At 50.8% G+C, this 57671-nt stretch carries 54 protein-coding genes and 3 pseudogenes (1 of these 57 running past the window's edge); 25 read left to right on the top strand and 32 right to left on the bottom strand.

Annotated elements, in window-relative coordinates; genetic code table 11:
- Nucleotides 1-1681, bottom strand: the 5' portion of a protein-coding gene (gene ppk1, locus RS889_RS06600; RefSeq protein ID WP_315709886.1) for a polyphosphate kinase 1. The gene continues 383 nt to the left of window position 1, outside the view; only the first 1681 of its 2064 coding nucleotides appear in the window; its start codon is at nucleotides 1679-1681; the stop codon falls past the left edge of the window.
- Nucleotides 1682-2154: 473 nt separating this feature from the next.
- On the opposite strand from ppk1, the gene RS889_RS06605 reads away from it, so the two are divergent.
- Entirely contained in the window at nucleotides 2155-2589 is a 435-nt protein-coding gene (locus tag RS889_RS06605) for a helix-turn-helix domain-containing protein (RefSeq protein WP_315709887.1), read from the top strand.
- 367 nt (nucleotides 2590-2956) lie between these two features.
- Here the strand turns inward: RS889_RS06605 and RS889_RS06610 are convergent, their stop codons facing one another.
- The 6 genes from RS889_RS06610 to ppiB form a co-directional block, all read right to left on the bottom strand.
- Entirely contained in the window at nucleotides 2957-4327 is a 1371-nt protein-coding gene (locus RS889_RS06610; protein ID WP_315709888.1) for an L-serine ammonia-lyase, read from the bottom strand.
- Between the two features lie 82 nt (nucleotides 4328-4409).
- A complete protein-coding gene (locus tag RS889_RS06615; RefSeq protein WP_315709889.1) occupies nucleotides 4410-5693 on the bottom strand; it encodes an HAAAP family serine/threonine permease in 1284 nt (427 codons plus the stop codon).
- 538 nt (nucleotides 5694-6231) lie between these two features.
- Nucleotides 6232-7302 (bottom strand): 5-(carboxyamino)imidazole ribonucleotide synthase, encoded by a 1071-nt coding sequence (gene purK / locus RS889_RS06620; protein ID WP_315709891.1) that lies wholly within the window; start codon nucleotides 7300-7302, stop codon nucleotides 6232-6234.
- On the bottom strand, nucleotides 7299-7808 hold the full coding sequence (gene purE / locus RS889_RS06625; protein WP_315709893.1) for a 5-(carboxyamino)imidazole ribonucleotide mutase: 510 nt from the start codon (nucleotides 7806-7808) through the stop codon (nucleotides 7299-7301). The genes purK and purE overlap by 4 nt, the downstream gene beginning before the upstream one ends.
- A gap of 186 nt (nucleotides 7809-7994) precedes the next feature.
- A complete protein-coding gene (gene lpxH, locus RS889_RS06630) occupies nucleotides 7995-8717 on the bottom strand; it encodes a UDP-2,3-diacylglucosamine diphosphatase (RefSeq protein ID WP_315709894.1) in 723 nt (240 codons plus the stop codon).
- A 10-nt stretch (nucleotides 8718-8727) separates the two neighbouring features.
- Nucleotides 8728-9222 carry a peptidylprolyl isomerase B gene (gene ppiB / locus RS889_RS06635; protein ID WP_315709896.1) on the bottom strand — a complete coding sequence of 165 codons (495 nt, stop codon included), beginning with the start codon at nucleotides 9220-9222 and terminating at the stop codon, nucleotides 8728-8730.
- Between the two features lie 340 nt (nucleotides 9223-9562).
- Between ppiB and RS889_RS06640 the strand changes: the two genes are divergently transcribed.
- Nucleotides 9563-9985 carry a DoxX family protein gene (locus RS889_RS06640; protein WP_315709897.1) on the top strand — a complete coding sequence of 141 codons (423 nt, stop codon included), beginning with the start codon at nucleotides 9563-9565 and terminating at the stop codon, nucleotides 9983-9985.
- 277 nt (nucleotides 9986-10262) lie between these two features.
- The gene (gene cysS, locus RS889_RS06645; protein WP_315709899.1) at nucleotides 10263-11648 is read left to right on the top strand and encodes a cysteine--tRNA ligase; all 1386 of its coding nucleotides are present in this window, start codon (nucleotides 10263-10265) and stop codon (nucleotides 11646-11648) included.
- Nucleotides 11649-11940: 292 nt separating this feature from the next.
- Here the strand turns inward: cysS and ybcJ are convergent, their stop codons facing one another.
- The 4 genes from ybcJ to hutI all read right to left on the bottom strand — a co-directional run bounded on the left by ybcJ (nucleotide 11941) and on the right by hutI (nucleotide 15295).
- Nucleotides 11941-12153, bottom strand: coding sequence for a ribosome-associated protein YbcJ (ybcJ, locus tag RS889_RS06650; protein ID WP_021016796.1), 213 nt, complete (start codon nucleotides 12151-12153; stop codon nucleotides 11941-11943).
- 23 nt (nucleotides 12154-12176) lie between these two features.
- Nucleotides 12177-13043 carry a bifunctional methylenetetrahydrofolate dehydrogenase/methenyltetrahydrofolate cyclohydrolase FolD gene (gene folD, locus RS889_RS06655; protein WP_021016795.1) on the bottom strand — a complete coding sequence of 289 codons (867 nt, stop codon included), beginning with the start codon at nucleotides 13041-13043 and terminating at the stop codon, nucleotides 12177-12179.
- 243 nt (nucleotides 13044-13286) lie between these two features.
- Complete coding sequence (gene hutG, locus RS889_RS06660; RefSeq protein WP_315710942.1) at nucleotides 13287-14084, bottom strand: N-formylglutamate deformylase; 798 nt, start codon at nucleotides 14082-14084, stop codon at nucleotides 13287-13289.
- Nucleotides 14084-15295 carry an imidazolonepropionase gene (gene hutI, locus RS889_RS06665; protein ID WP_315709901.1) on the bottom strand — a complete coding sequence of 404 codons (1212 nt, stop codon included), beginning with the start codon at nucleotides 15293-15295 and terminating at the stop codon, nucleotides 14084-14086. Before hutI ends, hutG begins: the two co-directional genes overlap by 1 nt.
- A gap of 206 nt (nucleotides 15296-15501) precedes the next feature.
- Here hutI and RS889_RS06670 point away from each other — a divergent pair, with 206 nt between their 5' ends.
- The 6 genes from RS889_RS06670 (at nucleotide 15502) to RS889_RS06695 (ending at nucleotide 21657) form a co-directional block, all read left to right on the top strand.
- Nucleotides 15502-16866 (top strand): formimidoylglutamate deiminase, encoded by a 1365-nt coding sequence (locus RS889_RS06670; RefSeq protein ID WP_315709902.1) that lies wholly within the window; start codon nucleotides 15502-15504, stop codon nucleotides 16864-16866.
- Nucleotides 16866-17408: a HutD/Ves family protein gene (locus RS889_RS06675; RefSeq protein WP_315709903.1), complete on the top strand. Its 543-nt coding sequence runs from the start codon at nucleotides 16866-16868 to the stop codon at nucleotides 17406-17408. The genes RS889_RS06670 and RS889_RS06675 overlap by 1 nt, the downstream gene beginning before the upstream one ends.
- A 275-nt stretch (nucleotides 17409-17683) precedes the next feature.
- Nucleotides 17684-18646 carry an ABC transporter substrate-binding protein gene (locus tag RS889_RS06680; RefSeq protein ID WP_315709905.1) on the top strand — a complete coding sequence of 321 codons (963 nt, stop codon included), beginning with the start codon at nucleotides 17684-17686 and terminating at the stop codon, nucleotides 18644-18646.
- 104 nt (nucleotides 18647-18750) lie between these two features.
- Nucleotides 18751-19527 (top strand): ABC transporter permease, encoded by a 777-nt coding sequence (locus RS889_RS06685; RefSeq protein WP_101377545.1) that lies wholly within the window; start codon nucleotides 18751-18753, stop codon nucleotides 19525-19527.
- Nucleotides 19524-20309: an ABC transporter ATP-binding protein gene (locus RS889_RS06690; RefSeq protein WP_021016782.1), complete on the top strand. Its 786-nt coding sequence runs from the start codon at nucleotides 19524-19526 to the stop codon at nucleotides 20307-20309. The genes RS889_RS06685 and RS889_RS06690 overlap by 4 nt, the downstream gene beginning before the upstream one ends.
- Nucleotides 20310-20565: 256 nt before the next feature.
- The gene (locus tag RS889_RS06695; protein WP_315709908.1) at nucleotides 20566-21657 is read left to right on the top strand and encodes an iron-containing alcohol dehydrogenase family protein; all 1092 of its coding nucleotides are present in this window, start codon (nucleotides 20566-20568) and stop codon (nucleotides 21655-21657) included.
- Nucleotides 21658-21729: 72 nt separating this feature from the next.
- On the opposite strand, the gene RS889_RS06700 is transcribed toward RS889_RS06695, so the two are convergent.
- Entirely contained in the window at nucleotides 21730-22833 is a 1104-nt protein-coding gene (locus tag RS889_RS06700; protein WP_315709909.1) for an amidohydrolase, read from the bottom strand.
- Between the two features lie 373 nt (nucleotides 22834-23206).
- On the opposite strand from RS889_RS06700, the gene RS889_RS06705 reads away from it, so the two are divergent.
- The gene (locus RS889_RS06705; RefSeq protein WP_315709911.1) at nucleotides 23207-24691 is read left to right on the top strand and encodes an aldehyde dehydrogenase family protein; all 1485 of its coding nucleotides are present in this window, start codon (nucleotides 23207-23209) and stop codon (nucleotides 24689-24691) included.
- Between the two features lie 35 nt (nucleotides 24692-24726).
- Here RS889_RS06705 and RS889_RS06710 read toward each other — a convergent pair whose 3' ends face one another.
- Together RS889_RS06710 and hpaR are read right to left on the bottom strand one after the other, a co-directional pair.
- Nucleotides 24727-25395: a LuxR C-terminal-related transcriptional regulator gene (locus RS889_RS06710; protein ID WP_315709913.1), complete on the bottom strand. Its 669-nt coding sequence runs from the start codon at nucleotides 25393-25395 to the stop codon at nucleotides 24727-24729.
- 213 nt (nucleotides 25396-25608) lie between these two features.
- A complete protein-coding gene (gene hpaR, locus RS889_RS06715; RefSeq protein ID WP_290179951.1) occupies nucleotides 25609-26079 on the bottom strand; it encodes a homoprotocatechuate degradation operon regulator HpaR in 471 nt (156 codons plus the stop codon).
- A gap of 354 nt (nucleotides 26080-26433) precedes the next feature.
- On the opposite strand from hpaR, the gene RS889_RS06720 reads away from it, so the two are divergent.
- The 11 genes from RS889_RS06720 (at nucleotide 26434) to hpaC (ending at nucleotide 38187) form a co-directional block, all read left to right on the top strand.
- Nucleotides 26434-27717, top strand: coding sequence for a fumarylacetoacetate hydrolase family protein (locus tag RS889_RS06720; protein ID WP_315709914.1), 1284 nt, complete (start codon nucleotides 26434-26436; stop codon nucleotides 27715-27717).
- Nucleotides 27714-29168: a 5-carboxymethyl-2-hydroxymuconate semialdehyde dehydrogenase gene (gene hpaE / locus RS889_RS06725; RefSeq protein ID WP_315709915.1), complete on the top strand. Its 1455-nt coding sequence runs from the start codon at nucleotides 27714-27716 to the stop codon at nucleotides 29166-29168. The genes RS889_RS06720 and hpaE overlap by 4 nt, the downstream gene beginning before the upstream one ends.
- Nucleotides 29169-29177: 9 nt before the next feature.
- A complete protein-coding gene (hpaD, locus tag RS889_RS06730) occupies nucleotides 29178-30029 on the top strand; it encodes a 3,4-dihydroxyphenylacetate 2,3-dioxygenase (protein WP_315709917.1) in 852 nt (283 codons plus the stop codon).
- 88 nt (nucleotides 30030-30117) lie between these two features.
- Nucleotides 30118-30498 carry a 5-carboxymethyl-2-hydroxymuconate Delta-isomerase gene (locus RS889_RS06735; RefSeq protein ID WP_315709919.1) on the top strand — a complete coding sequence of 127 codons (381 nt, stop codon included), beginning with the start codon at nucleotides 30118-30120 and terminating at the stop codon, nucleotides 30496-30498.
- A gap of 10 nt (nucleotides 30499-30508) precedes the next feature.
- The gene (locus RS889_RS06740; protein ID WP_315709920.1) at nucleotides 30509-31984 is read left to right on the top strand and encodes an NAD-dependent succinate-semialdehyde dehydrogenase; all 1476 of its coding nucleotides are present in this window, start codon (nucleotides 30509-30511) and stop codon (nucleotides 31982-31984) included.
- Nucleotides 31978-32781, top strand: a complete 804-nt coding sequence (gene hpaH, locus RS889_RS06745; protein ID WP_315709921.1) for a 2-oxo-hept-4-ene-1,7-dioate hydratase — start codon at nucleotides 31978-31980, stop codon at nucleotides 32779-32781. Before RS889_RS06740 ends, hpaH begins: the two co-directional genes overlap by 7 nt.
- Before the next feature lie 9 nt (nucleotides 32782-32790).
- The gene (hpaI, locus tag RS889_RS06750; RefSeq protein WP_315709922.1) at nucleotides 32791-33591 is read left to right on the top strand and encodes a 4-hydroxy-2-oxoheptanedioate aldolase; all 801 of its coding nucleotides are present in this window, start codon (nucleotides 32791-32793) and stop codon (nucleotides 33589-33591) included.
- A 17-nt stretch (nucleotides 33592-33608) separates the two neighbouring features.
- On the top strand, nucleotides 33609-35003 hold the full coding sequence (gene hpaX / locus RS889_RS06755; RefSeq protein ID WP_315709923.1) for a 4-hydroxyphenylacetate permease: 1395 nt from the start codon (nucleotides 33609-33611) through the stop codon (nucleotides 35001-35003).
- A complete protein-coding gene (hpaA, locus tag RS889_RS06760) occupies nucleotides 34975-35859 on the top strand; it encodes a 4-hydroxyphenylacetate catabolism regulatory protein HpaA (RefSeq protein WP_315709924.1) in 885 nt (294 codons plus the stop codon). Before hpaX ends, hpaA begins: the two co-directional genes overlap by 29 nt.
- A gap of 234 nt (nucleotides 35860-36093) precedes the next feature.
- On the top strand, nucleotides 36094-37656 hold the full coding sequence (hpaB, locus tag RS889_RS06765) for a 4-hydroxyphenylacetate 3-monooxygenase, oxygenase component (RefSeq protein WP_315709926.1): 1563 nt from the start codon (nucleotides 36094-36096) through the stop codon (nucleotides 37654-37656).
- Between the two features lie 12 nt (nucleotides 37657-37668).
- Nucleotides 37669-38187 (top strand): 4-hydroxyphenylacetate 3-monooxygenase, reductase component, encoded by a 519-nt coding sequence (gene hpaC, locus RS889_RS06770; RefSeq protein ID WP_315709927.1) that lies wholly within the window; start codon nucleotides 37669-37671, stop codon nucleotides 38185-38187.
- A gap of 192 nt (nucleotides 38188-38379) precedes the next feature.
- Here the strand turns inward: hpaC and RS889_RS06775 are convergent, their stop codons facing one another.
- Complete coding sequence (locus RS889_RS06775) at nucleotides 38380-39069, bottom strand: MFS transporter (RefSeq protein ID WP_315709928.1); 690 nt, start codon at nucleotides 39067-39069, stop codon at nucleotides 38380-38382.
- Nucleotides 39070-39938: 869 nt separating this feature from the next.
- On the opposite strand from RS889_RS06775, the gene RS889_RS06780 reads away from it, so the two are divergent.
- A complete protein-coding gene (locus tag RS889_RS06780; RefSeq protein ID WP_021016778.1) occupies nucleotides 39939-40211 on the top strand; it encodes a hypothetical protein in 273 nt (90 codons plus the stop codon).
- A 50-nt stretch (nucleotides 40212-40261) separates the two neighbouring features.
- Here the strand turns inward: RS889_RS06780 and RS889_RS06785 are convergent, their stop codons facing one another.
- The 6 genes and pseudogenes from RS889_RS06785 to RS889_RS06810 form a co-directional block, all read right to left on the bottom strand.
- On the bottom strand, nucleotides 40262-40567 hold the full coding sequence (locus tag RS889_RS06785) for a hypothetical protein (RefSeq protein ID WP_021016777.1): 306 nt from the start codon (nucleotides 40565-40567) through the stop codon (nucleotides 40262-40264).
- Between the two features lie 40 nt (nucleotides 40568-40607).
- Nucleotides 40608-41855, bottom strand: a pseudogene (locus RS889_RS06790) (PTS sugar transporter subunit IIC); the annotation flags it as partial.
- Nucleotides 41856-41900: 45 nt separating this feature from the next.
- Nucleotides 41901-42203 carry a PTS sugar transporter subunit IIB gene (locus tag RS889_RS06795; RefSeq protein ID WP_021016775.1) on the bottom strand — a complete coding sequence of 101 codons (303 nt, stop codon included), beginning with the start codon at nucleotides 42201-42203 and terminating at the stop codon, nucleotides 41901-41903.
- A 182-nt stretch (nucleotides 42204-42385) separates the two neighbouring features.
- Nucleotides 42386-42829, bottom strand: a complete 444-nt coding sequence (locus RS889_RS06800; protein ID WP_315709930.1) for a PTS sugar transporter subunit IIA — start codon at nucleotides 42827-42829, stop codon at nucleotides 42386-42388.
- 246 nt (nucleotides 42830-43075) lie between these two features.
- Nucleotides 43076-43738, bottom strand: coding sequence for a phosphotransferase-like protein (locus RS889_RS06805; RefSeq protein WP_315709931.1), 663 nt, complete (start codon nucleotides 43736-43738; stop codon nucleotides 43076-43078).
- A gap of 17 nt (nucleotides 43739-43755) precedes the next feature.
- Nucleotides 43756-44661, bottom strand: coding sequence for a tagatose-bisphosphate aldolase (locus tag RS889_RS06810; protein WP_315709932.1), 906 nt, complete (start codon nucleotides 44659-44661; stop codon nucleotides 43756-43758).
- Nucleotides 44662-44894: 233 nt separating this feature from the next.
- Here RS889_RS06810 and RS889_RS06815 point away from each other — a divergent pair, with 233 nt between their 5' ends.
- On the top strand, nucleotides 44895-45833 hold the full coding sequence (locus RS889_RS06815) for a sugar-binding transcriptional regulator (protein ID WP_084297650.1): 939 nt from the start codon (nucleotides 44895-44897) through the stop codon (nucleotides 45831-45833).
- A 230-nt stretch (nucleotides 45834-46063) separates the two neighbouring features.
- Here the strand turns inward: RS889_RS06815 and RS889_RS06820 are convergent, their stop codons facing one another.
- Nucleotides 46064-47365 (bottom strand): citrate synthase, encoded by a 1302-nt coding sequence (locus RS889_RS06820; protein ID WP_315709935.1) that lies wholly within the window; start codon nucleotides 47363-47365, stop codon nucleotides 46064-46066.
- A gap of 193 nt (nucleotides 47366-47558) precedes the next feature.
- Between RS889_RS06820 and RS889_RS06825 the strand changes: the two genes are divergently transcribed.
- Nucleotides 47559-47852 (top strand): hypothetical protein, encoded by a 294-nt coding sequence (locus RS889_RS06825; protein WP_315709937.1) that lies wholly within the window; start codon nucleotides 47559-47561, stop codon nucleotides 47850-47852.
- Nucleotides 47853-48062: 210 nt separating this feature from the next.
- On the opposite strand, the pseudogene RS889_RS06830 reads toward RS889_RS06825, so the two are convergent.
- The 10 genes and pseudogenes from RS889_RS06830 to RS889_RS06875 form a co-directional block, all read right to left on the bottom strand.
- Nucleotides 48063-48281, bottom strand: a pseudogene (locus RS889_RS06830) (2Fe-2S iron-sulfur cluster-binding protein); the annotation flags it as partial.
- Nucleotides 48282-48283: 2 nt separating this feature from the next.
- Entirely contained in the window at nucleotides 48284-48781 is a 498-nt protein-coding gene (locus RS889_RS06835) for an aromatic-ring-hydroxylating dioxygenase subunit beta (RefSeq protein WP_425475116.1), read from the bottom strand.
- A pseudogene (locus tag RS889_RS06840) lies at nucleotides 48778-49770 on the bottom strand (Rieske 2Fe-2S domain-containing protein). Before RS889_RS06840 ends, RS889_RS06835 begins: the two are co-directional and overlap by 4 nt.
- Nucleotides 49771-49855: 85 nt before the next feature.
- Complete coding sequence (gene catA, locus RS889_RS06845; RefSeq protein WP_315709939.1) at nucleotides 49856-50788, bottom strand: catechol 1,2-dioxygenase; 933 nt, start codon at nucleotides 50786-50788, stop codon at nucleotides 49856-49858.
- A gap of 82 nt (nucleotides 50789-50870) precedes the next feature.
- On the bottom strand, nucleotides 50871-51161 hold the full coding sequence (gene catC / locus RS889_RS06850) for a muconolactone Delta-isomerase (RefSeq protein ID WP_315709940.1): 291 nt from the start codon (nucleotides 51159-51161) through the stop codon (nucleotides 50871-50873).
- A gap of 10 nt (nucleotides 51162-51171) precedes the next feature.
- Nucleotides 51172-52287, bottom strand: a complete 1116-nt coding sequence (locus RS889_RS06855; protein WP_315709941.1) for a muconate cycloisomerase family protein — start codon at nucleotides 52285-52287, stop codon at nucleotides 51172-51174.
- A 3-nt stretch (nucleotides 52288-52290) separates the two neighbouring features.
- Entirely contained in the window at nucleotides 52291-53052 is a 762-nt protein-coding gene (gene pcaD / locus RS889_RS06860) for a 3-oxoadipate enol-lactonase (protein ID WP_315709943.1), read from the bottom strand.
- Between the two features lie 2 nt (nucleotides 53053-53054).
- Complete coding sequence (pcaF, locus tag RS889_RS06865) at nucleotides 53055-54257, bottom strand: 3-oxoadipyl-CoA thiolase (protein WP_315709944.1); 1203 nt, start codon at nucleotides 54255-54257, stop codon at nucleotides 53055-53057.
- Entirely contained in the window at nucleotides 54254-54931 is a 678-nt protein-coding gene (locus RS889_RS06870; RefSeq protein ID WP_315709946.1) for a 3-oxoacid CoA-transferase subunit B, read from the bottom strand. Before RS889_RS06870 ends, pcaF begins: the two co-directional genes overlap by 4 nt.
- 9 nt (nucleotides 54932-54940) lie before the next feature.
- Entirely contained in the window at nucleotides 54941-55627 is a 687-nt protein-coding gene (locus RS889_RS06875; RefSeq protein WP_315709947.1) for a 3-oxoacid CoA-transferase subunit A, read from the bottom strand.
- 242 nt (nucleotides 55628-55869) lie between these two features.
- Here RS889_RS06875 and RS889_RS06880 point away from each other — a divergent pair, with 242 nt between their 5' ends.
- Complete coding sequence (locus tag RS889_RS06880; protein ID WP_315709948.1) at nucleotides 55870-56703, top strand: IclR family transcriptional regulator domain-containing protein; 834 nt, start codon at nucleotides 55870-55872, stop codon at nucleotides 56701-56703.
- Nucleotides 56704-57671: the final 968 nt, after the last annotated feature.

The raw sequence follows: 57671 nt of genomic DNA on the forward strand, positions 1-57671 counted from the left end.
TCAATAAATTGATTTTGACACCCGCGCTGGAAGCTGCATATAGACGGTCTACCAGTCCTTTATCCACCAGATTGTTGATTTTCAGAGTGATGCCGGACTCAATACCTGATGCCGCATTGGCTATTTCATGATCGATTAATTGATATAGCCGGGCGCGAGAATTCTGAGGTGAAACCAATAGATGGTCAAAACTGACTGGGCGATAAGGGTTTTCGATGAAGTTAAATACCCGGCGCACCTCGTTGGTGATACGCTCGTCGGCGGTCAGCAACGAATAATCGGTGTATAAGCGGGCCGTTTTTTCATTAAAATTACCGGTACCAATATGGGCATAGCGCACAATATTTTCCCCTTCCCGACGGGAAATCAGAAATAACTTGGCGTGAATTTTGAGCCCCGGTACGGAGAAAATGACGTGCACACCGGCTTCAGTCAGACGCTTGGCCCAGTGGATGTTGGCTTCTTCATCGAAACGTGCCTGCAATTCTACGACCACCGTGACCTTTTTGCCGTTGTGTGCGGCATGAATCATCGAATTAATAATACGGGAGTTCTTTGCCACCCGGTAAATATTGATTTTTATGGATAACACGTTGGGGTCGAATGACGCCTGACGCAGCATTTCCAGCACATGTTCAAAGGTGTGATAAGGGTAATAAAGCAGTATGTCTTGCTCACGAATGGCATCAAATCCGTTGCGGAACTTGCTGAACCAGACATGACGCAACCGTGGTAGTGGTTTGTTAACCAGATTGGCCCGGCCAACATTTGGAAACCCGATGAAATCCTTGAAGTTATGGTAACGTCCGCCCGGGATTACCGAATCATAAGAGGATATACCCAGCTTGCCCAGCAGGCATTCCACCATCGCGTCCGGCATGTCACGCTGATAGACAAAACGTACTGGTTTGGCTGTAAGTCGCTGTTTCAAACTGGAAGACATCAGTTCCAACAGGCTGGATTCCATCTCCGTGACCAAATCGTATTCGGCGTCACGCGTCATTTTCATGGAGTAGGCGTTGAGTGTGTCGTAATCGAAAAAGCCCTTGAAGATATCATTCAGACAGTAACGCAGAATGTTATCAATCAGGATCATGGTTTTTCGGCGCCGGGGAGCTTCCGGCGGCAAATCGACAAAACGAGGGACTTTATCCGATGGGATCTCCAGCAACGCATAATTGGTATGTTCGCCACGAATGATTTCAATCGCCAGATAGGTGTAATCATCTTTCAGAAACTGTACCAGATTGGTTTCGGGCAAGATCAGAATCGGCGTAATGTGCGGACGTAGATGTTGCCTGAAATAATCCCGTAGCCACTCTTGCTGAGTGGTCGACACCTGACGTTCATTCACCAGGAAAATTTGATTGCGGGCCATCTCCAGCAGGAGCTCATTGTAAAGATTGTCAAATAGCTGGTCGGTTTTTAGTACGCGAGCCTGAATTTTCCCTAACAGGTGGCGCATTCCACTGGCTGAGCCGGTTTCTTCGCTAATCAGAATCTGGCGTTTAAGATCGGCAAAGCGAACTTTATAAAATTCATCCAGATTGTTGGAGTAAATACCAAGAAAACGCATGCGCTCAATCAAAGGATTGGTTTTATCCGCAGCTTCCTGAAGTACACGTTCATTGAAAGATAACCAACTCAACTCTTTATCTAGGCAGAGTTTGTCCTGACTCATTATTACCCCGTTAAACTATTTTTACTGATATGGTTCTACTATCTATTTGTATTGTGGCGGATTTATGACGATAAGCACGAAAGTGTAAACAGACTTACCATTGTCATATTATGGGTGTAAAGGCAGCATATGTTACCCGATTTTATCCTGGGATCAGGATAACTCACCCACAATGACGAAAATAGAGATGACAGAGATAAACAACAAATTACTGAATCGGCGTCGGGCGTGAATTGATCACCTGATACATCGTATTGTGATAGGAAGCGGTTGGCGGAAAGTCGTGGCGTTCATTCCTTCATTCCTTGTGGTATTACATCACCGGACGTTTCGGGTAGCCTTCATACGTTTTTCTTATGAATACTTGATGTACATCCAATATCTGTCAGGTTGTTGGGTAATTGTCAGTACCCTTTGAGGCGTTGATGATAAAATGTGCGTGTTTTCAACCTTGGCTACAAATGGCGGGCAGCATGAGATTTAACACAATGAATGAAAGCGAAATTATTACCGAGCTTTGCCGGAGGATAAAAGATGCCCGCATCCAGCAACGTCTGTCTCAGGTCGATTTGGCTGAACGGGCCGGCCTGGGCATTGCCACGATCAAGCGCGCTGAAATGGGTGAATCCATTACGCTGAGTAGTTTGTTATGTATTTTGCGTGGATTGAATCGTCTGCATCAGTTGGACGGTGTTTTGTTTGATGCCGAGGTGGAGTCATTCAATGCGCAACTGAGTGGTGGGAAACAACGCGCCCCACTGCGTATCCGCAAGAAAGCTCCGGTTTTTCCGGCCAAAATCATTAAAAGTGAACCGATTGTACCGCCTTCCAGTAACACAGTGGATTGGTATGTTTCTGCGGCTGAAAATAATATCATCTGGTCCAGACCGGATAGCGAAAAGAAGTAACGCCCCGTTTACGGTCATAAAAAATGGCTAATGCTTTTAAACATTAGCCATTTTTTATTTAGACCGCTGACAAACCTATGTACAGCGTCAGAACGGTGATAATGAGTAGAAAGGGTAAAACACCCGCGCCAGATATAGCGAGGCTAGAGCTTATAGGGAAGCGCTTACCGCGTTTTTGCGATCTCTCCATTATCGCCGTGATATGTGCTTTGTCGTCAAACTCATTTTATGGTTGCTAAAATCGGGCCAACAGTAGAACGCACGGTCTTGTAAAGAGCAGATAATATCCTCCTTGCCAGTCTGAATTGCGCCATCCCTGGCGCGGGTACTTTCCATACTTTCCTGCGATTACACAACTTCCCTGGTGTTATTCACACAACACGACTTTGATCGCCAGTCCACCGCGTGATGTTTCGCGGTATTTGGCGTTCATGTCTTTCCCGGTTTCGTACATGGTTTCAATCACTTTATCGAGAGAAACGCGTGGTTCGCTGGTACGACGCATCGCCATCCGGGCGGCATTGATCGCTTTTACTGCGGCAATCGCGTTACGCTCAATGCAAGGCACCTGTACCTGGCCGGCTACCGGGTCACAGGTCAGCCCCAGATTGTGTTCCATACCGATTTCTGCGGCGACGCAGACCTGTTCCGGATTGGCTCCCAGCAGCTCAGCCAGACCTGCCGCTGCCATGGAGCAGGCCACACCAACTTCGCCCTGGCAACCGACTTCTGCACCGGAAATAGAGGCATTCATTTTATACAGTAGGCCGATGGCGCCTGCCGCCAGGAAATAGCGCAGATACGCCTCGGGTGTGACGGGTTGAATAAAGTGATCGTAATAGGCCAGCACGGCGGGAACGATTCCACAGGCGCCGTTGGTCGGTGCGGTGACTACCCGGCCACCGGCGGCGTTCTCTTCCGCAACAGCCATGGCAAACATATTGACCCAGTCCATTCCGTCCATCGGATCGTTGGAGAACCGATCATTGATGAACAGTAAGCGATGCAGGGCGGAAGCCCGGCGGGGAACCCGCAGCGGGCCAGGCAGTACACCTTCGGTATTCATGCCGCGATGAATGCCGTTCTGCATGGTTTGCCAGACCTCGGCAAAATAGTGCTCGATGGTTTCACGTCCATGCAGGGCAATTTCATTTTTCATCACGATAGCGGAGAGTGACAGGCAGTTATCATGACAATGACGCAACAGTTTTTGTGCGGAGTAGAACGGGTAAGGGACGCTCTCCTCCGTAGTGACGACTTTACCAAAATTTTCCTGGTCGACCACAAAACCACCGCCAATGGAGTAATAGGTTTTGCTGTATAGCAGTTTCTGCTGGGCGTTAAAGGCACTGACGGTCATGCCATTTTCATGTAATGGCAGATTTTCCGCCTGGAATCGCAGGGCAGTTTCCAATGGGAAGCTGACGTCGTACTGACCATTGAGTAATGGCAGTCGACGGGTTTGCTGTACTTGCTGAATAAACGCCGGGATAGCATCAATATCGACACTGTCGGGCAAGTTTCCCGCCAGCCCCATAATGATGGCAATATCGGTGTGGTGGCCTTTGCCGGTTAGTGACAACGAACCATAAACGTCAACCACAATGCTGGAAACCGATGAAATAAGTGATTTACTGACCAGATCATCCGTGAACATGTTGCCAGCTTTCATCGGGCCAACGGTATGCGAACTGGAAGGGCCGATACCAATTTTGAAAATATCAAATACGCTGACCATAGGGTATTCCTTTGAGAAACGCCGGTCTGATTACCGGCGTTGTGGTGCATACATCAATAACGGTGGGAAATGGTCTTTCCGGTTAGCCGAACAGGGTATAAACGATAGCGGTGATAGCAATCAGCCCCATGATGGTGACGAACACGTTGCTTATTTTTCCGCTGTATTTTTTCATGGCGGGGACTTTCTGAATGGCGTACATCGGCATCAGGAACAGCAAGCAGGCAATAACCGGGCCGCCCAGTGTTTCGATCATACCCAGAATGCTGGGGTTCAATGTTGCCACCAACCAGGTTGTGGCCAGCATGAACAGTGTTGTTAACCGGTTCAGTTTTACTGAAGAGATGATTTTGTTTCTGCTGCGCAGTGATTTCACAACCATGCCGTTAAAGCCTTCACTGGCACCGAGGTAGTGACCGAGAAACGATTTAGAGATGGCAATGGTCGCGATAACCGGCGCCAGATAGCCCATTACCGGGTTGTTAAAATGGTTTGCCAGGTAGGACAAAATGGAGATGTTCTGTATTTTGGCTTCCATCAGTTCGGCCGGAGACAGTGTCAGTACGCAACTGAACACGAAGAACATGACTGTCAGTACCATCATGATGTGGCTGTAAGAGAGAATGCGTGAGCATTTCTTTTCAGCGCCTTCGCCGTACTCCTTGCGTTTGGCTACCGCAAAGGAAGAAATAATCGGTGAGTGGTTAAAGGAGAACACCATAACCGGAATAGCCAGCCACAGGGTTGCCAGTAAACCATTGCCCGTGGTGTTATTGGTTAAGGAAATATTTTCAAAAACAGAAGTATTCCAGTGCGGAACTAAATATACCGCCAGCCACATCAGAATAACAACAAATGGATAAACCAGCACGCTCATTGCTTTAACAATCATCGCTTCGCCCAAACGAACAATGAACATTAATGCCAGAATTAATACTAACGATAAAATAGCTCGCGGCGGTGAAGATAAATGCATCTGGTGCGTAATAAAACTGTCTACCGTATTGGTAATAGCGACACTATAAACCAGTAGTATCGGGTAGATAGCGAAAAAATAAAGCAGAGTGATTAATTTACCAGCGCCGACGCCGAAATGTTCTTCAACGACTTCCGTAATATCTTCACCTCCTTTTTTTCCGGATAAGACAAAACGGCATAAAGCGCGGTGAGAAAAATAGGTCATTGGGAAAGCAATAATAGCCATGATAATGAGTGGAATTAAGCCGCCAATACCCGCATTGATGGGCAGAAATAACACACCTGCACCAATGGCCGTACCATAGAGGCCAAGCATCCAGACAGTATCGCTCTTGCGCCAGCTGGAAGCCTGCTCAAGCACCTGGCTGCTTTCTTGAATCGTGCTCATGTTTGTTTCTCCTAGGTGAACACAGACTATAAAAAGTACAGTATCGGCCTATCGCCAATACAGGGATAAGTTATGAACAAAAGATAAAAATCATGTTGATTGAGTGAATCTGTTGTGTGGCGGCATTCTATATCGTGGCGGTCAGTAAATAATATTGTGGTGATCACATAAATGAATTGAAAAGAATTATTTTAATTAAACCATATTAAAAATAAAACATCAACAATGATACTTTAAAATATTTATTTCTAACGTCTCTTTGTTGATGCGTTAATTAAGTGTTTTAGGTGAGAAGTAACTAACTAAATAAATAATCAATTCGTTTTAAGTAAGATTATGTTTTTAATAAATCAATTATTAAGCGGATAAATAATAGACCCAAACTTCATGATGTCACGTTAAAAAAACAATGTTAATCACATCTGGTGGTTTAACACACAACCGTAAGCTGCGTTTTCCGATACGGGCTGATCCTTTCGGTGGTACCGAGCGCCACAAAAGCGGGTACCGTTCGTACCCGCCTTTTTATGCTATGGGATTACGTTGACAACGATTGCTGCGCCCACTGTAATCCGGGTTGGTACTCTTCTGATAGTAAAGGTGCCAGTAACTGTAAGGTCTGACACAATTGGGCACTGTCAGGATGGTTGAGATTCAGGTGACCGACTTTACGCCCCGGACGGACCTCTTTCTCATACCAATGTAAATGTACCAACGGTAAGGCCAGCCAATCGGTATTTACTGCCGTGCCAATCAGATTGACCATCACGGAAGGTGCAGTGATTACCGGTAACGGAAGTGGCAGATCCAGAATGGCGCGCAGATGCAGCTCAAACTGACTGATAGAAGCCCCGTTTTGTGTCCAGTGTCCGCTATTGTGCACCCGTGGCGCCAGTTCATTAATTAACAGCCGTTCTCCGACGATAAAGCACTCCATTGCCATCACGCCAACATAACCAAGCCGGTTCATAATGGCCGAAAGCATCAGTTCCGCTTGTTGTTGCAGATGCGGTTGTGGTGTGGGTAATACGACGCTGGCACGCAGAATACCGTCCTGATGCAGGTTGTGGGTCAGAGGATAGAATACACATTGACCTTGTGTGTTACGGGCACCAACCAGTGACACTTCACCTGAAAAATGAATACCCTGTTCAACGATGCACTCTCCATAGCAGTCGGCCGGCAGAGCAGTTTCTTCACCGGGGTGCAGGCGCCACTGACCCCGGCCATCGTAGCCGCCCACACGGCGTTTGACGATGGCCAGTTCACCGAGAGCTGAATAAATGGATGACCATTCATCACTACTGGCAAGTAATTGCCAGGGAGCGGTGGCGAGTTTCAGTTCGTCCAGCAATCTTTTCTGGGTATAACGGTCGGCCAACAAAGGGAAAATATCCCGATTGACGAAAGCAGTGTGTCGGGCTAATTCTCTGGTCAATGCCGTTTCCGGCCAGCGCTCTATTTCCGCGGTAATGACACTGTGTTGAAACGGTACTGATTCTGGTTCGGCATCCAGGCCAACCGGATAGACGGCGATACCCAACGGCTCTCCAGCCTGACGTAACATGCGGCCCAACTGGCCGTTGCCAAGAACGCAAACAGGCTTCATGCATCCTCCCGTGGATCGGGATGGTTGAGGACGTCATCGGTCTGGCTCTGACGCCAGCCGGCCAGCCGGGATGCCAGAGCACTGTCGTGCAGAGCCAGAATCTGGGCGGCCAGCAGTGCTGCATTAGCGGCGCCTGCTTTACCGATCGCCAGCGTTCCGACTGGAATACCTCGCGGCATCTGCACGATAGAGTAAAGACTATCCACGCCATTCAACGCAGCACTTTGTACCGGTACACCGAGTACGGGAAGTAGTGTTTTGGCTGCCAGCATACCCGGTAAATGAGCTGCACCACCCGCGCCAGCGATAATGACATCAATGCCGTTTCCCGCGGCCTGTTCTGCAAAACGGAACAGTTTATCGGGTGTACGGTGTGCAGAGACGATTTCAATGTGATAGGGAAGATGCAGTGTAGTGAGGATTTCCGCAGCAAACTGCATGGTGGCCCAGTCACTCTTTGAACCCATAACGATGGCGATTTTGGCCGGGGCGGCGTTGGATGACATGCCTGTAATGCTCCTGTGATTGTGCATGGCGCCTATAGATTGCGCATGGTGATGTGCAGCATCGCCAGCCAGCCATATGGGCTCTGCCAGCGAGGGCGTAGAGCATACCATGAGCCCATAGCAAGGAAAACGGTTGCGTAACGATGAAAAAGGGAGTTTCAGTGAAAACGACGCTAAAACGTCAGCTTAGAAAGGAAAAGAAATCAGTTCGATATCCTGCGGGGTAACTTTGATCATTGAACCCTGATGATGCCAGGCACCGAGCACGGCCCGCTGCGCGGTGATGCCTTCCGCTCTGATGACGTGAATCTCCGGGCGATGAGTATGGCCATGAATCATGCCGTCAACCTGATAGTGCCGTAGGCGCGCTATTACCTGCTGTGGATTGACATCCATAATCTGCATAGACTTGGTTTGGTTGGCTCGTTGGCTGGCTGCCCGCATATTGGCGGCAATACGCAGACGTATACGTAGTGGTAGCAGCAGAAACAGACGTTGTATTAATGGGTTGTGTACCCGGCGGCGAAAGCGTTGATAATCCTGATCGTCGGTACATAATGTATCGCCATGCAACACGAGAAAACGGCGACCATACAGTTCTATCATGTTTTCTTCCGGCAACAATGTGATACCGCTCTGGCCGGCGAAAACCTTGCCCAGCAGGAAATCCCGGTTGCCATGAATGAAATAGCAGGGAACGCCTTGTTGGTGTAATGACTGCAAAGCCTGTGCAACAACCAGGTGCAGAGGTTGTGGGTCGTCATCACCGATCCAGGCGTCAAATAAATCGCCAAGAATATAAAGTGCATCCGCCTGAGAAGCATCCTCACGTATAAAACGCAGAAAACCGGCAGTAACCGCCGGTTCATGAATGCTTAAATGCAGATCGCCAATAAATAACGTTGCCATGCAGCAGGAATTACTCGCTAATAGTCACGTGAGTAATCACAACGTCTTCTTTTGGCACATCCTGATGCATACCGCTACGACCTGTTGCTACGGTTTTGATCTTTTCAACGACGTCCATACCGTCGACCACTTCAGCAAATACGCAGTAACCCCAGCCATCGGCCTGCTCTGAACGGAAGTTCAGGAAATCGTTATCCACGACGTTGATGAAAAACTGTGCGGTAGCGGAATGCGGATCATTCGTCCGTGCCATCGCCAGTGTACCACTGGTGTTTTTCAAGCCGTTGTTGGCTTCGTTTTTGATAGGGTCGTTGGTCTTTTTTTGCTCCATGCCCGACGTAAAACCACCACCTTGAATCATGAAACCATTAATTACACGATGAAAAATGGTGTTGTCATAAAAACCGCTACGGCAGTAATTCAGGAAATTTTCTACGGTAATCGGTGCTTTATCAGCGAAAGTGTTGATGACGATATCGCCGTGGTTAGTATGAAACGTGATCATAGTAATAAATCCTACTTGGTCATAGGTAGATAGATATGGAAAGATGTTCTCATCATGGTGGTGAGCCATCAAGAGCGCTCTTATAACATAACTGAATGGTTGCGTCAGCAGCAGAGGGAGAGATAACGCCGGGAATGGCGTCAGAGTAATCCATTAATGAATATTGATTCAAATTATTTGCAGTAAAATTGTTAATTAAAATAGTTAAATTGAATAAGATTTTAGTTATACCATATTAAAATTTAACTAAGCACGACTATTCTTTACATTTTTGAAACCGTAACCTATATGCTACTGAAATTGACTCCCGTTAACATTAACTGACTAGGATGAATGAACTATGATTGACCGGATTAATAGCCTATTAAATCGACCGGATTGCGGAAAACTGATTCTTCGTTTGTCATTCAGTATCCTGATGCTGTTCCATGGCACGCATAAATTGTTGGAGGGAATCAGCGGTATTCAGGGCATGTTGACTGCGCATGGTTTTCCAGCCTTTATCGGCTATGGCGTCTATCTGGGAGAGGTTGTTGCCCCTCTGTTCATGATTTTGGGAATACTGACCCGTTTGTCTGCGTTGGGGTTCTGTTTCACGATGGTGGTGGCACTGTTGCTGGCTGAACCAGAGTCTCTCTTCATGCTGGAGAAAACCGGTGCCTGGGGTGCTGAAAATGTGGCGGTTTATTTCTTTGCCGGGATTGTTATCGCATTACTTGGCAGCGGTAAATATTCTGTGATGTCGAATCCTCGCTGGCGTTAATTTTCTGTCTGGAACAGAAAGTATTTATATCAGGCCTGATCATGTGATCAGGCTTTTTTTATCTCTGTGATGATCAGTTTTGCTGAAGATTAAGTATGTTACGCTCAATAGGAAATAGCGCGCCGACAAGGTATCGGTCTTGCACTTGTACGCTTGCAATAGAGCAGGGTTCAGGTTTCAATACACTGTTGGGTAATACACCCAGAAAGCGTTTATTTTTTTCTCACTGAGAACCAACAGTGATTTTCATATCCTGCGAATATCATGGAATACCCCGATGCTAAAGATTTTTAATACCCTGAGTCGCCAAAAAGAGGAATTCAAACCCATCCACGCTGGTAACGTCGGCATGTATGTGTGCGGGATAACGGTTTATGACCTGTGCCATATCGGTCATGGACGTACCTTTGTCGCGTTTGACGTTGTGGCTCGTTATCTGCGGTATCTGGGGTATTCGCTGAAGTATGTCCGAAATATCACGGACATTGATGACAAAATCATCAAGCGCGCCGCAGAAAATGGCGAATCTTATGAGCAGTTGACCAACCGAATGATCGCCGAAATGCATGCGGATTTTGACGCACTTAATATTCTGCGCCCTGATGAAGAACCCAGGGCCACACGCCATATTGCCGAAATTATTGCGCTGGTCGAGAAATTGATTGCTCGCCGACACGCTTATGTTGCGTTAAATGGCGATGTCATGTTTTCTGTGGATACCGCACCGGGCTATGGTGTTTTGTCCCGTCAGGATCTGGAACAGTTGAAAGCGGGAGCACGGGTCGAAATCGCTGAAGTTAAACGTAATCCGATGGATTTTGTGTTGTGGAAGATGTCCAAGCCGGGTGAACCAAGCTGGTCTTCCCCGTGGGGAGACGGTCGTCCAGGTTGGCATATTGAGTGTTCCGCCATGAACTGCAAACAGTTGGGCGAGCATTTTGATATTCATGGCGGTGGCTCAGACCTGATGTTCCCACATCATGAAAACGAAATTGCCCAGTCCACCTGTGCACATGGTGGCGAGTATGTGAATTACTGGATGCATTCCGGCATGGTGATGGTTGATCGGGAAAAGATGTCCAAATCCCTGAATAATTTTTTCACTGTGCGTGATGTGCTGGCGTATTACGATGCGGAAACCATCCGTTATTTTCTGATGTCCGGTCACTATCGCAGTCAACTGAATTACAGCGAAGAAAATTTAAAGCAGGCCCGTGCCGCGCTGGATCGTCTGTACACCGCATTGCGTGGCACGAATGCTGATGCAGAAGCGAAAGGCGGCGATGTCTTTGAAGCCCGCTTTCGTGATGCGATGAATGATGACTTTAATACGCCGGAAGCGTATTCGGTGTTGTTTGACATGGCACGCGAGGTTAACCGACTGAAAGCGGAAGATCCGCAGGCCGTTGATGCGATGGCGGCTGAGTTGCGTAAACTGGCTAAAGTTCTTGGGCTGCTGGAACAGGATCCGGAACTTTTCCTGCAAAATGGCGCTGGGGCTGACACGAATGAAGTCAGTGAAATTGAAGCATTGATCAAGCAGCGTAATGATGCACGTCAGGCTAAAAAATGGGCACTGGCTGATGAAGCCCGTGATCGGCTTAACGACATGGGGATTGTGCTGGAAGATGGGGCACAGGGAACCATTTGGCGACGTAAGTAGCTGATGTTGCTGATATTAATGGTTCGTATCGTACTCGTTCATTGCCGCGCAATGAACATTATCCTTGATATGTGAATTTATTCAGGATGTTTCGGAAATAACGGTATATACCCCAAATAATTCGAGTTGCAGGAAGGCGGCAAGAGAGTGAATCCCGATGAGCTTACTCAGATAAGTGATTTGGGTGAACGAACGCAGCCAACACACCTGAAACTTGAAGTATGACGGGTATAGAACGATAAAAGGTTTGTCATCCAGATCTGGAGCCCGGTTTATTGACCGGGCTTCTTTTTTACGCGTTGACTTCTACCGTCGCGTCATTGAAACAGACGGTTTGTCCGGCCACGATTTTGCAGCGTTTACGTGTTTCTGTGTGTCCATCGACACTGACTTCACCTGCTGCAATGGCCAGTTTTGCAGCAGCGCCGCTTTCACTCCAGCCCAGTAATTTCAGCAAATCGCACAGTTCGACATGCGGGTGATTTTCCAGATGAAAAATTTCCATACTTTCCTGCTTAAGGTTTTAGGTTAACGCGTTGTGTTATCGTGAAATTCTTCACAGGCCTGCAAGGTATTTTGAATCAAGGTCGCTACCGTCATCGGGCCAACACCTCCTGGTACGGGAGTAATGTAGGAAGCACGTGACTGCGCCTGTTCAAAATCGACGTCGCCGACGACTTTCCCATTTTCCAGACGATTAATCCCAACATCAACGACGATCGCGCCGGGTTTAATCCAGTCGCCGGGAATAAATCCGGGTTTACCCACCGCGACGACCAGCAAGTCGGCGTGTTCGATATGGTGGCGTAAATCTTTGGTAAACCGATGGGTTACGGTAGTGGTACATCCTGCCAGCAGCAATTCCATACTCATGGGACGGCCAACGATATTGGATGCACCGACGACGACGGCGTTTAGCCCGAAGGTATCAATATTATAACGTTCCAGCATGGTCACGATACCGCGTGGGGTGCAAGGGCGCAGTAATGGTGCACGCTGACACAGGCGGCCCACGTTGTAAGGATGAAAGCCATCCACATCTTTGTCGGGAGCGATGCGCTCAATCACTTTGGTATTGTCAATGCCTGCCGGCAGAGGTAACTGAACCAGAATACCGTCAATGGTTTTATCGGCGTTTAATTGGTCAATCAACCCCAGCAGTTCAGGCTCGGTGGTTGTGGCAGGTAAATCATAAGAGCGGGAAACGAAGCCCACTTCCTCACAAACCTTACGTTTGCTGGCGACATAAATCTGTGAGGCAGGATTCTCTCCCACCAGCACGACTGCCAAGCCCGGAGCGCGTTTTCCTTCAGCCAGTCGCTGTTTTACCTGCACAGCGACTTCGTCTTTGACCTGCTGCGCAATCGTTTTACCATCAATAATCGTTGCTACCATCAGAAAGAAAATCCATCATTTTTAAAACGGGAGAGAATGTCGGCTATTTTGTCAGAACCTGCACGTGCTGTCAGGCATTGTGTCAACATAATTGCTTTTGATGGTCGCTGCTGAACCATTTTTCCCTACCGGTGAAAAGGCGTGATGCTGCGAGAAAGACGTGATCGAACGCTTTATTGTGATTTTATCGTTCGGATTCAGTCATTCCGCGGCGATGATAAGCCCGCGGAATGACAAACGTGATCAATGGTAAAGGCGTTCAGCTGTTGTCATGAATGTCGTGATTATTTTTTTCAGCATGGTCTGTAAGGCACTGGCTTTTTCTTCCTGCCAGTCGAACGGCAACGTTTCATGCATATAATTACATTGGGCCAGTTCCAGTTGTAGCGCATGTTGGTGCTGTGCCGGCCGGCCGTAAGCGCGAGTGATGTAGCCGCCGGTGAAACGTCCGTTAAGCACCCAACGCCACTGCTCCTGTGCTTCACAAACCGTTATCAACGCCTGCTCAATATTCGCGTCACAACTGGCGCTGTTATTGGTGCCCAGATTTAAATCCGGCAAGGTGCCGTCGAACAGTCGGGGGATGCATGAAGCGATAGAGTGGGCGTCAAACAGCAGCGCATAGCCATGCCGTTGTTTAATTTGGGCCAGTTCCTGCTGAATTTTTTGGTGGTAAGGGTGCCAGATGGTATCGAGATACGCTTTGCGTTGTGCTGGCCGGGGTTCTTTCCCCGGTTGAAAGGCTGGCGTGCCGTCAAACAGGACGTCTGGATATAAACCGGTGGTTGCGGTGGTATACAGTGGCTGATCATCTGCTGGTCGATTAAGATCGATAACAAACCGCGAATAGGTGGCGGCCAGCATGCTGGCACCGAGCGAGTGAGCAAAGGCATACAGCTGTGGAATATGCCAGTCGGTATCTGGCAAGGGACGCGCGGCGTCACTCAGCCCGTCGGCAACCTCGGGAGTGAGTGCGATCCCGGCGTGAGGAATACTGATCAGCAGCGGGCTATCGCCAGCAGTAAAAGAAAAAGGTTCCATCATCGTATTACTCCTCTGAAAACTGTCGTACAGGCGAGCTGCCCGCCCAACCAGTACACCAATTCTGCCGGACGCGACAGTGGCCAGTGCACAAAATCCGCCACTTTACCGCTTTCAAGAGAGCCGTGGCTGTGTTGCAGTCCCAGCGCCTTTGCTGCATGCAAAGTGACGCCCGCCAGCGCTTCTTCCGGTGTCAGACGAAACAGAGTGCAGGCCATATTTAGCATCAGCCGCAGAGACAGCGCAGGTGAGGTGCCGGGATTGCAATCGCTGGCAATAGCCATAGGCACACCGTAGCGGCGAAACAAATCGACTGGCGGTGTTTGCGTTTCCCGTAACAGGTAATAGGCGCCCGGCAGCAGAACGGCGACTGTACCGGCTGCCGCCATCGCGGCGACATCGTCTGGTGTGGCGTATTCAAGGTGATCGGCAGACAGCGCGGTGAATCGGGCCGCCAGTTGACTGCCATGTAATGATGAAAGCTGTTCTGCATGCAACTTGACCGGTAGTCCGTGTGCTTTCGCCGCCTCAAAAAGACGCGCCACCTGTGGTGGACTGAACGCCAGATGTTCACAGAACGCATCCACGGCGTCGGCCAGATTTTCACGGGCCACGGCGGGCAGTAGTTGATTACAGGCGATATCAATCCAGGTATCGGCCTGTCCCTTCAGTTCGGGGGGGATAGCGTGTGCCGCCAGACAGGTAGCGAGAATCTGTGCTGGTATTTCCTTACCCAACGCCCGGATAACGCGCAGCATTTTCAGCTCGCTGTCGAGATCCAGGCCATAGCCGGATTTTATTTCTATCGTGGTCACGCCTTCTGCCAACAAGGGTTGCAGACGAGAGCGAGCCGAGCGTACCAGACTTTCACTATTGGCGGCACGAGTGGCGGTGACGGTAGCGAGAATGCCGCCGCCCTGGGCCGCGATATCCGCATAGCTGACGCCGTTCAGACGCTGTTCGAACTCACCGCTGCGATCACCACCAAAAACCAGATGAGTATGACAGTCAATCAAGCCAGGAGTGATGATGCCACCGCCAAAATCGGTAGCGTGTGTGGGAGAAAAGGATGACATATCGCGGCGTTCGCCCAGCCAGACGATACGCCCATCCGTTACGGCCAGCGCACCATCTTTGATGATGTGATACTGGCCATCACGCAGAGTAACCAGATCAGCCCCGAACCACAGGCTGTCGCAGTGCTGCGTCATAGCGTGCTCCATTAGTGTTATAGTCTTGTATAGACAAGTTATACGCCAGCGGTTTGTTTCGGCAAGCCACACAGCAATAGGAATTTCTTATTTTCGTTGCAGGTCACACGGTAGAGGTAGTTAAGCCATAAAAAAGCATTATGTTATTTACCGTGGGCTTTGGTGTATGTATATGTATATACAATGGCACTGACAGGATATGTGACATGCCCGCTTATTTTGCTTCCCGTGCGCTGTTGCCTGATGGTATGGCGCGTAATGTACGTTTTGATGTTGATGAACAGGGTTGGTTTTCGACCGTGACGCGGGATGCTTCTGCCGACGAAACCACCCACCTCCTGTCAGGGATCGTGGTACCGGCCATGACAAACCTGCATTCACATGCTTTTCAGCGGGCGATGGCCGGAATGGCTGAAGTGGCGGGGGATCCACAGGACAGTTTCTGGACCTGGCGCGATCTGATGTATCGTATGGTGGCACGTTTGACGCCAGAGCAGGTCAGGGTGATTGCTACGCGGCTTTATATCGATATGCTCAAAGGCGGATATAGTCAGGTAGCTGAATTTCACTATCTGCATCATGACCCGAAAGGCAAAGCGTACCCAGGCGATGCCATGCTGTGCCATCTGCTGGCGGCGGCGGAACAGTCCGGTATCGGCCAGACCATGCTACCTGTGCTTTACAGCTATAGCGGTTTTGGTGCGCAGCCCCCATTGGCCGGGCAAAAACGGTTTATTCAGGATGTCGACCACTATCTACGACAACAACAACATCTGGCTGCACAGGTACGCCACCATCCGCGGCTTAGTCATGGTCTCTGTTTTCACTCACTGCGTGCGGTTACCCAGAATCAGATGGAAGATGTTCTGGAAGCTACCGGTAGCGATTTGCCAATTCATATTCATATTGCCGAACAGCAAAAAGAAGTGGATGACTGTCTGGCCTGGAGTGGTGAACGTCCGGTGAGCTGGCTATTCAACCGTTTTGCTGTTGATGCGCGCTGGTGTCTGGTGCATGCGACACATCTTGATGATCATGAAATTAAACAACTGGCACATAGCCAGGCGGTGGCGGGCTTATGTCCGACCACCGAAGCCAACCTTGGCGACGGCATTTTCCCTCTGGATCGTTATGTTGATCTTGGTGGGCGCTGGGGAATCGGTTCTGACAGCCATGTTTCTCTGAATGTGGTGGAAGAACTTCGTTGGCTGGAGTATGCCCAGCGTCTGCGGGACCGACGTCGAAACCGGGTAGTAACCGCTCAGCAACCGTGTGTCGGAACGGTGCTGTATCAGCAGGCATTGAGTGGGGGCGCGCAGGCGTGCCGTGTGCCTGTCGGTGCATTGGCGACGGGATGGCGGGCGGATTGGCTGGTGCTGACTGAAGATGCGATGCTCAGCGCCATCAGTGATGAAGCACTGCTTAACCGCTGGTTATTTGCTGGCGGACAGCAGCAGATCCGTGACGTCTGGGTGGCGGGAAAACAGGTTATTGATCATGGACATCATGCGTTGGACGAGGAGTTTGACCGGTTGTTTATCGACGTAATGAAAGCGTGGCAGGTGGCGTAATGCACTTTTTCTCTTTGCCGGATTTACCGGTCAGCTCCTGGAAAAACGGCGGCGGAGAAACCCGTGAGATTTGCCGCATTCCGCCTGCGCCGGGGGATTTTTTCTGGCGGGCCAGTATCGCCACCATTGCCCGTGATGGTGACTTTTCCTGTTTCCCCGGCGTGGATCGTATTATTACCTTGTTATCTGGCGACGGTGTTGAGTTGAGCGGTAAGGATTTTCACCATCGGCTCAGTCTTCACTCCCCTTTTCATTTTGCTGGCGAGCAAACCCTGGTTGCCCATCTGTGTGGTGGCGTCAGTATGGATTTCAACATCATGACGCGGCGTGACAGCCATCGGGCCACGGTCGCGGTGGTGGCAAAAACGCAGGTTCCTGCTGCGGTTACTGATGGTGTGGTGTACGTTCTGCGCGGTCGATGGCAGACAGCCAATCGGATGCTCTCCGTGGGTGAAGGCATGTGGTGGCAGTCTCAGGCACCGGCGATCATTCCCCAGAGTGATGATGCATTGTTGCTCTATGCGGCCATTATTGTGCGGTGATGCCCAACTGGGTAGACCGATCTCTTATGTATATTACAACCACTGCCGATGAGAAGTATCGGTGAACGAAACGGGTTAAATTACCATATAAAACCGTTGCTTACTTATGGTGCGCGACGCACTGTTTTTGCGCAGTGTGGGCCCCGATAACTGACTGTGTCGAGTATGCCGAGAGCGATTGCGCCAGCTAAAGAAAGCTGGCACAACCATTGCTTGTATAGACAAGACTATACACTTGAGTTTTCGAGCCACTCTTTATCGACAGGAGCAGGAAAATGAGTACACCACTACACCGCGCCAGTTGGAAAACATCCCTGATGATAGCCTGCCTTTCGGTTGCATTTGTTACCCGTGCCGCAGAGATACCGGTCGCCATTGGCATCTCTGGCTGGACGGGCTTCGCGCCGCTGACGCTGGCTGATAAAGCCGGGATCTTTAAAAAACATAGTCTGGATGTGGATATGAAAATGATTCCGCAGAGAGATCGCCATCTGGCGGTGGCGTCAGGCGCTATTCAGTGTGCGGCGACTACGGTGGAAACCTATGTTTCCTGGGCGGCCAGCGGTGTGGTACTCAAACAAATCGTTCAACTGGATAAATCTTATGGTGCGGATGGTCTGGCGGTACGCAATGACATCAAGCGTATTCAGGATTTGAAAGGCAAAACCATTGGTGTGGACGCGCCGGGCACCTCGCCATATTTTGCGCTGGCCTGGATGCTGGATAAAAATGGCATGAGTATGAAAGATGTGAAGATGGCCACACTGTCACCGCAGGCGTCGGCGCAAGCATTCATCGCGGGCCAGAATGATGCAGCGATGAGCTACGAACCGTACCTTTCCACTATTCGTCAGCATCCTCAAGCGGGCAAAATTCTGGCCACCACGCTGGATTATCCGATGGTGATGGACACGCTGGGTTGTACACCGGCGTTTTTGCAGCAGAATCCACAGGCCGGGAAAGCGCTGGTGGAAAGCTATTTCGATGCGCTGGCGATGATCAAATCACAGCCGGAGAAATCCTATGAAATCATGGGCGCGGCAGTGAAATCGACCGGCAAGGCATTTGCTCAGTCCGCCAGTTATCTGCGTTGGCAGGATCGTGAGCAGAACCGCCGCTTTTTCAACGGCGAAATTCAACAGTTCAGCAATGAAGCCGCCAAACTACTGCTGGAAGCGAAAGTTATTCGCAAAAAACCAGATATTTCCACCCTGTATGACGCCAGTTATGTGAAATGACCATGGAGGAGTCTGATGTGAATAGTTTCACCAGTGCGGTCAATGCTGCGCCCCAAACGCCAACTGCTCTGCCGGACGCCGCGTCGCGCGTACATAATCCGCTGATGGTGCCGCTGAGGCCGGTCTCTTCCCGTCTACGCTGGACGCTGGGGGTCGCTTTCTTTGTGCTGTTTGTCGCTATCTGGTCACTGGTGACATTCGGTGGCGCCGTATCACCCACATTTCTGGCCGATCCGCTGACCATGCTGCATGAAGGCGTACTGCTGTTTACGGAGTACAACTTCTCGCTGGATATCGGCATGACGGTAATGCGCGTCCTGGCTGGATTTCTATTGGCGGCCATTATTGGCGTCCCGCTGGGGATTCTGATGGGCGCTTATAAGCTGGTGGAAGCGTTTTTTGAGCCGTTTGTCTCGTTCTGCCGTTATCTGCCGGCATCAGCCTTCATCCCTTTGCTGATCCTATGGGCGGGGATCGGCGAAATGCAGAAAATACTGGTGATTTTCATCGGTTCCTTTTTCCAGATTGTCTTGATGGTGGCCGTCACCGTCGGCACTGCACGTCGTGATCTGGTGGAAGCGGCCTATACACTGGGGTGTTCCAGTCGCAGTATTGTGCGACGAGTATTGATTCCCGGCGCTGCGCCGGATATCGCCGAACTGTTGCGGTTAGTGCTGGGATGGGCCTGGACCTATGTCATTGTAGCGGAGCTGATAGGCTCTTCCAGCGGTATTGGCCATATGATTGTCGATAGTCAGGCACTACTCAATACCGGACAAATCATCTTCGGCATTATTGTGATCGGCTGTATTGGCTTGCTGTCTGATTTTCTGTTTAAAGCCGCTAACCGCCGGTTATTTGCCTGGAGTGCGTTGCGATGAAATACAGTAAATTATCCGTACGCCAGGTTGAGCGGGTTTTCACCGGGCCGAAAGGCGAAACTATCCAGGCACTGAAACCGATTGAATATCAGGTGAATGAGAATGACTTTATCACTATTCTCGGTCCTTCCGGTTGCGGTAAATCGACGCTGCTGCGGATCATCGCCGGGTTGGATGAACCGACCCGTGGTGAAGTGTGGCTGGATGGCCGCCTGGTCGATGGGCCGGGTGCTGATCGCGGCATGGTGTTCCAGAGTTACACGCTGTTTCCGTGGCTGACGGTGCAGGAAAATATCTGCTTTGGTTTACAGGAGCGCGGTGTCAGTAAAGCACAACAAAAAGAGCGCAGTCATTATTATATTCATCAGGTGGGGTTACGTGGTTTTGAACATCACTACCCACGCCAACTGTCCGGTGGGATGCAGCAGCGTACTGCCATTGCCCGCGCATTGGCTAACGATCCAAAAGTGTTGCTGATGGACGAACCGTTTGGTGCGCTGGATAACCAGACCCGGGTGATGATGCAGGAGCTCTTGTTGTCAGTTTGGGAGTCATCACGCAAGACGGTGCTGTTTGTCACTCATGACATTGATGAAGCCATTTTCATGGCGAACAAAGTAGCGATTTTTAGCGCCCGGCCGGGACAGATTAAACATGAAGTGGCGGTGGATTTCCCCTGGCCTCGTGACTATACCCTGAAAACGTCGCCGGCGTTCATGGCGTTGAAAGCGCAGGTTACCGAAGAGATTCGCAGTGAAACCCGACAAGCTCTGACGCACTGATGGATACCGCCGCTAGCGCCGAGCAGTTTGCATCACGCTGGTTGGTATGCGGGATATGATGCCGCAAAGCCTGTACGGTGGAGTATCAGTTGAATTTGCCGATGTTAAAATAAGCAGTGAACCGAGGTTGTGTCGATACTGTTACCGTATCCAGTGATACTTGCTGTACCCGTAGGGTGTGAATATGGCATAAAGTTTGTCTGATTAAGGTTTTGTTTCGAAACGTGCATTTATAAGGCAGATCACAGGAAGGATTATGATACAACAGGTTTTTTTCCCTGCTACCGTACTGCGTGGGGCCGGTGTAAGCCAGCAACTGGGAACATTGTGCGCCCGATTGGGTACACGGGTGTTAGTGGTTGGGGGCAAAAAGGCATTGGCCGCCACGGAAGCGCTGATTCGCGGGCAGTTGCAGCAGGCAGATGTAGAGCTGGCAGCGGAGGAGTGGTCTGGCGGGCATTGCAGTATCAGCCAGATTGAGCGGTTGTGTGAGCGGGTGCGTGCAACCGGCAGTGATGTGTTGTTGGCCGTGGGCGGTGGCAAAGCGCTGGATACTGGCAAGGCGGTGGCATTCCAGTGCGCCATCCCGGTGGTGACCTTGCCGACTATCGCGGCCACCTGTGCCGCTGTTACACCGTTGTCGGTTCGTTACCACGATGACGGCCATTTCCACGATCTGTACCATTTGTCTGTTGCCCCGGCCGCCGTGGTGATCGACAGTGGCTTGCTGGCACGAGCACCATTACGCTGGTTGGCCGCCGGGCTGGGCGATACTCTGGCCAAATGGTACGAATTCAGAGCGATTGATACCGGTCGTAACGACAGCGGGTTTGCGGCCTCTTCCCGGGCCAACAGCGAAATCTGTTTTCAACTGATTAACCGCTATGGTGCCGAAGCCTGTCAGGCGGTGAATGCCGGAAAAAGCAGCGATGCGTTGGACCAGGTGCTGGATGCCATCTTCCTGTTTGCCGGATTGACGTCGTTGATGGCCAGTGGCGCTCACGCGGCGGCATCTCATGCGTTGTATGAAGGGTTTACGGCGTGTGACAAGACCCGTGAGTTTGGCCATGGTTTGCTGGTGGGGTTCGGTAATCTGTGCTTGCTGGCACTGGAACAACGCGGCGATGACGAGTTGCTGGAGGCTATCCGGCTGGCGCGTGTCTGTGCGGTGCCGTTAGCGCTGGCTGACATCTGTCCAGACCTGACGGAGGATGAATTGAAGACCATTGTCCGGGCATCGGTAGTGGCACCGGATATGGCCAACCTGCCATTTAGTGTCACTGAGGATATGATTCATCAGGCAATTCATCGCGTTGAAGCATTGGCTGAACGCGCAATCGCGGGCTGAAGTTGATCAGAACAACCGGTGTTATCGAAAGGGCAACTGCCGGATGATATACACCGGCAGATAAGAGGCGGGCTAGCCTAGTGTCTTTTCTATACAGCGCTTGAAAATTCGTACGCCCACCTCCAGTGACTTCAGATCGAAGTGCATGTCAGGGTGATGTAAGCCGGGTTCAAGGTTGGTTCCCAACCCCCAGAATCCGGCTTTTACATTTGGACGCAGACGTGGATAGAAGAAGAAATCTTCCCCTCCAACCGTACTTTTGGGCGGGGTTAATCCAGCGCTCCCCAGCACATCGACAATCGCTTCACTAATCAGCGTTGTGGCGTCCTGATGAATTTCCGCCGCCGGGATGAATTTCATCAGTTTGACATCGGCAATAGCGCCAAAGGCTGCGGCACTGTGTTCGATAGCACAGGTCACTTTCTCTTTCAGCATATCCATCGTGTCATTGTGTGCGGCACGTAGATCCCAGCAGACGATGGCTTTATCCGGAATGGAATTGGTGACGCCCGCGTCGCATAGAAAACGAGTGGCTTTGGCGCTCCAGGTGAGATGCGGCGGCAAGGGGACAGCTTTTACCGCCATGACGGCATAGGCGGCAGCTTCCAGTGCATTAATACCCAGATGGGGGCGTGCACCGTGGGCAGGTTTACCGTGAAAAGTCACTTCCAGTGTACTGCTGGCAGAGTAATGCATGGCCGGAATGGCCTCGCCCAATACACACTCTTCAACCGGACGCAGGTGAAAGCCGAGAAGTATCTCCACATCATCAATAGCACCGCCTTCCACCATGGCGATAGCGCCAGTGGCCAGTTCTTCTGCGGGTTGAAACAGGATCTTCAGTCGGCCTTTTTTCACGCTGCCTTCGCGTATGACCTCCTGTGCTACGGTCAGCACCACCGATGCGTGCGCATCATGACCACAGGTATGACGGGCGCAGTGTTCACCATTGATAATATGGCCGAGTGCATCCATGTCGGCACGCAGCGCCAGCACTGGACCGGGAATAGCGCTGTCCAGCTCGGCGACGATACCGGTGGTGCCGTTAACGCCACGGGTGACGTTATAGCCCGCCGCTTCTAACTGGCTGGCGATATAATCGGCGGTCTGAAACTCCTGAAAGCCCAGCTCCGGAATCGTATGAAGGTAGCGGTAATGTTCTAAAACAATGGACATGTATTGGTTCTCTGTTATCGATCGCAGAAGCTGAATAAAGCAACTCTCGGGCCAACCATCAGCGTTATGGTGATCGTACCCGCCATGGTACTCAGCAGATTACCGGTTAAACAGCGCCTATCCATCAAGGTCAGTCAGGCGAGGTTGCAATGTATCAGCGGCTCCATCCATCATTGCATCGGAAGAATGTTGTCAGATCAATAGCCGATCAGCTATCGCAGCTCGCAAATGAAATCTATGCAGAAAATTCATCCTTTTGGTTGATATCTTTCAGTCCTTTCACCGTGTTTACATCATTACTCCTGTGTGCACTTTTTTTGATTGCACATCTTTCCCTGTCCCTGCTGTATAACAAGAATAAAAGGAGTGTCACATGAGTGATGTTACGCTACTTCCTCAAGTGATGGCTTTCCTCAGCCGTTCACATGGTAATTTCATTAATGGTGATGTTGTACCCGGTAGCGGTGAGCCGTTTGACGTCATCAATCCCGCCACGGGTAAACCACTGTTGCAGGTTTTCAGCGCCGATGCATTACAAGCCGATGTCGCGATGCAGGTTGCGCGTGAGGCATTTTCCTCCTGGCGTGAGATGCCCACCTTACAGCGCGGTACGCTGTTGTTAAAGCTGGCAGACAAGCTGGAACAGCACCGTGAAGAGCTGGCACAGCTGGAAAGCCTCTGTTCAGGCAAAACCATTACGCTGTCGCGTATGCTGGAGCTTGATCAGTCAGTAGCGTTTTTACGGTATTTTGCCGGCTGGGCAGGGAAAATCAGTGGCGAAACGCTTGATGTTTCCCTGCCTTCCTTCGCCGGGGAGAAATATACCGCATTTACCCGTCGCCAGCCGGTAGGTGTGGTGGTCGGCATCGTTCCCTGGAATTTCTCTATTATGATTGCTGTTTGGAAACTGGCAGCGGCGCTGGTCTGTGGTTGTACCGTGGTGCTGAAACCCAGCGAGTACACGCCGTTGACGTTGCTGAGGGTAGCCGAACTGGCGATGGAAAGCGGTTTTCCGGCCGGCGTGCTGAATGTGATCAACGGTCCGGGAGCCACATTGGGTCCACAACTGATTTCTCATCCCGCTTGTGCCAAGGTCAGCTTTACCGGCTCAGTGGCGACTGGCCATGCCGTTAACCGGATGGCAACCGAGGGGAGCAAACGCGTCACGCTGGAACTGGGTGGTAAAAATGCCGCGCTATTTTTTGACGATATGTCGCTAGAGGAGATGGTCAATGGCATCATCGAAGCGGGATATCTCAATCAAGGGCAAATTTGTGCTGCTGCCGAGCGTTTCTACCTTCCCGAAGAGAAGATTGATGCGGTTTTGTCAATGCTGAAAACACGGCTGGCAGCGATGAAGTTGGGATCGCCGCTGGATGAAACCACGGAAATGGGCCCGCTGGCTAACCGGGTGCAGTTTGACAAAGTGCTTAGCCTGATTGATACCGCGCGGCGTGAGGGCAACGACATTATTTGCGGCGGCCACGCCCTGGAGAGAGACGGCTTTTTCGTCCAACCCACGGCCATTCGTGTCTCTCAACCGGATGACACATTGATGCGGGAAGAAACCTTCGGTCCGGTGTGCGGTTTTATCGCCTATCGTGACGAGCAACAGGCATTGGATCTCATCAACAGTTCAGCATTCGGCTTGGCAGCCAGCGTCTGGTCGCACAATATCAGCAAGGCACTGCGCTACAGTGAAAGCATTGCGGCTGGCATGGTCTGGGTGAATATGCATACCTTCCTCGATCCTGCCGTGCCCTTTGGCGGCATGAAAGGCTCTGGTGTTGGGCGCGAATTTGGCAGTGCGTTTATTGAGGATTACACCGAGCTAAAGTCAGTTATGGTGCGTTACTAAAAAAGTTAACGGGGCAGGACGATGACGATACTGCCCTAGCTGATCCGCTTTTCATACCATGTTGCATTGACATTACGCAGCAGTTCGGTGCGATTGCTGGCGTGTGTCTTGATGAAGATATTGCGCAGGTGGGTTTTTACTGTCGAAAGAGCAATATTAAGGTGACTGGCAATATGTTTATTGCAGGCTCCTTCGCGAATCATCTCCACCACTTCCTGCTCTTTGCGTGTCAGCCGTTGTGGTGCTTCCGAAGGTAATAACTCCGCGGTTGCTACTTCTATTAACGGCAAGGTGGCACGCAAGCGCATACTCTCTTGTGATGTAAAGGGTTTATCCCGCATCAGCGAAAGGGCGGCGACAATCTTTTTCTGCTTACGCACAAAGATTTCGTTCATATCGCCTATCGCATACGGTTTCATAAACTGGTGGTAATACGGGGTTTTGCGAAAGGTATCATCCAGCCCGGCGAAGGTCACTGGCTGATGGTTGAAACGTTTTGGGTGCAGCGGATCCAACGCTAAAAATTCACGCATATAGCTTTGATGCATTTCTTCGGAAATGCCGGACAAAATATGCTGCTGAGGCATCAGTTGCTCATCCACCAGATAGAAAGCGCCGAACGAGCCGGGAATCAGCCGGGTAATATTTTCCAGACAGCTATAGATGAACGCATCAGATTGTATTGTTAAAGTTACTTTCGGCATTCTGGATTCCTCCCAATTTCTTATTTGTTTCTATAAATACACCAGTTATCCATCCGTAATCGCAGTAAAACCTGACATTGTAATTGGTTATACTCGATGTGTTATTGGTAGGAGGTTGATAATAAGTGATAAAGCCGCGAAAGAGTGAGGAAGTGTGACGGGTGTCGTAATCTGTTGATATTTTCCTAAACGTTACCATAAAGAAACGTCTGGTTACCCCGTAAGATCCTGTGGCAGTGCGGCAATATCTTGTGTCTCACCCTGCATGCCAGAGGCGCACAGAGCGTTAAATTCATACAGCAACGCTTTTAGCTGCTTCATTTTTTGCGGACCAAACTGCTCCTCTATTTGCTGATAGCCAGCTTCAATCTCGCTGCATGCCTGCTGGTAAAGCGTGACACCTTGAGGTGTCAGGGAAGCAAACAATTTGCGTTGATCGTTAAGCGGCTTGAGACGAAAAACCAGCCCATCTCTCTCCAGCCGCGTCAGGATGCCGGTGAGGCTTGGCCGCAAAATACAGGCTTCTCTTGCCAGTGAGTGAAAGTCCAGTGAACGGCGTTCCGCCAAAATACGAATAATACGCCACTGCTGTTCGGTAAGATTGTGGCGGTTCAGTATAGGCCTGAAAAAACGCATTGCCGTTTCACGCGCTTGAAGTAACGCAATTGTCAGGGATTCATGCATAAGCATTCCGGTTTCATCAAAGAGTGATTTGAAGCATTGCTGATTCCCAGTATATTTTCTGACTCTCCAACTGCCTAGCAAATAAAGCACATCAATAAAAACAAATCCTAAAACATTAACAAGTTAATAAAGTGATCTTTATCACGAAATTAAATAACAAAAAATTAACAATAACGAAAATTTTATATTTTATATATATAAATTATATGCTTACATTATAATTGTTTAAGTGATAACTGGATCGCAATTTCATAACATTCGATTGATTTGTTCTTCACATCCGATCTAATAATTATATTATTAACATATTAACAATAGCGTGCGGGACATATTCTCGTGTGAGGAAAGGCAATAATGAAGAGGTCTGTATTTGCTGTCGCGTTAAACCACTCATCTCAGATCGCGGCCTGGGATGAGGATTTCCATCTGGCGCCATATAAGACGCCACCCAAAACGCCGGTTTGGTTTATCAAACCGCGTAATACCCATTGCTGCGACCAGGATATGATCTCTTTGCCGTCAGGGCGGCAGGTTTTCAGCGGCGGCACACTGGCGGTGGTGATGGGTAAAAAAGCACGCAAAGTGGCCTCGACGGATGCCCCGCAATATATCGCCGGTTATGTGCTGGTGAATGAGCTGAGTCTGGCGGAAAAGAGCTTCTACCGGCCAGCTATCAAAGCGAAATGTCGTGATGGCTTTTGCCCGATTGGTGAAATGAGCGGGATTCAGGATGTCAGTTCGCTGGACATTGTCACCGAAGTCAACGGCGTGGTGAAGCAGCGCTGGTCGACGTCAGAACTGCATCGTGACGCAGCAACGTTGATCGCTGCATTGAGTGATTTCGCTACGCTTCAGCCAGGCGATCTCATTCTACTAGGCACACCGCAGCAACGTGTGCCGGTCATGGCGGGAGACACGGTGGTCATCAAAGCTGATGGCTTGCCATCCCTGACTAACCATTTCACGAACCAAACCATTGAGATGGAACAGCCTGATGCCTATCCAACGCTGTTTGCGTTGGGGCTGAACTATGCCGACCATGCCACGGAACTGGACTTCAAAGCACCGGAAGAACCGTTGGTTTTCATCAAGGCACCCAATACGTTGACCGGTGACAACGCCGTCAGCGTGCGCCCGGATCATCTGGAATACATGCATTACGAGGCGGAGTTAGTGGTGGTGATCGGTAAAACCGCGCGCAACGTCAGTCGTGAACAGGCGCTTGAATATGTGCAGGGGTACACCGTGTGTAATGACTATGCGGTGCGCGATTATCTGGAAAACTATTATCGCCCCAATCTGCGGGTGAAAAGTCGCGATACGCTCACGCCGCTGCTACACACCATTGTACCGCGCGAGTTGATTCCCGACGCACAAAACTTGCAATTGAAAACCTTTGTGAATGGCGAGTTACGTCAGTCTGGCAATACCTGTGACATGGTATTTGATGTGTCTTTTCTGGTTGCCTGGCTGAGTGAATTCATAACGTTGCAGCCTGGCGACATGATTGCCACCGGCACACCAAAAGGCTTGGACGATGTGAAACCCGGCGATGAGGTGGTGGTGGAAGTGGAGGGCGTTGGTCGCTTAACCAACCGGATCGTCAGTGAACAACAGTTTGAGGATAGCCTGGAATGAAAAAAATAAATCATTGGATTAATGGCAAAAACGTCGGCAGCGATGACTACTTTACCAGCACCAACCCGGCAACCGGAGCAGTGCTGGCGGAAGTCGCTTCCGGTGGGGAAAAAGAGATCCATCAGGCGGTGGCAGCGGCGAAAAATGCATTCCCGAAATGGGCCGATACCCCGATGAAAGAGCGCGCACGTCTGATGCGCCGTTTGGGTGAATTGATCGACCAGAACGTATCGGCGATTGCCGAACTGGAAACCGCCGATACCGGCCTGCCGATTCATCAGACCAAAAATGTGCTGATCCCGCGGGCGTCACACAACTTCGACTTCTTTGCAGAAACATGTCAGCAGATGAATGGGCGGACCTATCCGGTGGATAGCACGATGCTTAACTATACATTGCTGCAACCGGTGGGTGTTTGTGCGTTGGTCTCGCCGTGGAATGTCCCGTTTATGACGGCAACCTGGAAAACAGCACCCTGTCTGGCGCTGGGAAATACCGCAGTGCTGAAGATGTCCGAACTGTCGCCACTTAGCGCCGATCGTCTGGGCGAGTTGGCGTTGGAGGCGGGGATTCCGCCGGGTGTGCTGAATGTGGTGCAGGGTTATGGTGCCACGGCGGGGGATGCGCTGGTGCGTCATCATGATGTACGCGCGATCTCCTTCACGGGAGGAACCGCTACCGGCCGTCAGATCATGAAGAACGCCGGGCTGAAAAAATTTTCCATGGAGCTGGGCGGCAAGTCGCCAGTGCTGGTGTTTGAAGATGCGGATATCGAGCGTGCGCTGGATGCGGCGTTGTTCACCATCTTCTCGCTTAATGGCGAACGCTGTACTGCAGGCTCACGCATCTTTATCCAGCAAAGTATCTATCCTGAATTTGTTAAACGTTTTGCCGAACGCGCCAATCGCTTGCGCGTCGGTGATCCCACCGATCCCAACACTCAGGTGGGCGCGCTGATCAGTCAGCAACACTGGGAAAAAGTTTCCAGCTACATTCGTCTCGGCATTGAAGAAGGTGCCACGCTGCTGGCGGGTGGCCCGGATAAACCGGTGGGGCTGAGTCAGGGGCATTTCCTTCGTCCGACGGTACTGGCCGATGTCGACAACCGGATGCGTGTGGCACAGGAGGAGATCTTCGGTCCGGTGGCCTGCCTGTTGCCATTCAAAGATGAAGCGGAAGGTTTACGTCTGGCCAACGATGTGGAATACGGTTTGGCTTCCTATCTCTGGACGCAGGATGTTAGCAAGGTATTGCGCCTGTCGCGCGGCATTGAAGCTGGCATGGTGTTTGTCAACACACAGAACGTGCGCGATCTGCGGCAGCCATTTGGCGGCATCAAAGCTTCCGGTACTGGTCGTGAAGGCGGCGAATACAGCCTTGACGTGTTTGCAGAACTGAAAAACGTTTGTATCTCTTTTGGCGATCATCACATCCCTAAATGGGGTGAGTAGGAGTCACCGATGGGCAAGTTAGCGTTAGCAGCAAAAATTACCCACGTTCCTTCGATGTACCTGTCGGAATTACCGGGTCAGTACCACGGTTGTCGTCAGGCCGCCATCGATGGACACCGGGAAATCAGCCGACGCTGCCGTGAGCTGGGCGTCGATACGGTCGTGGTGTTTGACACGCACTGGCTGGTGAACAGTGCGTACCACATTAACTGTAATCGTCACTATAAAGGTGTCTACACCAGCCACGAACTACCACACTTTATTCGAGACATGGAGTACGAATATGACGGTAATCCGGAACTGGGTTATCTGATTGCCGAGGAAGCTTCGGCCCATGGTGTGCGGGCCAAGGCTCATGCCATCGAAACCCTGAGTCTTGAATATGGCACGCTGGTGCCGATGCGATACATGAACAGCGATCGTTACTTCAACGTGGTTTCTCTCTCTGCCTTCTGCACCGTGCATGACTTTGCCGACAGCCGTCGTATGGGGGAAGCGGTGCGCCGCGCCATCGAAAAATATGATGGTACGGTAGCCGTACTGGCCAGTGGATCGCTTTCTCACCGTTTCATCGACGATCAACGTGCTGAACAGGGCATGAACGCCTGGACACGCGAGTTCGATAAGCAGATGGATAAACGCGTCGTGAAGCTATGGCGTGAGGGTTTGTTCGCCGAATTCTGCCGCATGTTGCCGGAATATGCCGACTACTGCTATGGCGAAGGAAACATGCATGACACCGTCATGTTGATGGGGCTTATGGGCTGGGATACTTATCGTGGTTACGTGGAGTTTGTGACTGAACTGTTCCCCAGTTCCGGCACTGGGCAAGTCAACGCCGTTTTCCCGCTGACCGTCTGAGATCATCGTTAACACAGAAATTGGCATGCCCTTATTGCCGACAGGGACGCCTTTTGTCGTCCCTGAATACTGAATGCAGGAGTTTGTTATGCCCCATTTTGTGACGGAATGTACCGAAAATATTCGTCAGCAGGCACGTCTGCCAGCGCTGTTTGCCCAGGTCAACACGTTACTGGCGGACAGCGGCATTTTTCCACTCGGCGGGATTCGCAGCCGGGCGCACTGGATTGATACCTGGCAGATGGCTGATGGTAAACAGGATTACGCTTTTGTCCATATGACACTGAAAATCGGTCACGGTCGGGGTCTGGCGGCGCTACAACCGGTGATGACATCCCTGTTCGCCTGTATTCAGGCGCATTTTGCCGAACTGATGGCCGAGCGTTATCTGGCGTTGTCATTGGTGGTGGAGGAGTTACATCCAGTCCTCAATTTCAAACAGAACAACGTTCATGCACTGTTTCGCTGAAGGAAAAATCATGAGAAATGAACTGCGGTTGTTACGCCATCAGGCTTACATCGACGGTGAGTGGGTCGATGCCTTGAATGGCAAACAGTTCAACGTAACCGATCCAGCCAGCGGCGACGTGATTGCCAGTGTGGCGGATGTGGGAGAAACCGAAACCCGGCAGGCGATTGCTGCTGCAGAGCAGGCGCAAAAAAGTTGGCGCAAAACCAGTGCGCATGAACGCAGCGCCATTCTTAAGCGCTGGCACAAACTGATCATGCAGTATCAGACGCCACTGGCGCAGTTGTTAAGCCAGGAGCAGGGAAAACCGCTCAATGAATCCATGGGTGAAATTGCCTACGGCGCCAGTTTTATCGAATGGTTCGCGGAAGAGGGGAAACGTACTTATGGTGAAACCATTCCTTCTCCGACGGTCAGCCGCCGGCTGGTCACCATCAGACAGCCGATCGGCGTGGTGGCGGCCATCACCCCCTGGAACTTTCCCAATGCGATGATTACCCGCAAAGTCGGGCCGGCACTGGCGGCGGGCTGCACCGTGGTATTGAAACCGGCCGCTGAAACCCCGTTGTCGGCACTGGCACTGGCGGTGTTGGCCGAGGAAGCCGGTTTGCCGAAAGGGGTTCTGAATATCGTGACATCGTCTGATGCGGCGACTATTGGCGCGACGCTGACCGCCAGCGATGTGGTGCGCAAGCTGTCATTCACTGGCTCAACGCGTGTCGGCAAGCTGTTGATGGCACAGAGCGCCGACACGGTAAAAAAACTGTCGCTGGAGTTGGGTGGCAATGCCCCGCTGATCGTTTTTGACGATGCTGACCTAGACAGCGCGGTCGCCGGGGCTCTGGCTGCCAAATTCCGCAACAGCGGCCAGACCTGTGTGTGTGCCAACCGTATTCTGGTGCAGGACGGTATCTATGACGCTTTTGCCGGTCGATTTGCGAAAGCCGTTGCCGAGCTGAAGGTAGCGCCAGCCAGTGACAGCAAGGCGCAACAAGGCCCGCTAATCACGTCCGCAGCCTGTCGCAAGGTGGAAGAACATATCGCCGATGCGCTGTCGTTGGGAGCGACGCTGCTGACCGGCGGCAAACTGCATGCGCTGGGTGGGCAGTTTTTCCAGCCTACGGTGCTGTCAAATGTCACGACGAAGATGCGTATCGCTCATGAAGAAACTTTCGGCCCGGTTGCACCGCTGTTCCGTTTTCATGGCGAACAGGAGGCCATTGACCTGGCCAACGCCACGGAAACTGGCCTAGCGGCTTATTTTTGGTCGCAAAATGTGCAGCGGGTCTGGCATGTCGCCGAAGCGCTGGAGAGCGGTATGGTCGGCATCAATGAAGGCCTGATTTCCAACGAGGTGGCGCCGTTTGGCGGGGTTAAACAATCCGGTCTGGGGCGCGAAGGTTCCCGCTACGGCATTGATGAATATCTGGAAGTGAAATATCTCTGCTTTGGCGGAATGGGCGAAACAGGAGTGTCACCATGCTGAATACGGAAACCATTAACAGCCTGGCTGGTGAGCTGCATCAGGCCGAGAAAAATTGCGAACAGATTCGCCAGCTTTCGTTGCGTCACCCGGAGATAACCATTGATGACGCCTATGCGATTCAGCGCCAGTGGGTGTCAACCAAAATCGCCGAAGGTCGCGTACTGAAAGGGCACAAGATTGGGCTGACCTCGAAAGCGATGCAGGCCAGTTCGCAAATTGACGAACCTGATTATGGTGCATTGCTGGACGACATGTTCTTTAACGATGGCAGTGATATTCCCATTGATCGCTTCATTGTGCCGCGTGTTGAGGTCGAACTGGCCTTTGTGCTGGCGAAACCGCTGCGTGGCCCGAATTGCTCGCTGTTCGACGTGTATAACGCCACCGACTACATCATCCCGGCGCTGGAAATCATTGATGCGCGTTGCCACGGCATCGACCCGGTGGAGCAAAGCCCGCGCAAGGTGTTCGACACCATTTCAGACAATGCGGCCAATGCGGGGGTTGTGATGGGTGGCCGCCCGATTAAACCCGATGCACTGGATCTGCGTTGGATCGCCGCGTTGATGTATCGCAACGGCGTCATTGAGGAGTCTGGTGTGGCGGCGGCGGTACTTAACCATCCGGCCAACGGTGTGGCTTGGCTGGCGAATAAACTGGCGCCCTATGACGTTCAGCTGGAAGCGGGCCAAATCATCCTCGGAGGATCGTTCACCCGGCCGGTGCCGGCGCGTAAAGGCGATACCTTCCATGTGGATTACGGCGTGATGGGTGCCATCAGTTGCCGTTTCGTTTAAGGAGTAAGCATGTTCATTAATGTGTTTAAACAGGCGCTGCGGGAGAAACAACCACAGATTGGTTTGTGGCTCGGGCTGGCCAACAGCTATAGCGCCGAACTATTGGCAGGAGCTGGTTTTCACTGGCTGCTGATTGATGGTGAGCACGCGCCCAACGACGTGCGTTCCGTGTTGGGACAGTTGCAAGCCATCGCGCCCTATAACAGTCATCCGGTGGTGCGTCCGCCGTGGAATGACCCGGTGATCATTAAACAACTGCTGGATACCGGTGCCCAGACGCTGCTGATCCCGATGGTACAAACCGCAGCAGACGCCGAGTTGGCGGTAAAAGCCAGTCGTTACCCACCCTATGGGATACGGGGGGTGGGCAGTGCGTTGGCACGCGCTTCGCGCTGGAATCGTATCACCGATTACCTGGTGCGGGCTGATGAGCAGATCTGCGTACTGGTACAGATTGAGACGCGTCAGGGTGTGGAGAATCTGGACGCTATTCTGGCGGTTGAGGGCGTAGATGGCGTGTTTATCGGACCGGCGGATTTGAGTGCGGATATGGGGTTTCCCGGTAATCCCACGCACCCGGACGTTCAGGCGGTGATTGAACAAGCCCTTGACAGGATCCTGGCGGCCGACAAGGCACCGGGCATCCTGATGGCCAATGAAAAACGGGCACAGCACTACCTGGAACGTGGAGCGTTGTTTGTTGCGGTCGGCGTCGATACCACGTTACTGGCCCGCTCGGCAGAAGCGCTGGCAGCCCGTTTTACCACCCTGCCGACCCCGGTTATTCACAGCGGTAAGTCGGTTTATTAAGCTTGAGGGAGAAAACCATGACAACGTTAATGCAACATGAAAACAGAGAAGAGTTGTCCGGCATTGAACAACGGGTCATTAAAAAGTTATTCAGACGTTTAATTGTCTTTTTGTTCGTGCTGTTTGTTTTCTCCTTTCTTGATCGCATCAACATTGGTTTTGCCGGTCTGACCATGGGCAAGGAACTGGGGTTGACCTCCACCATGTTTGGCCTGGCGACCACACTGTTTTATGTGACCTATGTGCTGTGCGGTATTCCCAGCAATGTGATGCTGGGAATTGTCGGTGCACGCCGCTGGATTGCGACCATCATGGTGCTGTGGGGGATCGCCTCCACCTGCACAATGTTCGCCTCCAGTCCGCATACACTCTACGCGCTGCGTATGCTGGTGGGGATCACCGAAGCGGGCTTTTTACCCGGTATTCTGGTCTATCTGACCTGGTGGTTTCCCGCTTACTATCGTGCTCGTGCCAATGCGTTATTTATGATTGCCATGCCGGTTACCATGATGGTGGGATCGATATTATCTGGATATATCCTCGCGCTGGACGGCGTAATGAACCTGAAAGGCTGGCAATGGTTATTCATGCTGGAAGGCGGCCCGTCGCTGATCCTCGGTGTGGTTACCTGGTTCTTTCTGGACGATAAACCGGCCCAGGCCAAGTGGCTGGACAAAGAGGAAAAACAGGCACTACAGAACATGATCGACCAGGAACGGGAGACGGTAGCGCCGACGCCACATGTATCGCGCCGTATGTGGCGGGATGTGTTGACCCCGACGGTATTAATGTACACGCTGGCTTATTTTTGCCTGACCAATACCCTAAGCGCCATTAACATCTGGACGCCGCAGATCCTGCAAAGTTTTAATCGAGGGAGTAGCAATATTGTCATTGGCCTGCTCGCGGCCATTCCGCAATTCTGCACTATTCTCGGTATGGTCTGGTGGAGCCGACGTTCCGATCGCTTGAAAGAGCGCAAACGCCACACCATCGTGCCATATCTGTTTGCCGCCGCCGGTTGGCTGCTGGCTTCCGCCACTTCGCACAATATGGTGCAGTTGCTGGGCATTATCATGGCTTCGGCAGGATCGTTCACCGCTATGGCTATCTTCTGGACCACGCCGGACCAGGTGATTAGTTTCAAAGCACGCGCGGTAGCGCTGGCGGTGATTAATGCTGTCGGTAATGTCGGGTCTGCACTCAGTCCTTTGCTGATCGGTATCCTGCGTGATGCCACCGGCAGCTTCAATTCCGGGCTATGGTTTGTCGCCGGGTTGCTCGTTGTCGGGGCGTTGGTGGTATCACGCATTCCGATGTCCGCAGGAAGGCCGCAAACGCAGACGGTGATGTTGTCTACACGCAATGTGGGAGGTAGCGATAATGCCGACAACAATGCCGCAACACTTTGAAAATATCGATATCAGCAAAGAGTACGATGCCCGTTACGGTAATGATGATGTCCATTATGAAACCTTTGCCCGTCTGGCAGCGTTTTTTGGGCGCGATATGCGCCCACACTGGCATGATCGTTATTTTCAACTGCATTTTCTGGCAACGGGGGAAATTACCCTGCAACTGGAGGATCATTTTTATGCAGTAAAAGCACCGTTGTTTGTGTTGACTCCCCCCTCGGTGCCCCATGCGTTTTTCACCGAGCCGAATAGTGATGGTCATGTTTTAACAGTGTGGCAGGAGCTGATCTGGCCGTTGATAGAGACATTATGGCCGGGTAGTGGTAGTGCCATTAATATGCGAGGCATTTGTCTGTCGTTGGAGTCATCGCCACAAACTTTGGAGGCGTTGAATCATTATTGGCCGCTGATAGCCCATGAGTTTCAACATCAACAGCCAGGGCGGGACACATTACTATCCTCACTGGCGCTGGCGATATTTACGTTGTTGCTGCGGGAGGCTCCTCCCAATGATCATTCCGTTTGTAGTGTGCGTGGGGAAATGAAGCTGTTCCAGCGTTTCAACCGTCTGGTTGACGATCATTTCCATGACCACTTAACGGTGTCCGATTATTCGCAGCATTTGGGCATCAGTGAGTCACGCTTGACGGAGCTGTGTAAGCGCTTTGCCAATCAGCCTCCTAAACGTCTGATTTTTGAACGTGTACTGCGCGATGCAAAGCGTCTATTGCTGTATAGCTCGCAAAGCGTTCATCAAATTGCTTTCACGTTGGGTTATAAAGATCCGGCCTATTTCGCGCGATTTTTTAATCGAATGGAAGGTTGTGCGCCAAGTAAATATCGCCATCGCTGAGTCTTGAACCGAGCGGTTCTGATTGGTTAAACCGCTCTTCTTTTCTATTACTTTTGATCCCGATCGCAAATTACATATCTATCGTCTAATCCTGGTGAAAAGTACCGGTAATCGCCTGAAACGTCTCTTCCTCCTGGTCTTGTACAGCGGTTAAATCAGTTAACAGAAAGCAAACATCAAATTAATAAATTGGCCGTTGTTTGTTCCTTTTTACTGAGAAGACATGAGGTAGATATGAAGCCTGAAGCACATCGCGCTGACACCAATCGACCGTTTACCGGTGACGAGTATTTAAAGAGCCTACAGGATGGGCGTGAAATTTATATTTACGGCGAGCGGGTGAAAGATGTTACCACGCACCCGGCGTTCCGTAATGCCGCAGGTTCTGTCGCTGCCTTATATGACGCGCTGCACGCACCGGAAACACATGACAACCTGTGCTGGCAAACGGATACGGGTAACGGCGGTTACACTCACCGTACGTTCCGTTTTGCCCGTTCGGCAGAAGAGATTCGTCAACAGCGCGATGCCATTGCGGATTGGTCACGCCTTAGCTACGGCTGGATGGGGCGCACGCCTGACTACAAAGCGGCTTTTGGTTGCTCACTGGGCGCCAACCCGGAATTTTATGGTGAATATGCGGACAACGCGCGTACCTGGTACAAACGCATTCAGGAAGCCGGTCTTTATTTTAACCACGCTATCGTCAACCCACCCATCGATCGCCATAAACCGGCGGATGAAGTGAAAGATGTGTATGTGCAGGTGGAGAAAGAGACCGATGCAGGCATCATCGTTAGTGGCGCCAAGGTTGTCGCCACCAATTCGGCGTTGACCCACTATAACTTCATCGGCTTTGGTTCCGCGCAGGTGATGGGGGACGATCCTGGTTTTGCCCTGATGTTTATTGCTCCGATGGATGCTGATGGTGTGAAGCTGATTTCCCGCGCATCCTATGAACTGGTCGCTGGCGTTACCGGTACACCGTTTGACTACCCACTCTCTAGCCGCTTTGATGAAAACGACGCGATTCTGGTGCTGGATAAGGTGTTGATCCCGTGGGAGAACGTACTGATCTATCGCGATTTTGATCGTTGTCGCCGCTGGAGTGTGGAAGCGGGATTTGCCCGTCTCTATCCGATGCAGGCGTGTGTGCGTCTGGCGGTGAAACTCGATTTTATCACCGCGTTGTTTCAGAAAAGTCTGGAGTGTACCGGTGTGTTGGAGTTCCGAGGCGTACAGGCTGCCTTGGGGGAAGTCGTGGCGTGGCGCAATCTGTTCTGGTCATTGAGTGATGCCATGTGGGCTGAAGCCAAGGACTGGAAAAATGGTGCCTGGTTACCGGATATGCAGGCAATGCAGACCTATCGGGTGCTGGCGCCGATGGCTTACAGCAAAATCAAAAATATCATTGAGAGTAATGTCACCAGTGGCCTGATCTATCTGCCATCCAGTGTACGTGACCTGAACAACCCAGAAATCGACCGCTATCTGGCTCAGTATGTGCGCGGCTCCAATGGGATGGATCACGAGCAGCGGATCAAGATCCTCAAATTGATGTGGGATGCCATGGGCAGCGAATTTGGTGGTCGCCATGAACTCTATGAAATCAACTATGCAGGCAGTCAGGATGAAGTCCGTCTGCAATGCCTGCGTCACGCACAAGGTTCCGGCAACATGAAGGGCATGATGGATATGGTAGAGCGCTGTCTGGCGGATTATGACCGCGACGGCTGGACCGTACCGCATCTTCACAACAATACCGATATCAACCAGCTTGATCGATTGCTGAAATAACGGGAGGTTCCCATGTCTCATGAAGAACAACAGCGTTTACGTTTCCGTGACGCGATGGCCAGCTTGCCAGCGGCTGTTAATATTGTCACCACTCAAGGGGGGGCAGGGCGCTGCGGTATTACCGCTACAGCAGTCTGTTCGGTGACAGATACGCCGCCGACACTGTTGGTTTGTGTCAATCGTAAAAGCGCCATGAACCCGGTGTTCGAGCAAAATGGCAGGATGTGTGTCAACGTGCTGAATCATGAGCAGGAGGAGATGGCACGCCATTTTGCCGGGATGACGAACGTCGCCATGGAACAGCGTTTCTTGCTGGAAGGTTGGCACGATGGTGAACTGGGTCAGCCAGTGTTGCACCAGTCTCTGGCTAGCCTGGAGGGAAACATTCAGCAAATTCAGTCCATTGGGACGCATCAGGTCTATTTGTTGGAAATCAGGCACATCACGCTAGCGGAAGAGGGACACGGTCTGATTTACTTTAAACGTCAGTTTCACACCATCCATCATGAGGACGCGCTGGTAACCGCATGACGCAGATACTCCCGAGATGAAAAGTAGCGGGGAAAGCACAAGGCAGTAGCCTCCCCACTATCATCGCTATATGGCGTTGTCACCAAACTCAAGCCTGACGATAATCGTCAGGTTTACTGCGTTTTGAGATATTGCGGGACTGCCAACTATGGTAACCGGCTACGGCATTAGCCGTGCTACGGGTTGTAGACATTATTCCAGCGTTTGACGCTGTGTCAGCACCGGGAAACCTTTCATCCACAGCGTCACCACCAACAGGGTGCCGATGCCGCCCAGCACGATGGCAGGCACGACGCCCAGCCAGGCCGCAGTGACGCCGGATTCAAACTCGCCAAGCTGGTTGGACGTGCCGATGAAAATGGAGTTGGCCGCGCTGACTCTGCCTCGCATTTCATCCGGCGTTTCCAGTTGAACCAATGTTGAACGGATCACCACGCTAATCATGTCGGAAGCGCCCAGCGCCAGCGCACGGGACAGCAGACCAGGCTCAATCAGGTTAGGCAGCAACGCCTGCGTTGCCGGCATCTCAAAAGCCCGTGTCGCACCCAGTATGGCTGAACAGGCATAAATCATTGTCGCATTGATGGTCTGTGTGAAACATCCCACTGCCAGCACCAGCACAGTGGCAGCCATCACCAGCCGGGCAAACAGAATAATCCGCCGCCGGTTGTACTGGTCCACCGCGTGGCCGGCAAACAGGGTCAGAGCCAACTGCGGCAAGAATTGGGCCAGCCCCACCAGCCCGAGATTTAATGCGCTGTTAGTGAGAGCATACATTTGCCAACCAATCCCCACGACTAACATTTGAAAGGCCAGAGAAGACGCAATCTGACCAGCCCAGAAACACAGAAATGTCGGGGATTTGAACAGTGAGGTTTCCACGGGTGGTGATCCTGAAAGAGTAATAGTAGGGCCGATGAAGCTACCAGTTTACATGAGTGACACTTTCATTAGCCAGGTTGGTTTACAGCAGAGAATGATCGCATTCTGATCGGGTTTCCTGAGCTTTAATCTGATGGACCGGTATATTCAGTAGTGGCAAAGTAGTGAACATATCACACACACCTATTTTTTTTCACATTACTGACGGGGTGTTTGTCCTCAGTAATTCGGTTATCGCCTGCCTTTTGAAAGTCATTGGGTATAGATAGATTTATATTTTTTCACTATTATTATTAATAACGGATCATAGTGACTTGCCAGTGTGAAATTTATGGTTATTAACCACCGTAATCATGGTTGAATTATAGGGCTATATATCTTTAAAATAATCTGAAGTAATAATGGTTTTAATTCACTCATTTTTTTGCTGATTTTGTGTGATATATCAACAGTAGACTTGATGAATGACAACTCAACAACTAGGCTTTATTTAGCTTTAAATATCTTTGACAGGATATACCCGTCATACTTCAAGTTGCAGGTGTGTTGGCTGCGTTCGCTCACCCGAATCACTTACCTGAGTAAGCTCATCGGGATTCGCTCACTTGCCGCCTTCCTGCACCTAGAATTATTTTGGGTATATAAGGCTATTCAAATGAATTATATCCGTTATTTTTGCACCTTGCAGGTATGTTGGCGTGATTGCCCGGCCTTGCATAGGCCGCTATGATCAGCATTCAAACCGGCTCAAGGCAGATTTGCCGCTTACCGCCGAGCCTTACTCAGGTAAGTGCTCGGGGTTTGTCTACTTGCTATCTTCCTGCATCTTGAAATCTAGTGGATATATACAGTAGAGCAAGGTGAATATTATGTCAGATCAAATGGTTGGTGAGTGGACTGGTTTTCATAAACTTGATGCGGTTGATATGGCTTTATTCGATTCAGTTGTCGTACATTTATTGGGCGTAAAATATACGCCACTGCTTGTTGCTACCCAAGTTGTTTCAGGGAGAAATTATTGTTTTCTCTCTGAGGCTGTTGGGCTTTATCCTAAAGCAAAAACCGATGTTGTAATAATCTATATTTATAAGCCCCTGGACGGGGATGCACATATCACCCATATTGATAAAGTCTTACCATAGAAAAGCGTAGAGAGGCTGACCATGGTTGGCCTCTCTACTATCCGCGGGAATCAGTATCCATAACGAATGGCATCTTTACTTTTCTGCATTAGCATATCAATCCTGGTTGAGTAATCTTCCAATCCTTTTGCATCACCTGCTTCTGAACATTGACGGCGTTTCGCGTTATAGGCTTTCATTAACTGCGCCTGTGCAAAACCGGGTTTCCCATAACAGGCTATACTCTGTTCCCAGCATGCGATCGCCTCATCCATCTCTTGTTGTTCATGAAAATGCTTTCCCAGTTCATTGAGGGCATTAGCGCGATCCAGTGGCGCAAGATCTTGCGCCATAATGGCCTCTATTGGTGTAACCATACATCCTCCAGATTTATGATTAATGGAATAGGTTAAGAATATGGCCGAATATCAGGCCGACGCTGATGACATCGGAGTCACTGAACGTCACATTGGATAGCCCAAACTTGCCAAGCAGTGGCAGAAGCAGGGCGGGCAATAGCGTAATAAACAGCCCGTGGAAGATACCGCCGATAATCGCCCCCCGGCGCCCACCCACGGCATTGGCAAATATCCCTGCGGTGCCGCCCGCAAAGAAGTTGGTCAACATGCCCGGTAAAATCATGGCCAGGCCGATAACCGGGAAGAAGAACATACCGATAATTGATCCAATAGTGGTGGAGATAAAGCCGATGATCACGGCGTTAGGGGCATAGGGGAATAATACCGGGCAATCGAGTGCCGGAATCGCGTTAGGCACGATTCGAAGGGCGATGCCGCGAAACGCGGGTACTATTTCAGCCAGCAATAACCTGACACCCGACAGCAGGACATAAACACCGACCACAAACTGCACGGATTGCAGGAAAGAATAGACCAGATAATTGACGTTATTAGCGAAAGGCGCAACCACGACCGGACCTGCGGCGATGGCCGGGATGATATAGATCGGGATCATCACCACCATCATCGAAAGATAGGTATCCTGCAAGAAGGAAAATGCCTGGGGAAGTTCAAAATCTTCCGTACTCTTTTCAGCATTCCCGGTCAGTTTGGCGACCCCGGCCTGAATGATATAGCCGATAGTACAGAAATGACCAAGCGCAAAATCATCCGACCCGGTTATTTTCCGCACGATAGGTTGCGCCAGTACGGGCATACCGACGGCCATTGTGCCAGCAATTACACCGCCGATAATAATAAGCTCTGTGCCGCGTAATCCCCCCATATAGCCAATCACGGAGCAGACGGTTGCCATCCAAAGCGAAGCCTGACCGGTCAGAAATATATATTTAAATCTTGTGAATCTGGCGATTAATATATTTACTATGAAAGCCAAAACCATAATCAATGCGGTTTCACGCCCGAGAGTTTGTTGTGCAATACCGGCAATAGACCCGACATCGGTAACAACGCCGCGCATGTTGAATCCCTTCTGGAATATTTCACCCAGAAAATTAAGCGCATTAACAATGATATTGGCACCAGCAAGTATAATTAAAAAACCCAGCAGGGTTTTTAGTGTCCCTGTTATGACTTGCCCCGGGCTTTTTTTAAGGGCAATAAGCCCAATCATGGCAATGAGAGATATTAATATTGACGCTTGGCCAAGCACATCATTTACAATAAAATGGAGGAAAGACATAATAAGTCCCCTGTATGGATTCACAATAATCGGAGTGTTAATTAAAAATTATTTAGCCAAATATCCCATGGCTTGAAGCACGGGGATTAGCTTTGTTTTTATTTCATTTTTATCCACCAAACGTTTCAGATATATAATTGTCGCGTTGATGGTGTAATGCTGAAACTGAGATTTGAAGTTCTCACCGGTCATAATAATATCCGCGCGCGTTGAGGTAGCGCTGGAAATATCACAGTGAGCGAGAGTGGCTTCGATCCCCAAATCTTTCAGCGCCGCCTCAATACTCATTTCGCAGGCAAAGCTGCTACCCAGACCGGCGCCGCATACTGCCAGGATTGATAACTTTTCCATAAATATTCCTTAGGTGTTCGTTAGTCGATTTTGCGCTGCTGCCTATATAACCCGACATCTCTCAAGGTACAGATACGCTGTCTTTATTACTCGGCCTTTCCATCGCCATCAGCCCTTTGGGCCGCGGCGAGCAGCGTTCAGATCGGCTCCAGGCAGATTTGTCACTTATCTGGATTATTAACTTAGAATTGCTGAACTACTTCCAGTATCGTGTCTTTATCTTTCGCTATTTTTAATTTCTTTACGGTTTCCTCATCGCAGAATATTTTTGCCAGACTGGCAATCATATCAATATGTGAGTGGCTATCTACGGCGGCCAGACCAAATATAATATAAACTGGATCATTATCTTCACTGCCAAACTCGACACCTTCAGAGATAATAACCAGAGAAAGTGCGGTTCTTATTACCCCGTCTTCTGGTCTGGCATGTGGCATAGCAATGCCTTCGCCGAGAACATAATAGGGGCCGATTTCTTCATGCATCGTATAAATAGCCTGAAGATAGCGTTCTTCAATCGCTGCTTGAGCGATTAATGGTTGCATGGCTAAGGCCACTGCGCTTCGCCAGTCTTCTGTTTTATTAATGATGCTAATGTTACTTTCATTAATCCAGTCAGTTAACATAATATCCCTTCTTGATGAATTGGAATTTATTGCAGTATGATGTTTCCTGAAAGTAAAAACTGTGATCTATCTTTTCCTATCTGTTATTTTCAAAAAAATAAAAATAGTCAGTAAAGAATGAAAAATAATGTCTTATAGAAATAGTGGTTATTTATTCTTTTATCATGACGAAATCCTTATCAGGAAAGATAATATTATTTAATAATGTTAATTTTCACCGTGCCATTATTAATGGGATTTAAATTTTCATACATTCGTCATCCTGAAATCTATTGGCATCGGTTCTGAAAGCGACTTGACTACCCAGTCATTGATGCTATCCATGTCTATCGGTTGATCTTGATCCACCGAATAGACCGGGCCAAAACGCATCGGCGTCGCTTTTTCGGCAAGCGCGATCAATTCTGGTATGTATTCAGCACCAGGATGCCCGGGCAAACGTTGATCGAGCCGTGCCGCATAGCGTTGTTCCGCCAGATTGCCAGAAATATGACACCAGATTTCCACCATGTTGGTGATATCCGCCTGCACCAGGTATGTTTTCAGTACGTCTTTCGGTTGAAAACCAAACCAGGCATCGATGATAAAAGTGCTGCCATTGGGTGCTCCGGCCACAATAGACCAGATGACTTGATAGCTCGCCTGACCCAGTAGGCGATTAAACCGGCGATCCACACCTTCAATGCGCTGAAGAAAAGGGTTTTTAATGCCATCCAGCGAGAGCTGAAGCCAGCCTGTTCGTTCAGAAAGTGCCACGGCAAGACAGCTTTTTCCCGATGCGGGAATACCGTTGACCAGGATAACCCGCTTACCCGCGACACGGTTAGTCGACTCAGGTTGTGATACCTGCGTATCAGAATGGTAGTGAGCCTGGGATTCAACGTCAGACACTGCGCTTTTCTCCGTCATTTTTCACCTGTCCGGCCTTATTTAGCGGCGTGGTAATATTGTTGAATAACTGCCTGAATCTCGTTCAGACGCGGAATGGCCAAGGTTTCCAGTTTTTCCCTGGTAGATGTTCTGTCCAGCGAAATACAGTCTTTCCACAGTGAGCGACCGGCAATCACACCGGAAGCCCCTTTGCTCATGGCATCGGCGACCTGTGTAAGGAACGTTGCGTGATCGACGCCTGCCGACAGTACCGCCCAAGGCACATCGCCGACGAGTGTAGTGATTTCTTCGCACGCGTGTCGTGATCCCGGGTAGGGTAGTTTGAGCACTTTGGCACCACAATCAAGACAAATTTTGGTTCCTTCATAGATCAACGATGGCACTTTTTCTTTATAGGTTTCTTCGGTTTCACTCTCGAGTTTATAGGTCAGAAATTCAACGACCAGCAATAGATCTTCGCGGGCAAAATCCTCAATGCAATGGTGCAGAATCGCTATATTATGCTGATTGGCTGCTGGGTGATCGGCGCGTAGATAAACCATGATTTTACCTCCGGTTGCGCCTAGCTCACGCACTCGACGGGCAGTAATTCCCGGCACCAGTCTGGAGAGGCGATAGCCTTCCGCGGATACATCCCATCCTGACGCATCCAGACCAATCAGCAGCGCGGTATCTCGGGCGATAATGCCGTCGTCGACCAATTGTGGTACGGCGCATACGGCATCGACCAGAACACAGGACGCTTTGCTGGCCAGATACCGGGTGATGTCCGCTTTAATTACCCCCAACTCATGTTCAGAGATCCTGGCCTGTTGCTGAGGATCGCTCGACAACAGGCTGCGCATGGCACCGCGCTGATCACAGGCGATGACCATCATCGCGCCATCGTTACCGCAGATTTGCTGATAACTGCGTAATTCTGAAGTGGACATTTTTGACATATGTTTCTCCTTTGTGTGAAATTTATTGCATGTAAAAAATCTCTCTGACTGACGTGTAGTGATCTCCATTTTCTCTGGTTCCAGCAGGATTAAAACCGCTCAATGCGCCGGTATATAAGGGTTTTTTCGCCCTAAGCGCATTGCATTCTCTTGGACGCTGCGCAATAATTACCCTATCAACGAAATGAGTGTAATACATTGCTGAAAGGAATTTCAAGCTGAAAGAGCCAATTTTGCAAGAAGTTGCAGCTACGCGCGCTATGATGCATATGGTGGCGAAGCTGCATTACGAGTCAGACATGTCTCAAAAGGAGATTGCCCAGAAATTGGACGTCTCTACCGCAACGATTTCTCGGTTGCTTAACAAAGCGCGTGCGGCGGGCATTGTTCGCATTGAAGTCATTGAGTTGTCTTCACCGGAAAATATGACCGCCGATCTGATTCAACGATTGGGGCTGAAGCAGGCATTTGTAGTGGATGCTCCGCCTAACAATGTGCTGGGTTCACTGAGCACTCCCCTGGCTTCGATTCTACAGCAGGCTGGACTGGGTGCTGGCTCGGTGTTGGGGATTGGCTGGGGGCGGGCAATCAGAGAAGTGACACTGGCCGGACTACCAAGATTACCGGGAGTGCTGACCGTTGCATTGAACGGTGGTATGCAGCAGGCGGCACCACATTTTCAGATAACCGAATTTGTCCGGCGCGCCGCTGAGCAGATGGAAGGCACGCCGTATTTTCTGCACGCGCCTTATATTTCTTCTGCTGAACTTCGTGATGCTTTTCTCAGTGATGCCAGTGTGCAGGAGATTATTTCACTGTGGGATCGCCTTGATGTCGCCATTGTTGGTGTGGGGTTAACCCATGCGCCGAAGCCGAGTGAATCCACGACTGCGACACCTGGCGAGCAGGCGTTGAGTCAGGCCGCTGGCGATGTGTTGCGCCACTATGTGACCGAGTCTGGTGAGATTCTGCATTGGGAAGGCGAGGAGAGAATGATTGCGGCATCGCCTGAACAGTTACGCCGTACACCGCTGACTATCGGTGTGGCGGCGACACCAGAAAAAGCCGCCGGGATTATCGGTGCGGTGCGTTCGGGGATGATTAACTCGCTGGTAACGGATGTCAATACCGCCCAGGCGATCCTGGAGAGACTGCCGGTGAATGGACTGTAGAACGCACGTCCCGGTAGTAAAACACGTCAGCCGGTACTACTCCTGGGCGGGTTTATGGTGGCACAGTGATGGTGAGCGATTCGTCTATTCCTACTGTTGCTCCATTTATTTTTTATTCCGGGAAAGCGTTTGTCGCTTTAGTGTCCACCGAACATATCCTGTGATAATAACGCAAAGTGGTTGTTACCCGGCGTAAACGGAGTAACAGCCACTTTCCGTGCTGGGCGTATTCAGGCGTGTGAAACGCTGTCTGTACTACGACGGGACATATAGTCACGCGGCCCTTCTCCCACATACAACTGACGTGGACGATAAATATTCAGTGGCTCGCTGTGCATCTCGTTCCAGTGCGTCACCCAACCTAACGTCCGTCCGACAGCAGTGACCACGGTAAACATGGTTGAAGGTAATCCCATTGCCTTTAGAATAACCGCCGTATAGAAATCGACACTGGGGTACAGGCCATTGTCAATGAAGAATGGGTTGCTCATCGCCACATTTTCCAGCGCCATTGCTACCTGTAGCAAGCTGTCCTCCATACCCAGTTCTTTCAGAACCCGATGACAGGTATCCCTCAGGATAGCTGCGCGGGGATCGAAATGTTGATACAATGAGTTACCAAAACCCAGGCGGCGGAACACGTCAGGATGCAACATGGCCCGGTTCAAAAAATCAGGGATCTGATCCTCGGTTTGGATCTCTTCCAGCATCTGCATGCAAGCCTCACTCGCACCACCGTGTGATGATCCCCACATTGACGCCAGACCTGCCGCAATACAGGCGAAAGGGTTAGCCCCTGAGGAGCCGGCAGCTCGTACCGTCATGGTGGAAGGGCACTGACCATGATCGGCATGCAGGATTAGAATCTGATCCATTGCATGCTCCAGTACGGGATGGATCTCGTATGGTTCAGCCTGCACTGCGAGCAACATATGCAGAAAGTTGCCAGCGTAAGACAAGTTGTTGCGCGGGTAGTTAGCCGGTTGTTCGATGGCATATTTGTAGCTCATGGCTGCCAGTGTCGGCATTTTTGACAGCAGCCTGACTTCTGCCAGTTTTCGGTGATCCGGATCATCCACGTCCAGCACATCATGATAGAACGCCGCCAGCGCGCCCACCAACGCGCACATTAATGCCATGGGATGAGAATCGCGACGAAAGCCGCTACACATCCGTGCCATCTGTTCGTTCACCAGCGTATGGCGCGTGATGGTTTGTCTGAAATCCTGATACTCCGCTTCAGTAGGCGGTTCGCCATATAAAAGGATGTAACTCATTTCCAGAAAGTCACATTGACTCGCCAGTTGAGCCACCGGGAATCCCCGATGTAGCAGAATACTGTTATCGGTGTCGATATAACTGATGGCGGACTTACAACCTGCGGTATTGTTAAACCCTGGATCGAAGCTACATAACCCTTGTTTTTCCAGAGGCCGGATATCTACTCCAGCGCGTCCCAGCGTCCCGGAAAGCAAATCCAGTGAAATATCATCATGTTCGTCCAGCGAAAGTGTTACTTGTTGTTGCGTCATAAATATGATCTTCCTGACTGCAAGATGAGAAAATGGCGATGAGACGCGTCGCTCTGTCCGACAGGTCTGCGTCGATGCCGCCTGGTGGTGTTTCTCCAGGCAGGCTTTCCACAATAGCGACCTACTAGCGGTGATTCTTTGATGTAAATGAAGAAAAAGGAGGTAAACGCGATATGTACCCATCTGACGGAATATGTCAGTCCCATTCCTTGTTTATCGTCTTTTCTTTCAGATCAAAGCAGCGACAGCAAGCGGCGATATCAGCAAGGCTTCGCTGGCAGGAACAGAAAGCCTGATTCAGGCGGCAGAATGTAAGAATGTAAAACTCAATCCGCTGTTTGGGAATCAGCTCAGTAAGGATATACCTTTTCTGGTCATGGTAAAAACATCAGGAAGAATGTTGAAAGATGATGACGATGCATTCGATACATTTAATTCAGTATTAGCCAATACAAAACAGATCGTGCCGCCGACGTTATTCACCTGAATATCAATACGTTAGAAATGCCGGTGCGCGTGATTGATGGCAGCCTCGGTATCTTCCCTGTTCTCCATATCGGCGTTGATCGCCAACACCTCGATTCCTTGTTCGCGCAGTGTGACCGCCAGATCATTGAGGTAGGGCGCGCTCAATCAGTACCAGTTTTGCGCCTTCGGCAGAGGCCTGTCCTGCGACTGCTTTACCGATTCCCTGCGCGGCCTCCTGATCAGACAGCGCCGCTTCAAGATAATTCTCACCCAGGCTGTATTCCCCTTGTTCACAGCGGCATTTACAAGTACCACATACGCCATCGGAACAGTCCATCGGCAGGTTGATTTTTTGCCGATAGGCAGCATCCAGAACCTTTTCGTTTGGATTACACTGGATAAAACGACTAACGCCATCTTCAAAATTGAGTGCAACAGTAAAGGGCATCATTACCTCGAATTAAACATGCTAAATATCAATGACCTGTTGATGTAGTCATTGTTTATCTGGATGGTTTTACTCAGGATCTGCGGCTGTTCCGTGCTCAGGTCAATATGACAACGCGTCATGCCGAAGAACAGATCGGTCTTGTGGTAGCGGTGGCTGAACGTCACCCAGTTGTAACGCGTTTCTACATATTCACTGGCCGTTTCCAGCAGTTCGATGTTGCTTATCTGGTGAGTGGTCCGGGGTTCCGGCATGCTGGCTGCCGAGCGTTCGGTCTTGATGCGATACACCCGATCTTCTAATCCATCGCGGTTCGGGTAATAGATCAACGAAATTTCACTCCGCGGATCGCGGGTCAGTTGATCATCATCAGCCCAGGCTGGCATCCAGTAGGTAACTTTCGGGCTATAGCAGACCAGCCACTCCTCCCACTGACGGTCATCAAGCAGATGCGCTTCACGATACAGGAACTGTTCAACATGCTGTTGCAAGCGGTTCATTTGGCCACCTCATACTGATTCAGACTGTGTAACAGAGCTTGTTGCCAGTGATGGTGATAACTGATGTACAGCGCTTCGTCCTCGGAACGGGGTCCACTCAGCAGAGGCGTAATCGACATCGCTTTCGCGTTGTCATCAGCGCCCTCCTGCCAGCGAGTGGGCACCGCGACTCAAGTCGCTCCACGGCAGATTACCGGCGTTATAGCCTTGCTGACAGGCGCGGAACTCCTCCAGATCGTCAGGCGTTCCCATACCGCTGACGTTGAAAAAGTCTTTATACTGGCGGATGCGTAGCGCACGATCTTTGGCACTCTCACCTTTCGGTGCGAAACAGAAGATGGTGACTTCGCTCTTGTCGACGGCGATCGGACGTACGACGCGGATCTGGGTAGAAAATTGATCCATCAGGTAAACGTTGGGGTACAGGCACAGATTGCGCGTCTCGTTAACCATCAGGTTGGCGCGGTTGCTGCCAAAACGGTCGTTGAGGCGGGAAAACTACTTATAAATCGGACGCACTTCCGGGTTCAGGGCGCGGGTCCATAGCAGCATGTGACCATTTTCAAAACCATAAACCTCACCGGTCTTTTCGTCTTTGGCTTGCAGCAGATTGCCGCTGTCGTTGAAGGTCCAGCCGTGGAACGGGCAGGTGAACGAGGTTTTATCACCAGATTTGCGGCTGGCCAACATCGCACCACGGTGCGAGCAACTGTTGATCATTGCGTGCAACTGCATCTCTTTATCGCGGGTAATAATCACCGGCTGGCGGCCAATGGTCAGCGTGTAATAGTCGCCAGGGGCGGCAATCTGACTTTCATGGGCCAGATATACCCAGTTGCCTTCGAAAATGACTTTTATTTCCAGTTCGAAAAGAGATTCGTCGGTGAATATCGCGCGATTACATTGATAAAGGCCTTTTCTTTATCGATCACCACGGCGTTATTTATTTTTTCTTTTAGCGTGGAAAATATCGTATTGGTTGAGTTCATGTTAATGACCTCACATAAATAGGGTTGCAGGATACGGGTAATAACCAGCCATTACCCGAGGCGGTATGTTTATCGGCGGACTGAATTACTCCTCAATAGTAGCGCGTAAGCGATTGACTTTTATCTCTTCTTTACTTTTGGTCGCCGGGTGTAAGATAAAGTCAAAGCTGACTTCGGTGTGGTCTCCTGGTATATCGCGCTGGGCTGCCAGCGACGGATCGGTTATTTTGATTGGATCGGCAATCAGTTCCTCTCGGGTGGCAAAGGCAAAGTCATCCCACAGATATTGGTCGCCGTTGAGGTTAATTTGGGTAGTTAAATGTTTATATCCCGGCGCAGAGACAAAGAAATGGATATGCGCCGGGCGATGTCCATGGCGACCAAGCTGGTTCAGTAGTGCCTGAGTCGGGCCATCCGGTGGGCAGCCATATCCGGATGGCAGTATGCTGCGCACCGCATAGCCGCCATTGGCATCGGTTTTTACTCGACGGCGCAGGTTAAATTTGCTCTGCGATTTGTCAAAGAATGAGTAGTTGCCCAGAGCATTGGCGTGCCAGATATCGACTATGGCTCCCGCCACCACCTGACCATCAGCATCTTTTATCTGTCCGTGCAACCACATGGTCTCGCCAGCTTCCTTGCCATCATCCATACGGGCAAAGCCGTCGCTGAGTGGAGCATTAGCCACATATAGCGGCCCTTCAATGGTACGTGGTGTACCGCCTTCCAGTCCCATCGCCTGTTCGCGTGCATCGTCACGCATGTCGAGATAGTGTTCCAGACCCAGCCCTGCTGCCAGTAGTGCCGCTTCTTGACGCCCACCCAGTTCGTGCAGGTAATTAACCGCCTGCCAGAACTCCTCCGCGGTAATATCGAATTTGTCGATGAGATTGCAAATATCTTCCAGCATCTGATGCATGATCGGCTTGAAGCGCGGATTACCTGCTTCGTTGGTTAAACCACTGCTGATTTCAAGCAGTTTGATGACGTCTTCACGTTGGTTAAAAGAAGCTGACATGGCGAACTCCTCATTGATGATATGTAGGGTTTGTTTATTTAGGATTGAATGCTAATTTTGTTGCAGTTGTTTTCTCCTTGGCTTATTTATCGTCATCGCGAATGGATGACGGGTGTCGGCACAGCGCATCAACACGAATATCCATATAGGGGTAAAGCGGTAAAGCAGTAAGGATTTCATGCAGTTCGTTATTACTGTCGACATCAAAAATACTGACATTGGCGTAGCTGCCTGCAATGCGCCATATATGGCGCCATTTCCCCTGGGTTTGCAGGTCCTGGGAATAACGCTTTTCACGCAGCTTGATCTCGTCGGCCGTGTTTTTCGGCATATCGACCGGCAGTTTCACAACCATTTCCACTTTGAATAACATCGGTGCCTCCTTATTTACGTTGGTAATGGCACAGCTTGTCTTCATCAATAATGACACCGAGACCTGGACCATCCGGCAGGGTGACCTGACCATTGGAGAAGACCAATGGGGTAGCCACAATGTCGTCTTTTAGTAGCAGGGGACCGAACATCTCGGTACCCCATTCCAGCTTCAGTGTGCTCCAGGCATGTAGCGAGGCCAGAGTGCCGAGCGTACCTTCCAGCATGGTGCCGCCATACAGTGCCACGCCAGCGGCGTTGGCCACGTGGGCCAGCTTCAGTACCTGCATCGGGCCGCCAGCCTTAGCGATTTTCAGCGCATAGGCACCAGTGAAGCCATTGGCCGCCAGTGTATAGCCGTCATGTGCATCGGCCACCGCTTCATCAGCCAGGATCGGCAGGATAAAGCGCTGGCTGAGCTGAATAAGCGTGGCCCGGTCCCAAAGCGCCACCGGCTGCTCTACCAGATCGATACCAATCTCTTGTAGCGCCGCCATGCCCCGCACTGCGGTGCACACATCCCATGCTTGATTGACATCGACGCGAATGCTGACTTCCGGCCCCAACGCCTGTTTAATCGCCGCAGTGTGGTGCAAATCTTCCACCAGGGAGCGGGCGCCAATTTTGAGTTTGAAGGTGTTATGACGGCCCTCTGCCAGCAGACGCTGTCCCTCCTCGATATCTTTGGCCGTATCGCCACTGGCCAGCGTCCACAGTACCGGCAGCGTCTGGGTTTGTGCCCCGCCTAACAGGCTGCTGACCGGCAGGTCAAGACGTTTGCCCTGCGCGTCGAGAAAGGCTGTCTCCAATGCGGATTTGGCGAACGTGTTTCCTTTAACGTGGGTGTTCATCAGGTTGACGAAGGTCATCAGACCGTTAAAGCTTTTGCCGCTTAATAACGGTGCCAGATAGCTATCGATGGCCGATTTAATGCCTTCCGGACTTTCCGGACCGTAGCTCAGGCCGCCAATGGTCGTCGCTTCACCCCAGCCGATCGTGCCGTCAGCACAGGTGAGCCGCACGATGGTCAGTGTCTGGCAACCCATGGTGAGCATCGACAGTTTGTGCGGTCGGATAGTGGGGATATCCACCAGCCAGCTTTCGATGCGTTCAATACGTAATTCCATGCTTCACACCTTCTCAGAAAGAAAAGCAGTCACCAGGCGGTTGAACTGTCCCGGGCAAGCGAGATTGGAAATATGCGCTGCCGGCAGAAGCGCCAGCCTGGCCTGCGGGGCGGTGGCCGACAGCAAACGACCATCTTCTACTTTGGTGATTGCATCTTCCTCGCCGGCAATGACCAGCATCGGGCAGGTCATCAACGGAATCTCGGCACGCAGATCAGCCTGAGCCAGCGCATCACAACAGGCCGCATACCCTTCGGCGCTACTGCGCGCCAACTGCTCGACCAACGACGCAACACGTTGTGGTTCACGACGTTGGAAATCATCGCTGAACCAACGATCCGGCGACGTGCTGGCAATAGATGCCAACCCTTGCAAACGTACCTGTTGTGCACGTTGTTGCCAGCTCTCGGCATTGCCGATACGGGCGGCGGTGTTCGCCACCACCAGTCGCCGTAGACGCTGTGGGGCAAAACGGCTGAGCCATAATCCGGTTAACCCACCCATCGAAATACCGCAAAAATGCGCGCATTCTATATTCTGTGCATCGAGTAGATCGATGACATCACATCCCAGCCGTTCCAGTGTCAGCGGGGCCGAAATCAGCGGCGTCTTTCCATGTCCACGTTGGTTGTAGCGCAGTACGCGGAAATAACGGGTCAGCGCCTCCATCTGCGGTTGCCACAGATCAAACGTAGTGCCAAGAGAGTTCGACAGCACCAACAGCGGCGCGTTGACCAGGCCATCAAGGCGATATTCGATCTCCATACTCATACCCTCTCGATAATTAGCGCAATACCCTGGCCCACACCAATGCACATGGCGCACAGGCCGTAACAGCCACCGGTATTGTGTAACTGCCATACCGCATTCATGACTAATCGTCCTCCGGAAGCGCCAAGCGGATGGCCCAACGCGATAGCGCCACCGTTGGGATTGACGTGCTGAGCGTCATCCGGCAGCCCAAGCTCGCGGGTGACCGCCAATGCCTGGGCGGCAAAAGCTTCATTGAGCTCAATGACATCCATCTGGTCGAGCGTTAAACCGGCGTTAGCCAATACTTTATGCACTGCCTGTGCCGGGCCGAAGCCCATGATGGCTGGCTCAATGCCGGTAACAGCACTGGCGACAATGCGTGCCAGGGGGCGGAGTCCATGACGTTCAGCACCACGTTCTCCCGCCAGCAGCAGCGCGCAGGCACCATCATTCAGTCCGGAAGCATTACCGGCCGTCACTGAGCCTTGTGGATGTACCACCGGTTTCAGTTTTTCCAACGCTTCACGGGAGGTGGCTCGAGGATGTTCGTCCCGGTTGAACCACCGTGGCTCGGCCTTTTTCTGCGCAATGTTCACCGCCACTATCTGTGGGGTATAAAAACCGCTCTCCTGCGCAGCGGCGGTACGTTGCTGACTACGCAGGGCAAAAGCATCCTGATCCTGGCGGCTGATACCGAAACGTTGTGCGACGTTTTCTGCGGTCTGCGGCATAGAATCGATACCGTAAAGCGTCTTCATCTGCGGGTTGACAAAGCGCCAACCCATGGTGGTGTCTTGTAGCTTCATATCGCGGCTGAAAGCGTGTTCTGCCTTCCCCATCACTAACGGGGCCCGTGACATACTTTCCACGCCACCGGCAATGATCAGTTCGCTTTCACCGGTTCTGATGGCTCGTGCTGCCATGGCGATCGCATCCAGGCTGGATCCGCACAGGCGATTGATGGTACAGCCCGGCACCGATACCGGCAGGCCAGCCAGCAGTAGCGCCATACGCGCCACATTACGGTTATCTTCTCCTGCCTGGTTGGCGCAACCGAGCAGTACGTCATCCACCGCACTCCAGTCGAGTTGCGGGTGACGTTGCTGTAGTTCTTTCAACGGCAGTGCGGCCAGATTATCGGCACGCACTGTCGCCAGACTGCCATTGAGTTTGCCAAACGGCGTACGCACGGCATCACACAGATAAGCGGGATTCATGCTGTGTTTCTCCAGGTCGCATTGTCTTCATTCTGAAGGGCGAAAGTCAGTTCGACCGGGGTAATCTCTTGCAACTGCTGTGGTGTCAGACCCCCAAAAATTTCGCGTACCACCAGCCCTTGGGAGCAAACATCTATCACCGCCAAATCGCTGTAAATACGGTCGATACAACCGATGCCGGTAAGCGGATAAGTGCAGGTCTTGACTATCTTGCAGATGCCTTTTTTGGTCAGGTGCTCCATCATCACAAAAACCTGCCGCGCACCAATAGCCAGATCCATCGCTCCTCCGACTGCCGGGATGGCGTCGGGAGCGCCGGTACTCCAGTTAGCCAGATCTCCTTGTTCCGAAACCTGATAGGCTCCCAGAACACAAATATCCAGGTGACCGCCGCGCATCATGGCGAATGAATCGCCGTGATGGAAAAAACAACCTCCCGGTAGCAGGGTTACGGCCTGCTTACCGGCGTTAATCAATTCAGGATCTTCTTCGCCGAGGGCCGGGGCAGGACCCATGCCCATGATGCCGTTTTCGCTGTGCAGAAAAATTTCCTTGTCGGCGGGAAGGCAGTTAGCGATCTGGGTTGGAATACCGATCCCCAGATTGACGTAGACACCTTCCGGAATATCCCGCGCGATACGTTCGGCCAATTGCTGGTGGGTAAGTTTTGACATATTCACCTCTTAAGCCGAAAGTTGCTGGGGTGGCGCGGGGTGGACCACCACTCGCTGTACAAAAATTCCCGGCGTGATTATTGCTTCCGGATCCAATTCCCCCAATGGCACCACTTGATTGACCTCCGCAATGGTGCAGGTTGCCGCCATCGCCATGACGGGACCGAAATTACGTCCGGTCTTCGCATACACCAGATTGCCCCAGCGATCGCCACGATTGGCCCTGATCAAGGCAAAATCTGCCTTCATTGGTAGCTCGAATACATATTGACGGCCATTAATCTTGCGCTGCTCCTTGTTTGCGGTCAGCAGGGTGCCATAGCCGGTGGGGGTGTAAATACCGCCGAGCCCGGCTCCTCCGGCCTGGATACGGGCGACCAGGTTGCCCTGTGGGATTAGCTCCAGTTCCACTTTGCCGCGTCGGTATAGATCGTCGAAAACCCAGGAATCCGCCTGACGGGGAAAAGAGCACACAATCTTACGCACACAACCGGCTTTCAGCAGCGCCGCCAGGCCAATATCGCCGTTACCGGCATTGTTACTGATAAGCGTCAGATCGCGTGGACTGAGTCGCAGCAGTGCATCAAGTAGGTGATAAGGCTGGCCTGCAGGGCCAAAACCTCCGACCATAATGGTGGCGCCATCCGGGATATCAGCAACGGCGGCGTCGCTGGAATACTCGCTTTTGTTGATCATTTTCTTTCCTCATTACACCGATATTTCTGGCGCCAGGACTATTGAACTAAATTCAACTTAGAGGATGAAAAAATCATCTACAAGTGCGAATATAATATCTTTGTGCGATTATCGGATTATTTGTTATTTTTATGTTGCTTTTGTGATGCAGGTAAAGAATCCGATAATAGTTAAGCAGGACGTAGCGTTTAGGCGAAAAAATAAAATAATCAATTGATTTATAAAGATAGATGGAGAATGGGATGAGTGAGATACCGAAATTTGGCATCGAGGAGCTGCAACATTTGCAGGAAATCAGCGATTTAACCAACAACAAATACAAAGGCGATCCAAACTTTATGGCTTCTCTGGCGCGTGGACTGGAGGTGCTACAGGCGTTTAAACCGCAGTATTCACAGATGTCGGTATCGGAAATCAGTAAGATCACCGATATTCCCCGCGCCGCAGTACGCCGTTGCCTGTATACCCTGAAGGCACTGGGTTTTGTCCACTGCCCGGATGGCCGTCACTATCGTTTACTACCGCGAGTCTTGACCATTGGTCATGCTTATCTTTCCTCTTCCGAACTGGCAAAAGCGGCACAGAACTCACTGGATTACCTCAGTAAGCTCCTTAGTGAGTCCTGCTCGGTGGCAACATTAGACGGCGACAACATTCTGTATATCGCCCGCGCCTCGGTGAAGCGCATTATGACTATCGATTTGGGGTATGGCAGCCGCCTGCCGGCCTATGCCACCTCCATGGGGTTGGTGCTACTCAGCGCGTTGGATGAGCAGCAACTGGAACAATATCTGGCCCGCGTCACTCTTGAACCATTGACCGAATTCACCGTCACCAGCGCGCAGGCACTACGCGCGGAGCTGGACAAGGTACGAAGACAGGGTTACGCCATTAATGACCAGCAGTTGGAAATTGGTCTGCGCTCAATTGCGGTGCCGATGCATTCACGCAGTGGCAGTGTGGTCGCCGCCATGAACGTCGGGGTTAATGCCTCACAGATCCCCGCATCGCAATTACGTGAACGGGTGTTACCACAGCTTCAGCGCGCAGCAATGGAACTGGCACTTCTACTGTAGCGTCTGTGAGACTAACATTCTGGCTTCTTACGTACGGCATCAGCTAGTGGAAGTCATAAATGCGATTATAGTGGTTCGCGGCAGCGGAAATGCGCAACACCGTGAGGCAACAGCGATTTGTCAGAAGGAACTGTCGCCGTATACCGTAGAGCTATCTGACTTGGCATAGTAAAGCGCTAAGTCCGATAATACTGGGCTACGTATCATTCTAACCTCTTGTCAGGAAAGCGTGTTGTAATGACATCTGTCGTTGTATATACCCAATAAGCCGCAAAATACAGGTTTCTATACCTGAGCATGGTTGTTAACTACGGACATCCTCAGTTCGGTTTTTTAATATAAGTCGCGGAGTTTTGTTCATCACTTTTTGTGATGAAATATTGATGTGTTATTTATTAAGATTAATAAGTCATTCTACTTAATGTTACACATTTCTCTGGAATATTTTGGCGCTGCACGATCCTAAAACTACATGTCATGACACCTAATAGTGGATGAGCTGTTCGCTGAAAGATTTATTTTGGCTAAGCTAATACATTAAATAGTGGAATTAATTTCTAATGTTATTACATGGCGTCATATCAGTTTTGAGCGGCTACGACATCATGCAATAAGTATTTTGACATGAGGAGTACGGTTCAACGTGTAAAAGAGCATTTTTTGCGTAGATGTTAGTAGCTGTCGGGTCAAATTTGTTGCAAGTAAAAATTATAAAGATTATCAACTATAATTTTTTTTTACTTAATCTGGCATTAATTGCTAAATAATTAAATTAAACAGAATTATATTCTGCATATGTAGGCGTATTTTTCTATACGACACGGAATAAGAAATATCTTACATATGTATGAAAAGGTTAATTAGTTATTAAGAAAATCGTAAAGGACAGGGCTTCCCGTAAATTCTAATAAGATAATTCTTGGCAAAAAAAATATAAAACCGATCAATAAATGGTTATTTATAGCTTA

The sequence above is a fragment of the Brenneria uluponensis genome, assembly GCF_032395385.1.
Lineage (GTDB): Bacteria > Pseudomonadota > Gammaproteobacteria > Enterobacterales > Enterobacteriaceae > Prodigiosinella > Prodigiosinella aquatilis.

Excerpts from the sequence above, each read along its gene's own strand:
- hpaD (WP_315709917.1), top strand. The coding sequence starts at position 29,178 with ATGGGCAAGTTAGCGTTAGCAGCAAAAATTACCCACGTTCCTTCGATG.
- catC (WP_315709940.1), bottom strand. The coding sequence starts at position 51,161 with ATGTTATTCAAAGTGGAAATGGTTGTGAAACTGCCGGTCGATATGCCG.
- RS889_RS06825 (WP_315709937.1), top strand. The coding sequence starts at position 47,559 with ATGTCAGTCCCATTCCTTGTTTATCGTCTTTTCTTTCAGATCAAAGCA.
- RS889_RS06820 (WP_315709935.1), bottom strand. The coding sequence starts at position 47,365 with ATGACGCAACAACAAGTAACACTTTCGCTGGACGAACATGATGATATT.
- pcaF (WP_315709944.1), bottom strand. The coding sequence starts at position 54,257 with ATGAATCCCGCTTATCTGTGTGATGCCGTGCGTACGCCGTTTGGCAAA.
- RS889_RS06800 (WP_315709930.1), bottom strand. The coding sequence starts at position 42,829 with ATGTTAACTGACTGGATTAATGAAAGTAACATTAGCATCATTAATAAA.
- RS889_RS06880 (WP_315709948.1), top strand. The coding sequence starts at position 55,870 with ATGAGTGAGATACCGAAATTTGGCATCGAGGAGCTGCAACATTTGCAG.
- RS889_RS06695 (WP_315709908.1), top strand. The coding sequence starts at position 20,566 with ATGATACAACAGGTTTTTTTCCCTGCTACCGTACTGCGTGGGGCCGGT.
- hpaB (WP_315709926.1), top strand. The coding sequence starts at position 36,094 with ATGAAGCCTGAAGCACATCGCGCTGACACCAATCGACCGTTTACCGGT.
- hutG (WP_315710942.1), bottom strand. The coding sequence starts at position 14,084 with ATGGAACCTTTTTCTTTTACTGCTGGCGATAGCCCGCTGCTGATCAGT.
- hpaR (WP_290179951.1), bottom strand. The coding sequence starts at position 26,079 with ATGCATGAATCCCTGACAATTGCGTTACTTCAAGCGCGTGAAACGGCA.
- RS889_RS06685 (WP_101377545.1), top strand. The coding sequence starts at position 18,751 with ATGGTGCCGCTGAGGCCGGTCTCTTCCCGTCTACGCTGGACGCTGGGG.
- RS889_RS06690 (WP_021016782.1), top strand. The coding sequence starts at position 19,524 with ATGAAATACAGTAAATTATCCGTACGCCAGGTTGAGCGGGTTTTCACC.
- folD (WP_021016795.1), bottom strand. The coding sequence starts at position 13,043 with ATGGTAGCAACGATTATTGATGGTAAAACGATTGCGCAGCAGGTCAAA.
- ppiB (WP_315709896.1), bottom strand. The coding sequence starts at position 9,222 with ATGATCACGTTTCATACTAACCACGGCGATATCGTCATCAACACTTTC.
- purE (WP_315709893.1), bottom strand. The coding sequence starts at position 7,808 with ATGTCATCCAACGCCGCCCCGGCCAAAATCGCCATCGTTATGGGTTCA.
- RS889_RS06785 (WP_021016777.1), bottom strand. The coding sequence starts at position 40,567 with ATGGTTACACCAATAGAGGCCATTATGGCGCAAGATCTTGCGCCACTG.
- lpxH (WP_315709894.1), bottom strand. The coding sequence starts at position 8,717 with ATGGCAACGTTATTTATTGGCGATCTGCATTTAAGCATTCATGAACCG.
- RS889_RS06675 (WP_315709903.1), top strand. The coding sequence starts at position 16,866 with ATGCACTTTTTCTCTTTGCCGGATTTACCGGTCAGCTCCTGGAAAAAC.
- ybcJ (WP_021016796.1), bottom strand. The coding sequence starts at position 12,153 with ATGGAAATTTTTCATCTGGAAAATCACCCGCATGTCGAACTGTGCGAT.
- hpaI (WP_315709922.1), top strand. The coding sequence starts at position 32,791 with ATGTTCATTAATGTGTTTAAACAGGCGCTGCGGGAGAAACAACCACAG.
- RS889_RS06740 (WP_315709920.1), top strand. The coding sequence starts at position 30,509 with ATGAGAAATGAACTGCGGTTGTTACGCCATCAGGCTTACATCGACGGT.
- RS889_RS06875 (WP_315709947.1), bottom strand. The coding sequence starts at position 55,627 with ATGATCAACAAAAGCGAGTATTCCAGCGACGCCGCCGTTGCTGATATC.
- RS889_RS06615 (WP_315709889.1), bottom strand. The coding sequence starts at position 5,693 with ATGAGCACGATTCAAGAAAGCAGCCAGGTGCTTGAGCAGGCTTCCAGC.
- purK (WP_315709891.1), bottom strand. The coding sequence starts at position 7,302 with ATGAAGCCTGTTTGCGTTCTTGGCAACGGCCAGTTGGGCCGCATGTTA.
- RS889_RS06735 (WP_315709919.1), top strand. The coding sequence starts at position 30,118 with ATGCCCCATTTTGTGACGGAATGTACCGAAAATATTCGTCAGCAGGCA.
- hpaH (WP_315709921.1), top strand. The coding sequence starts at position 31,978 with ATGCTGAATACGGAAACCATTAACAGCCTGGCTGGTGAGCTGCATCAG.
- RS889_RS06640 (WP_315709897.1), top strand. The coding sequence starts at position 9,563 with ATGATTGACCGGATTAATAGCCTATTAAATCGACCGGATTGCGGAAAA.
- RS889_RS06680 (WP_315709905.1), top strand. The coding sequence starts at position 17,684 with ATGAGTACACCACTACACCGCGCCAGTTGGAAAACATCCCTGATGATA.
- hpaE (WP_315709915.1), top strand. The coding sequence starts at position 27,714 with ATGAAAAAAATAAATCATTGGATTAATGGCAAAAACGTCGGCAGCGAT.
- RS889_RS06720 (WP_315709914.1), top strand. The coding sequence starts at position 26,434 with ATGAAGAGGTCTGTATTTGCTGTCGCGTTAAACCACTCATCTCAGATC.
- RS889_RS06605 (WP_315709887.1), top strand. The coding sequence starts at position 2,155 with ATGAGATTTAACACAATGAATGAAAGCGAAATTATTACCGAGCTTTGC.
- hpaC (WP_315709927.1), top strand. The coding sequence starts at position 37,669 with ATGTCTCATGAAGAACAACAGCGTTTACGTTTCCGTGACGCGATGGCC.
- RS889_RS06835 (WP_425475116.1), bottom strand. The coding sequence starts at position 48,781 with ATGAACCGCTTGCAACAGCATGTTGAACAGTTCCTGTATCGTGAAGCG.
- hutI (WP_315709901.1), bottom strand. The coding sequence starts at position 15,295 with ATGACGCAGCACTGCGACAGCCTGTGGTTCGGGGCTGATCTGGTTACT.
- hpaA (WP_315709924.1), top strand. The coding sequence starts at position 34,975 with ATGCCGACAACAATGCCGCAACACTTTGAAAATATCGATATCAGCAAA.
- RS889_RS06795 (WP_021016775.1), bottom strand. The coding sequence starts at position 42,203 with ATGGAAAAGTTATCAATCCTGGCAGTATGCGGCGCCGGTCTGGGTAGC.
- RS889_RS06810 (WP_315709932.1), bottom strand. The coding sequence starts at position 44,661 with ATGTCAAAAATGTCCACTTCAGAATTACGCAGTTATCAGCAAATCTGC.
- catA (WP_315709939.1), bottom strand. The coding sequence starts at position 50,788 with ATGTCAGCTTCTTTTAACCAACGTGAAGACGTCATCAAACTGCTTGAA.
- cysS (WP_315709899.1), top strand. The coding sequence starts at position 10,263 with ATGCTAAAGATTTTTAATACCCTGAGTCGCCAAAAAGAGGAATTCAAA.
- RS889_RS06610 (WP_315709888.1), bottom strand. The coding sequence starts at position 4,327 with ATGGTCAGCGTATTTGATATTTTCAAAATTGGTATCGGCCCTTCCAGT.
- RS889_RS06705 (WP_315709911.1), top strand. The coding sequence starts at position 23,207 with ATGAGTGATGTTACGCTACTTCCTCAAGTGATGGCTTTCCTCAGCCGT.
- pcaD (WP_315709943.1), bottom strand. The coding sequence starts at position 53,052 with ATGGAGATCGAATATCGCCTTGATGGCCTGGTCAACGCGCCGCTGTTG.
- RS889_RS06710 (WP_315709913.1), bottom strand. The coding sequence starts at position 25,395 with ATGCCGAAAGTAACTTTAACAATACAATCTGATGCGTTCATCTATAGC.
- RS889_RS06870 (WP_315709946.1), bottom strand. The coding sequence starts at position 54,931 with ATGTCAAAACTTACCCACCAGCAATTGGCCGAACGTATCGCGCGGGAT.
- RS889_RS06805 (WP_315709931.1), bottom strand. The coding sequence starts at position 43,738 with ATGACGGAGAAAAGCGCAGTGTCTGACGTTGAATCCCAGGCTCACTAC.
- RS889_RS06855 (WP_315709941.1), bottom strand. The coding sequence starts at position 52,287 with ATGGAATTACGTATTGAACGCATCGAAAGCTGGCTGGTGGATATCCCC.
- RS889_RS06670 (WP_315709902.1), top strand. The coding sequence starts at position 15,502 with ATGCCCGCTTATTTTGCTTCCCGTGCGCTGTTGCCTGATGGTATGGCG.
- RS889_RS06700 (WP_315709909.1), bottom strand. The coding sequence starts at position 22,833 with ATGTCCATTGTTTTAGAACATTACCGCTACCTTCATACGATTCCGGAG.
- hpaX (WP_315709923.1), top strand. The coding sequence starts at position 33,609 with ATGACAACGTTAATGCAACATGAAAACAGAGAAGAGTTGTCCGGCATT.
- RS889_RS06780 (WP_021016778.1), top strand. The coding sequence starts at position 39,939 with ATGTCAGATCAAATGGTTGGTGAGTGGACTGGTTTTCATAAACTTGAT.